A 57318-nucleotide genomic window follows, 5' to 3' on the forward strand; every position below is an offset into this window, starting at 1 on the left:
GGGGCAGGTCTGGGTGATCGAATGCAAATCCTGCCGCGCCGATTATCAGGCCGACCGCAAATGGCAGGGCTATCTGCCGTGGTGTGACCGGTTTTTCTGGGCGGTGGATGCCGATTTTCCGACCGGACTGCTGCCCGAGGAAACCGGGCTTATCCTGGCGGATGCCTACGGGGCCGAGATCATGCGCATGGGGCCCGATACCCCGCTCGCCCCCGCCCGGCGCAAGGCCGTATTGCAGGGCTTTGCCCGCCACGCCGCGCTGCGGCTTCAGGCGCTGCGCGACCCGGCCGGGGTTATTTCCGCCTGGGCTTAGGCTTGCCGCCGCCTGCGCCCTTGCTGCCGCCCATGGCGCGCACAGCCTCTGCCGCCGCGCGCAATTCTTCGGCGATTTCCTCGGCCTCTTCCGGCTCGAAATCCAGCGGCAGCTCGACGCCGCCATCGGCTTCGATATAGATGCGAACCATCCCGGCCGAGGTCGGCCCGATCTGAAGGTTTGCGGCGATTTCGCTTTCCTTGTCGATGCCCATTGCGGCCCCCTTGCTGATGCAGACCTTGCCCTAGCGCCCTTTGCCCGCTTTCGCAAGCCGCACGCCACCGGGATCAGCAGGGTCCGGCTTGGCAAGATTTGCGCCAAACCCCGCTTGCAATCCCGCAAAAGGGGCGTTACATCGCCCCCAAGTGCCGACTTAGCTCAGTTGGTTAGAGCACCAGATTGTGGATCTGGGGGTCGCCCGTTCGAGCCGGGCAGTCGGTACCATTTTCCAAAGACACCACGCCAGAGCCACCCTTACGGGTGGCTTTTGGCTTTTGGTGGCGGGTTTCGCCGCCCGTCCTGGCCCGCTCTTTCCCTCGCGCCGCGCCTTGGCTATGGTCGCCGTCCGACCAGAGGGAATGCCATTCATGACGCCAGACACCACCCGCCGCATCGCGCAGACCATCGCGACCGAGATCAACGCGCAAACCCCGCAAGTCACCGCCGCCGTGGCGCTGCTGGATGAGGGCGCGACCGTGCCCTTTATCGCGCGCTACCGCAAAGAGGTGACCGGGGGTCTGGACGATTCGCAGCTGCGCCTGCTGGCCGAGCGGTTGGTCTACCTGCGCGAGATGGAACAGCGGCGCACGGCGATTTTTGGCTCGATCACCGAGCAGGGCAAGATGACCGATCCGCTGGCGCTGTCGATTGCCAAGGCGGTGACCAAGGCCGAGCTCGAAGACATCTACCTGCCCTACAAACCCAAACGCCGCACCAAGGCGATGATCGCCCGCGAAAACGGGTTGCAGCCGCTGGTCGATGCGATTCTGGCCGACCGCTCTGCCGACCCCGCCACGCTGGCGGCGGGTTATGTCACCGAAGCCATCGCCGACGTGAAAGCCGCCCTTGAAGGGGCGCGCGACATCATCGCCGAAGGTCTGTCCGAAAACGCCTCCCTGCTGGGCCGCCTGCGCGAGCATATGAAAAAGGTCGCCCGCCTGTCGGCCAAGGGGATCGCCGGCAAAGAGACCGAGGGCGCGAAGTTCTCGGATTACTTCGCCCATAACGAGGCCTGGGCCACCGCGCCCAGCCACCGCGTGCTGGCCATGCTGCGTGGCCGGAACGAGGGCTTTCTGACCATCGACCTCGACATCGACCCCGACGCCCCGCGCGGCCAGAGCCCCGCCGAACAGGCCTGCGGTGCCGCGCTGTCGGCCGGCTCCAAAGGTGCCGCCGATGCCTGGCTGCGCGAAGCGGCCAGCTGGGCGTGGCGGATCAAACTGAAAACCTCGCTCACCCTCGATCTGATGGGCGAGATGCGCGACCGGGCCGAGGCCGAGGCGATCAACGTCTTTGCCCGCAACCTCAAGGATCTGCTGCTGGCCGCCCCTGCGGGCGGCAAGGCGACCATGGGCCTTGATCCGGGCATCCGCACCGGGGTCAAGGTGGCGGTGGTGGATGCCACCGGGAAGGTGGTGGCGACTGATACGGTCTATCCGTTCCAGCCAAAGAACGACCTGCGCGGCGCACAGGTGGCGATTGCGCAATTGATCGGCAAGCACAAGGTGCAGCTGATCGCCATCGGCAACGGCACCGCCAGCCGCGAGACGGAAAAGATGGTGGCCGATCTGTTGGCTGTGCTGCCCGGGGCCGAAAAGCCGGTCAAGGTCATCGTGTCCGAAGCCGGGGCTTCGGTCTATTCCGCCTCGGAACTGGCGGCTAAGGAGTTCCCCGATCTGGATGTCAGCTTGCGCGGCGCGGTCAGCATCGCCCGCCGGTTGCAAGACCCTCTGGCGGAGCTGGTCAAGATCGAACCCAAATCCATCGGCGTCGGCCAGTATCAGCACGACGTTGACCAGCACCGTCTGGGCCGCAGCCTTGAAGCGGTGGTTGAAGACGCGGTGAACGCCGTCGGCGTCGACCTCAACACCGCCTCCGCGCCCTTGCTGGCGCGCGTGTCGGGCGTGGGGGCCGGTCTGGCCGAGGCGATTGTGGCGCACCGTGACGCCAACGGCCCGTTCACCACCCGGCGCGAGCTGCTGAAGGTCGCGCGGCTGGGGCCAAAGGCATTCGAGCAGGCCGCAGGCTTTTTGCGCATCGCGGGCGGCAAGGAACCACTCGATGCCTCCTCGGTCCACCCCGAAGCCTATGAGGTGGCCCGCCGCATCACTGCCGCTTGCGGCCGTGACATCCGCAGTCTGATGGGCGATGCCACAGCCCTGCAAAAGCTCGACCCGCGCCAGTTCATTGACTACCGCTTCGGCCTGCCCACGGTCAAGGACATCCTGTCCGAGCTGGAAAAGCCGGGCCGCGACCCGCGCCCCAGCTTCCGCACCGCGACCTTTACCGAGGGCGTGAACGAGATCCGCGACCTGAAGCCCGGCATGATGCTGGAAGGCACCGTCACCAACGTCGCGGCCTTTGGCGCCTTTGTCGATGTTGGCGTGCATCAGGATGGTCTGGTCCATGTCAGCCAGCTTGCCGACCGCTTTGTGAAAGACCCGCATGAGGTGGTCAAGGCCGGCGATGTGGTGCAGGTCCGCGTGGTCGAGGTCGATGCCGCCCGCAAGCGCATCGCGCTGACCATGCGCAAAGACAGTGCCGACGCGCGGGAAAACGCCCGCGAGCGCGCGGCGGACCGTGCCGACAAACCCGCCCCCCGTGGCAAACCGCTGCCAATGCAGGCGGCCCCGCACGGGGCGGCTCAGGGCAACAGCGCCAATCCCTTTGCCGATGCTCTGCGGGGCAAGTTCGGGAAGTAAGATGAGTATTTGGAAAGCAGCAATTCAAAGGCGGTTTGCCGGATTGCTGCTTGCCAAAATACTCCCGCCGGAGGCTCCGGCAGGGATGCAGGGCGCGCGGGCGGGTCAGTTCGCCTTGCGCTTGGGCAGAAACGGCAGCGGGGCGACCGGCACGCCGTCTTCGATCAGCTTTTTCGCTTCTTCCGGTTTGGCCTCGCCATAGATCGCGCGTTCGGGGGCGGTGCCGTCATGCATGGCGCGGGCTTCGGTCACGAAATTCATGCCGACATATTCCGAATTGGCCTCGACCTGCGCGCGCAGCGCGGCGAGGGCCTGTTCCCGGTCATTCTGCGGCTGCGAGAGCGAGGGGGCAGGGGGCTGGACTGGCGGCGTGGCGGCAGAACGGGCAGGGCGCACGGCGGGGGCCATCAGCAGCTTTTCCACCTGGCCCGAGCCGCAGACCGGGCAGGTGACATGGCCCGCGGCGCGCAGCGTCTCATAGGCTTCGGAAGACTGAAACCAGCTGTCGAAGTCATGGGCTTGCGCACATTTCAGGTTGTAGCGGATCATCTGGGCACCAATGCAGCGGGGCGGTTTGCCTGTGTCACAGCTAACAATCCCCGGCCCGAATTCAAGCGGGCTTTTTGCGCACCGGAACCCGCACCAGCATTTGCCCCTTGAGTGACAGTTGCGACAGCAGGCCGCGCAGGTCCGGTTCGGCCACTTTGCGCGCCGCTTTTTGCGCATCAAACCATTTACGCCGCCGCTGATTGCGCTCGGGGAACTTGTCGGCCAATTGGGTCACGCGCAGGGCAAAAACGCTGACAATGCAGGGAATCGGGTCTTTTTGCCCGCGCAGCTTGTCATAGCCGTAAAATCCGAGCGGGTCCGTTGTCTCCAGGCTGCCCAGAACCCCCGCCTCTTCCCAGGCTTCGGTCATTGCGGTGTCGGCAGGGGTTTTGCCCGCCATCGGCCAGCCCTTTGGCACGATCCAGCGCCCGGTATCCCGGCTGGTGATCAGCAAGACCTGCACCCGGCCACGATGCATCCGCCAGCACAAGGCGGCGTGCTGGCTGGCGCACCCTTCCTCTGGCGGGGACAGGGCGAACTGGTCTGCTGTTGCTGGTTTCATGCCGTCTGTGTCGTTTCTGCGTATGGCCTGTCAGAGGGTGGAATAGCCGCGCCTGGTTGATCCGGGTCGGAGTTTGATTTTCCAATATGGGTGACTTTCCTGAAAGTTAACACCCCCAAGCGACAAAACCATTGGTCAGACCGACATATCTGTGGTTCCGTTTTGATCTTTCCCCGGTCCGGCCTATCTGCGCAGGATAAGAGTCAGGCGGAAGGGGTATGCGCATGCGTCGTCGGACATTTCTGCACAAGGCAGCTCAGAACGGCGTGGTCCTCGGTCTGGCTGCAACCGGGCTGCTGGCAGCGTCGGGGGCGGCGAAAGCTGCGGCGGGCGGCTTCTCCTTTGCCTCGATTGACGGCGGGTGGATTGATCTGGACGACTGGCGTGGCCATCCGGTTCTGGTGGTGAACACCGCGTCGCTGTGCGGGTTTGCCGGGCAGTTCGATGATCTGCAGGCGCTGCACGACCGCTATGGCGCGCGCGGGCTTCTGGTGCTGGCGGTGCCGTCGGATGATTTCAATCAGGAACTGGCCGATGCGCAGGCCGTCAAGGAATATTGCGCGATCCGCTTTGATCTGACTCTCGCGATGACCGATATCACCCATGTCCGGGGCGGGCAGGCGCATCCGTTTTACCGCTGGCTGGCCACCGAACATGGGTTTGCGCCTGGCTGGAACTTCAACAAGGTGCTGCTTGGCCCCGGCGGTGAGGTGCTGGGCACTTGGGGGGCATCGGTCAACCCGATCTCCACTGCCATCACCGGGCGGATCGAGCCGTTGTTGCGCTAAGCATGCCGCTGTTCATCGGGTCTGAGGTCTATCGCGGCTCGTCCTATGGTCCGGCGCATCCGTTGCGGGTGCCGCGCGTCTCGACCGTGATGGATCTGTGCCGCGCGCTCGGCTGGCTGCCCGCCGCGCAGTACCGCGCCAGTCCGCGAGCCAAGCCTGCTGCACTGGCCCGGTGGCACACGCCGGAGTATGTGGCCGCCTTGCAGCAGGCCGAGGCCGAGGGCGCGGTCACTGACGCCATCCGCGCCCGGCATCATCTGGGCACGCTGTCGAACCCGGTGTTCGCGCAGGTCTTTTCGCGCCCCGCCACCGGGGCCGGGGGCGTCATGCTGGCAGCGGAGTTGCTGGCCACGGGCACCAGCGCCGTGCATGTGCCGGGCGGCGGCACCCATCACGGTCTGCCCGACCGCGCCAATGGCTTTTGCTACCTCAACGATCCGGTGCTGGCGGTGCTGGCGCTGCGCCGGGCAGGCATGGCCCGCGTGGCCTATGTCGACATCGACGCCCATCACTGCGACGGGGTGCAGCACGGGTTTGCCGGCGATCCGCAGACCCTGCTGATCTCCACCCATGAAGAGGGGCGCTGGCCGTTCAGCGGCGCGCTGGAGGATGACGGCGGCGGCAATTGCGTCAACCTGCCGCTGCCGCGCGGGCTCAATGATACCGACATGCGCGCGGTGCTGGACGCGGTGATCCTGCCGCAGGTGCAGGCGCATCGCCCCGATGTGATCGTGCTGCAGGCCGGGGCGGATTCGCTGGGCGAAGACCCGCTGTCGCGGCTGTCGCTGTCGAACCGCGCCTATATCGGGGTGCTGCGGGCACTGCTTCCGCTGGCCCCGCGCCTGTTGTTGCTGGGCGGTGGCGGCTACAATCCGTGGAGCGTGGGGCGCTGCTGGACAGCCCTTTGGGCCACGCTGGCGGGCCATGACATTCCCGACCAGCTGCCGGATGAGGCGCAGGCCATCCTGCGCGCGCTCAGCTGGGGTGGGGGCGGGCGGCCGCCGCCTGCACCGCATCTGCTGACCACGCTGCTGGACCCCGCGCGTGAGGGGCCGGTCAGCCCCGACCTGCGGCCAAGGATCGCCCATCTGGCACAGCGGTTGCGGGCATAGGGCTTTCCTTGCGGGCGTGTGGGCGGTAGATCAGGGCAAACAGCTTGCAAGGATCCCGCCCATGAAAATCGGCACCCGTGAGATCGGCCCCAACCATCCGCCTTTGGTGATCGCCGAAATCGGCATCAACCATGGCGGCAGTCTGGAGGTGGCCAAAGAGATGGTCCGTCTGGCCGCCGGTGCGGGCTGCGAGATGATCAAGCATCAGACTCATATCCTTGAAGACGAGATGACCGATGAGGCCAAGTCGATCTTTCCGCCCAATGCCGATGTCTCGATCTGGCATGTGATGGAGCGTTGCGCGCTGTCGCTGGCGGATGAGACCGAGCTGAAGCGCTATACTGAGTCGCTGGGGATGATCTGGATCTCGACTCCGTTTTCGCGCGCGGCGGCGGATTTTCTCGAAACCCTCGACGTGCCCGCCTACAAGATCGGGAGCGGAGAGGCCGACAACCTGCCGCTGATCCGCCACATCGCCCGCAAGGGCAAGCCGGTGATCCTGTCCACCGGCATGCAGACGATTGAAACCCTGCGCGCCAGCGTCGCCATTCTGGATGCGGCGGGGGTGGACTATGCGCTGCTGGAATGCACCAACCTGTACCCGTCGCCGGCTGAAATCGTCAGCTTGCGCGGCGTGACCGACCTGAAAGCCGCGTTTCCCAACGCGGTGGTGGGCTTTTCCGACCATTCCATCGGGCCGGAAATGGCGCTGGCATCGGTGGCGCTGGGGGCCTGCATTCTGGAACGGCACTACACCGACACCCGCTATCGCAAGGGCCCCGACATCATCAACTCGATGGACCCGGCGGAACTGCGGCTGCTGGTCGACCGCTCACGCGAGATCTGGATCGCTGCCAACAACCCCAAACAACGCTCCGCCCCCGAAGAAGACGTCTACCGCTTCGCCCGCGCGAGCGTGGTCGCCGACCGCGACCTGCCTGCGGGCCATCTGATCACCGAATCCGACATCTGGGCCCGCCGCCCCGGATCGGGCGAGATTGCGGGCTATGACTTCGACAAGGTGGTCGGCAAACGCCTTACCCGCGCCGTGACCCGCAACACCCAGCTGAAATGGGGTGATCTGGCGTGATCCTGACCCGCGCCGATCTTGGCATCTGGCTGATCAACCTGCCGCGCTCGACCGACCGCCTGGCGCGGATGCAGGCGCAGTTGCAGGCGCTGGGGCTGGATTACACGCTGTTTGAGGCGGTGGATGGGCGGGCCGGATGGGACCGGCTGGCCGCCACCGTCGATCTGCCCGCCTTTCGCAGCAATGTCGGGCGTGAGGTTCTGCCGGGTGAAATCGGTTGTTATCATTCCCATCTGGGGGTCTGGCAGGCGCTGATTGACTCGCCACACAAGGTGGCTCTGGTGCTGGAAGATGACGTGGTGTTTCACGACGATTTCCTGACAGCACTGGATGTGGCGCTGGCCCATGCCGGCCGCTGGGATATGCTCAAGCTCAACAAGATCCGGGCGAAGTTTCCGGTCGGGCAGGGGCAGGCGGGGGACTATCAGCTCAACGCGTTTGTCGGCAGCTTTACCGGCATGGGGGCCTATCTGGTCACCCGCGATTGTGCCAAACGGCTCATGCCGGACATGCTGCCGATCCGCCGCCCGATTGACCACCAGCTGGACCGGATCGACCTGACCGGCTTTCGCCACTTCGCGCTGCAGCCGTTTCCCAGCCATGTCGATGATGGCAACACCAGCACCATCACCGGCCACGGCTTTGCCGAGGTCAGAAAACTCCCATGGTATCGCAGGCTTGGCGTCTACCGGAACCGGCTTGGCGCGCTGATCGGCAAAGGCGGCCATCTGCTGCTGGGCCGCATCACAAAACGGCTGCCATCAGGCGGCAGGCAATCAGACAGGTAAAGACGTGCACAGCTTTCAAATTGTTCCGAGGGCCGCATGATCCCCGCATGGAAAGTCCGCCGCGAGATGCTGCGCTTCTGGCGTCAGATCACCGGCTTGCCCGGCCAGATCGCCGCTGTCCCCTCAAAGCTGATGCAGCGGCGGCAGCGGGCAACCTATGACCGTGACTTTGACCAGTTGGTGCAGATCACCACGGGCGATCTGGCGATGGGCAGCAAAGTTGCCATCTTTCTGCTGTATCAGCCAAAATCCGTGCCCAGATCGGTGTTCCTCACCCTCGATTACCTGATCAGCCACGGTTACGCCCCGCTGATCGTGGTGAATGGTGGTGCTGCGGCGCAGGATGTGCCCGCTTTGCGCCGCTCTGCCTGGCTGCTCGTGCAACGCCCCAATTTCGGCTACGATTTTGGCGGCTATCGCGACGGGCTAAAGGTTCTGCGCGCGCGTGGCACTGATCCCGACCGTCTGATCGTCATGAATGACAGCGTCTGGCTGCCCATCAACGGCGATCCGATCCGCCAGCTGGAACAGCATCTGGACACTAACGATCTCGATGCTGCCGGGCTCAATCAGGATGAAAAGGTCCGCTATCAACCGGATGGAAGCGTCCGGTTTGAACTGCGCCAGATTGAATCCTATTTCTACCTGTTTTCTGCAGGGTTCTGGAAATCAGATGTTTTCAAACAATTCTGGGACCAGTACCGCATGTCCAGTGACAAGAAATACACCATCAAACATGGCGAAATCGGCTTTTCGAAATACATGATGGATCGTGGCCGCCGCTTTTCCGGCCTCATGCGCCGCTCGGTCTTTCTTGACCGGATCGAAAGCTGCGCGCCCGATTTTCTGCACAAGACCCTGACCTACGCCGCCTATGCCGATGCCAAATATGCACGCGAACGCGATGAGCTGCTTGCCAGCTATGACGGCAGCGATGCGTGGCGTGATGCCGCCCTGAGCCACATTCGCGCCAATGCCCTGCGCCGCCCGTTCAACACCAGCTTTTGTTTCGCGGCCGATCAGCTGTTTGGCACCACCTATCTGAAAAAGAACTCGCAGACCTATTTTCACGACATGCGGGCGCAATACCTGCGCGCGGTCGAAGATGGGGGCGTTACACCGCCTGCCCCTGATATTCTTCTGGAAATCAAGGCGCTGGTGGCCAATCATGACCCGAAAACGGCAGAGCGCACCCTATGACCCGCCATATCCTCTTTCTCACCGGCACCCGCGCCGATTTCGGCAAGCTGGAACCGCTCGCCGCTGCCGCGCGCGATGCCGGGCACCGGGTGACGTTTTTCGTCACCGGCATGCATATGATGGAACGCTATGGCCTGACCAAGCTGGAGGTGCAGCGGATGCCCGGCGTGCGGGTGCATGAGTTCCTCAACCAGCGCCCCGGCGACGGGCAGGATATCGTGCTGGCCAAGACCGTCATCGGCTTTTCCGACTATATCACCGAACACCAGCCCGATCTGATCGTCATACACGGCGACCGGATCGAGGCGCTGGCGGGCGCTCTGGTCGCCGCCACCAATTACATCGCCTCGGCCCATATCGAGGGCGGCGAGGTTTCGGGCACGATTGACGAGGTGTTCCGCCACTGCAACACCAAGCTGGCCACGCATCACTTTGTCTCCTCCGACACCGCCAAGCGCCGGGTGATGGCGCTGGGCGAGCCGGAGGAGGCGATCCATGTCATCGGCTCGCCCGAGCTCGATTTCCACGCCGCGCCGTCAGGCGTGACGCTGGAGGAGGTGCGGGCGCGCTATGACATCCCGTTTGACGACTACGGCATCGCGGTGTTCCACCCGGTCACCAGCGAACAGGCGACCATGGCCGCGCAGGCGCAGGCGCTGTTCGGCGCGCTGGAGGCGTCGGGGCGCAATTTCGTGGTGATCGCGCCGAACAATGATCCGGGGTCGGAGTCGATTTTTGCCGTGCTGCGCGGCCTGCCAAAAGACCGCTTCCGCCTGATTCCCTCGATGCGCTTTGCGCATTTCTCGGAACTGATGAAACACGCGGCCTGCATGGTCGGCAATTCCAGCGCCGGGGTGCGCGAAGCGCCTTTCCTTGGTATCCCGTCCCTCGATGTCGGCACCCGCCAGACCAACCGGGCGATGGCGGCCTCGGTCGCCTTTGCCGCTGCGGGCGACGCTGCGGCGGTGGCGCAGTTCCTGACCGATCGCTGGGGCCAGCGCCACGCCCCCGACACCGGCTTTGGGACTGGCAGGGCGGCAGACCGCTTTGCCCAAACCCTTGCCCGCCCCGAATTCTGGGCGCAAGGGCTGCAAAAAGCCTTTCGTGATCAAGACAATGGCTGATCCCGCGCCAAAACGCCTTGCCTTGCGCGCCTATCTGGCCGCCAGCCCGCTGATCGGGGCGCTCGGCCCGCTGATCCTGCGCCGCCGCCTCGCACGCGGCAAGGAAGACCCCGAGCGGGTGGCGGAAAAGCGCGGCTATGCCTCAGCCTCAAGGCCCGAGGGGCGGCTGATCTGGCTGCATGCCGTGGGGCTGGGCGAGGTGCTGGCCTTGCGCGGTCTGATCGCCGCGCTGTCGCGGATCGACCCGGCGCTGCGCTTTCTGATCACCTCCTCCGCCCGGTCTTCGGCGCAGGTGATCGGGGCCAATCTGCCGCCGCGCACCCAGCACCAGTATCTGCCGCTGGATGCGCCCAGCTACCTGAGCCGCTTTCTCGACCACTGGCGCCCCGACCTCTCGGTCTGGGCCGAGCAGGAGCTGTGGCCCGGCGCCGTGGTCGCCGCCCATGCGCGCGGGATTCCGCTGGCGCTGGTCAATGCCCGGATGACCGACGCTGGCTTTGCCCGCCGGACCAGGGCGCGCGGCCTCTATGCCGATCTCCTGGCCCGCTTTGCCCTGATCGCGGCGCAGGACAGCCGCAGCGCCGATCATCTGCGCGCTCTTGGCGCGCCGCAGTTGCGCGTCACCGGCTCGCTGAAATCCGCCGCCCCCCCGCTGGCCGCTGACCCCGCCGCCCTCGCGCAAGCACAGGCGGCGTTGCAGGGCCGTCGGGTCTGGGTCGCCGGTTCCACTCACCCCGGCGACGAGGCGCAGGCGATGGCGGCGCAGACCGCGCTGTGGCAGGCCGATCCGCGCTGGCTGCTGATCCTTGCGCCGCGCGATGCGGGCCGGGCGGGGGCTGTGGCCGCCCAGCTGACCGATGCCCAACTGCCCTTCGCCCGCCGCAGCCTTGGCCGGGTGCCCTCGACCGGCGATGCGGTCTGGCTGGCCGATACCTATGGCGAGATGGGCCTGTGGTATCGTCTGGCCGAGGCCGCGCTGATCGGCGGCGGCTTTGATGCCACCGGCGGCCATAACCCGTGGGAGGCGGCGCATTTCAGTGCTGCCATACTGCACGGTCCCGACATTTCCAATTTTGCAAATGACTACAAGTTTCTGCACGACGAAGGTGCAGCGGTTTCGGTGCCGTTCGGCAAGCTTGCCGAGGTGCTGCAAGACCCCGATCTGCCCGACATCGCCCTGCGCGCCAGCCAGATCGTGCAGCGCGCCGCCAACGGGCTGGACCCGCTGGCCGCCGATCTTGCGGTCTTGGTGCGGCGATGATCCGGGCCTTTCTGTTGCTGTGGTCGGCGCTCTGGACCTTTGGTCTGCCGCTGATCCTGCTCTATCTGTGGCGGCGCGGCCGCAAGGATCCGGCCTATACCGCGCATCTGGCCGAGCGCTTCGGGCGCTACGGCGCGCCGGTGAATTTTCGCAGAAAATTCGCGCCCGGTCCGGTCTGGGTGCATGCGGTCTCGCTGGGTGAGCTCCGCTCCGCCGTGCCGCTGATCCGCGCGCTGCTCGACCGCGGTGACACCGTGGTCACCACCCATTTCACCCCCGCAGGCCGGGGCGAGGCAGAGCGGGTCTTTGCCGCCGACATCGCCGCAGACCGCCTGCGCGCCGTTTGGGTGCCGCTGGAAACCGGCTGGGCGTACCGCGGCTTTTTCCGTGCGTTTCAGCCCTCTTACGGACTGGTGATGGAGATCGAGATCTGGCCGCGCATGGTCGCGGCCGCGCGCGCCCATGGCGTGCCGCTGTTCATGTGCAACGCGCAATACCCCAGCCGGGCGATCACCCGCGACAGCAAGGGCCTGCGCCTGCGGCAAGCGGTGATGCGCGGCTTTGCCGGGGCGCTGGTCAAATCCGATCTGCAACGCCAGCGTTTTGCCGCTGTCGGAGTGCAGAACATCGCCGTGACCGGCGAGTTGCGCTTTGACCAGCCGGTGCCGCCCGCACTGGTCGCCGCAGGGCAGGCGGCGCGGGTCTGGATCGGGGCGCAGGACCGGCGTGTGATCACAATTGCCAGCGCGATCGAGGACGAGGATGCGACCTATATCCACGCTATCCACGCCCTGCGCGCCGACCACACCGCAAACGCCCTGCCGATGCCGCTGATCGTCTACGTCCCACGCCGCCCAGAGCGCTTTAACGAGGTCGCGCAAGCGCTTGCAGATGAAGGGTTTTCTACGCTACGCCGGTCAAGCCTGCCCGGCACCTTTGACCCAAGCCTGTGGGGCGCATCGCCCGCCATTCCTGACATCTTCTTCGGCGATTCCCTTGGCGAGATGTATGGCTATCTCGCCATGGCGGATCAGGTCATTGTTGGCGGTGGGTTCAACCCGAAAGGGGCACACAACATTTCCGAGGCGCTGGTGCTGGGTAAGCCTGTGATCACAGGCCCGCACACCCATACCATCGAATACCCCTTTGCCGAAGCCGAGGCCGCAGGCGTGGCGCGCTCGGTCCCCGATGCCGAACGCCTTGCCGCCGATCTGCTGGCCAATCGCCAGCCCGACGCGGCCCGCATCGCCGCCTTTGTCGCCGCCCATTCCGACGCCACGCGCAAGACCCTTGCTGCGATCCCGCAGCTGCTGGCCGTCGTCAGACCTTCCTGACACCTGCATTCAGCTGTTCGGTCAACAGGAACTCCACCAGCCGGAAATCATAAGGCGTATCAATGTCATGGCAGCGCTCTGACGGCAGCACGAACGGCACCACGCGCCCCTCATAGATGGTACGCGCCTGCCGCAGATAGGCCGGGGCCAGCACGTAGACCACGCCGACATGCTCATAGACCACCGGCGCATCCTGCCGCGCCCAGACCCCGCCGGGCAGCGGTTTGGAGACCTGCAACGCGCCCGTGGCATCGGGTTCGACCAGATTGAAATAGGGGTTCTTGCGCGCCTCACAGACGCTCATCACCATATCGGGGTGCTCTGCTTCGAACTTGTCCAGCGCGCCGTCGATGTCTTCGGGAATGCGCAGCGGCGAGGTGCAGTCCAGATCCAGAAACGCCGAAACCGGCCCGTACAGCGGCTCGGAGGCCGCCAGCGCATGCTGCCACACCCCCCATTTCGGCGCGGTATCGGTGGCCAACTCGGCCGGGCGCAGGCCGATATCCAGCGCGCCGCGTGCGACCGCATGGGCATAGATCGCCGGATCATCGGTCGAGACCACCACCGCACCAACGCGAGCGTTGGCAAACAGCTGATCCAGCGACCAGTCGATCAGCGGCTTGCCGCAGAGCGTGCGAAAGTTCTTGCCCGGCACGCCCTTTGATCCTTTGCGCGCGCCAATATGACCTAAAATCAAGGTGTTCTCCCGCTTTCCTGAAGTGCCGTGTAATAGGCGGTCAACCGCGCCTTGACCGGCCCCAGCGCCGCCTCGGACCAGATCAGCCGCCGCCCCTTGCGGTCCACGATCTCGGCCCCGTCGGGCAGCGCCAGCAGCGCCTCGCCCTTGACCTCCACCCCCGGCAGGGTCAGCGCGATCAGCCCGGCCCACCGGCTGCGCACCCATGGCATGCGCGCGCGCAGGTGGATCAGCCAACGCCAGGGCAGCATGAATTCGGCGGGCAGTTTCACCGCCATATCGTGCGGGATCGACCGGAGCGCGTGCTGATGCGACCAGCTGATGAATTTGTCATCTGCCACCATCGCGGGCGTTCCGTTTGCGCCCACTGTTGCGAACATCTCCCGGAAAAGCGCCGCAATATCTGTACATTCGGCCGGGTGATAAATCACAATGGAAGAGTTGCCGCGCAGGTATTTTTTGCCGCGTGAAACCTTGTGGATCAGGCGCGACACTGCTCCGAAAGGAAGCAAAGTATTGTGGAACATGACGACCGATTTCCGGCCGGACTGCAGCGCCAGAAACCGGGTCATGTCGCCAAGAACCACGGTGTCGATGTCGATGAACACCGCAGGCAGATCGTCGGGCACCACACCCGCCTCGAACATGCACAGCTTGGCCTGGCAGCCGGGTCCGCGCATGTCGGCGGTCCTGAAGAAATCGGGGATCAGCCGCTGCACCACGCCATCCCGCAACCCTTCGCGCAGGTGATCAGTGATCAGCACCACGCGCGGGGCGTGGCTGGCAAGGCGGCAGACGCTGTCAATCAGGTGATTGACCTCGGCCACCGGGTATTTCGTGCCCCAGAGCACCAGCACAAGCTGCCAGACAGGGCTGTCTGGCATTTGTGTCACGTGCGGACCCCGGCAAAGCGCGCCTGCCAGTCGGTGCGTTCTTCATCGGTGATCTTGCGGAACAGGTTTTCCGGCACGGTGAACGGCTGCCCCGGCTCCAGGCTTCGCATCGCGGCGGGCAGGTCATCGGGCCATGTCCAGTCATCCGACCCTATGGCGGCCATCATCGTCGCGCTCGCATCAGGGATGAACGGCTGCGACAGGATGGCATAGACCCGGATCAGATTGAGGCTCAGCCGGATCATCGCCTGCGCCTGCTCCGGGTCGGTCTTCACAACCGTCCACGGCGCTGCAGCCTGCAGGTATTCATTGCCGATCACCCAGATCGCCCGCAGCTCGGCGGCGGCCTTGCGCACCTCCATCGCCTGCATCAGCGACTCGTACTCGCGGATGCGCGCGCCCAGATCGGCGACCAGCGCGGTTTCAAGCGGGCCAAACTGGCCGCCCGCCGGAACCGTGGTGCCAAATTTCGCGGTGGCAAATTTCGTCACCCGGCTGACCAGATTGCCCAGCACATCGGCCAGATCCTTGTTCACCGAGCCTTGAAAATTCTCCCACGTGAACTCTGCATCCGACGATTCCGGCGCGTGGCTGAGCAGCCACCAGCGCCAGTAATCGGCGGGCAGGATAGACAGCGCCTGATCCATGAACACGCCGCGCCCGCGCGAGGTGCTGAACTGGCCGCCATCGTAATTGAGGTAGTTGAAGGATTTGAGGTAATCCACCAGCTTCCACGGCTCGCCAGAGCCAAGGATGGTGGCGGGGAAGCTGAGGGTGTGGAAGGGCACGTTATCCTTACCCATGAACTGGTAATAGGTCACGTCATCTGCGCCCTTGTCGGTGCGCCACCAGCGCTGCCAGGCGGCGTCATCCAAGCCTTGGGCATCGGCCCATTCGGCGGTGGCGGCGATATATTCGATGGGGGCGTCGAACCAGACGTAGAACACCTTGCCTTCCATCCCCGGCCAGGGCTGATCGCCACGCTTGACCGGAATGCCCCAGTGCAGATCGCGGGTGATGCCCCGGTCCTGCAAACCATCGCCATCGTTGAGCCATTTCTTGGCGATCGAGGTGGTCAGCAGGGGCCAGTCGGTCTTTGACCCGATCCACGCCTCCAGCTTGTCGCGCAAAGAGCGTTGCATCAGATACAGATGCTTGGTCTCGCGCAGCTCCAGATTGGTCGAGCCGGAGATGGTGGAGCGTGGGTTGATCAGGTCGGTCGGGTCCAGCTGTTTGGTGCAGTTGTCGCACTGGTCGCCGCGCGCGGATTCGTAGCCGCAGTTCGGGCAGGTGCCCTCGACATAGCGGTCGGGCAGGAAACGGCCATCATCAACCGAATAGATCATCTTTTCCGTGACTTCGCGGATCAGCCCGTTGTCGGCCAGCTGGCCTGCGAAATGCTGGGTCAGCACGTGGTTGCGAAGGGAGGACGAGCGGCCAAAATGGTCGAATGACAGCCGGAAGCCGCGCGCGATGTCGGCCTGCACCGTATGCATTTCGGCGCAATACTCTGCCACCGGCTGCCCGGCCTTGGCTGCGGCCAGCTCAGCGGGGGTGCCGTGTTCATCGGTGGCGCAGATGAACATCACCTCATGCCCGCGGGCGCGCATGTAGCGGGCAAACAGATCGGCGGGCAGCTGGCTGCCCACAAGATTGCCCAGATGCTTGATCCCGTTGATATAGGGAATGGCCGAGGTGATGAGAATCCGTGCCATGATGCGCCTTTGTCTGATGGTGGCGTCCGTTTAGCGCAAGCAGGAGCGCCTTGCCAGAGGATGCGCAGGGGGCTGCGGTCGCAAATTGAGTATTTGGAAAGCAGCAATCCCTGCAAGGGCCGCGCCCCCTGTCAGCGGTCGCGTCGGCCGCGCAGCAGTTTGCCGATCAGGAACGAGGTGCGCGGTTCATAGGTATAGGGGGTACGGCTGTCGGGGGCAGGGCGGGTGCGCATCCGGGCAAGGCCGAACAGGATCAGCCCGATATGCGAGACCGCGATCATCACGAACATCGCCGAGGGGCCATAGCCGTCGATCAGCAGCGCCGCGATCAGCGGGCTGGCGATGGCACCGACGGCGTAGAGGAACATCAGCGCGGCAGACAGCTCCACCCGCTCCATCTGGGTGGCGTAATCATGGGCGTGGGCGGTGGAGACGGAATAGACCGGCAGGGTGACAAAGCCAAAGAACCCGGCGGCAAGGAAAACCCCCAACGTGCCGCTGCCCGCCGCCAGAACGGTGGCCGCACAGGCTGCCGCCCCGGCAACAGACAGGCCGATCAGCACCGCGCGGCGGTCATAGCGGTCGGCCAGCCAGCCGACCGGGTATTGCGCAAAGGCCCCGCCCAGCACGTAAGCCGCCAGAAACAGCGCGATCTGATCGGCGCGCAAACCGACTTCGGTGCCGTAAAGCGGCCCCACCATGCGGAACGCCGCCCCGGTGATGCCCGACACGACCACCCCCGCCGAGGCCAGGGGCGACAGCCGCCACGCCAGACCGGGCCGCAGGCGCGGCGCATCTGGCATCTCGGGCGCTTCGGCCCGGCTGAGAGTCAGGGGGAAAATCGCCACGCAGCACAGCAGGGCGAGGATGTTGTAAGACAGATAGCTCGCCGGCTCCAGCACCCCGATCATCAGCTGCGCGCCCAGAGAGCCCGCGATGTCGACGATCCGGTACAGGCCCATGGCGCGGCCCCGCGTCTCGTTGGTGACCTTGGCCTGCAACCACGCCTCGATGATCGTATAACACCCCGCCACCGCCAGCCCCGAGGTCAGCCGCATCAGCGCCCAGGCATAGGGATCGACCACCATCATATGGCCCAGAATCCCCAGCGTTCCCGCCGCCGTAAAGGCGGCAAAGGCGCGCGAATGCCCGACTTCACCCATCAGGCGCGGCGCCCACCAGCAGCCGATGAAAAAGCCAAAGAAATGCGCCGAGCCCAGAAACCCGATCTGCGCGGTGCTGAACCCCAGCACCACACCGGAAATGGCATCCAATGGCGCCACACCGCCAAGGCCCAGCTGCAACAGCACGACCGACAGGAACAGAGCGGCAAAGGAAATCAGCAAGCGCATTGCTGCACAGAAGACGCTTTGCCGGGCGGTGTAAAGGGGGCTGATCGGGCGGGCTGTTGCGGCGCGCCTCTGCGCGGCGGGCGGCGCAAATCCCCGTGCGCGGCGACGCTTGGCCTTGCCATGCCCGGCGGGGCGGTTAGGGTGCGGGCAAAGACACGACGTATCGAAAAGGGCAGCTGATGGAACGGGTTCAACTGGGGCGCAGCGGAATTGAGGTGTCGAAACTGTGTCTGGGCACGATGACCTGGGGCAGCCAGAACACCGAGGCCGAAGGCCATGCCCAGGCCGATCTGGCGCTCGACCATGGCGTGACCTTCTGGGACACCGCCGAGATGTATCCGACCAATCCGGTGCGGGCCGAAACCGTGGGCGGGACCGAGGCGATCATCGGCACCTGGCTGGCCCAGCGTGGCGGGCGGTCGCGGGTGCAGATCGCGACGAAGATTTCGGGCGCGGGGCAGATGATGGTGCGCGACGGCGCGGCGATCACCGGGGCCTCGCTGCGCATGGCGGTCGAAGACAGCCTGCGCCGGTTGCAGACCGATTACATTGACCTCTATCAGCTGCATTGGCCGAACCGGGGCAGCTATCACTTTCGTCAGGCCTGGCGCTATGCGCCGCGCGTCACCGACCGCGCGACGGTGGAGGCGGATATGCTTGATGTGCTGCGCGCCGCCGCCGATCTGATCGCCGAGGGCAAGATCCGCGCCATCGGCCTGTCGAATGAAAGCACCTGGGGCGCGGCGCTGTGGCTGCATCTGGCGCAGACCCATGACCTGCCGCGCATGACCTCGGTCCAGAACGAATACTCGCTGTTGTGCCGCCAGTTCGACACCGACTGGTGCGAGCTGAGCATGGTCGAGGATATGCCGCTTCTGGCGTTTTCCCCGCTCGCGGCGGGGCTTTTGTCGGGAAAATACGCAGGCGATGTGGTGCCCGAAGGTACACGGCGCAGCTTTACGCCCGATCTGGGCGGGCGGATCACGCCGCAGGTGTTTCCTGCCGTTGCGGCCTATCTGGGCATCGCCGCGACCCATGGCCTTGATCCGTGCCAGATGGCCATCGCCTTTTGCCTGTCGCGCCCGTTCCCCTGTATCCCGATCATCGGGGCCACGTCGGTCGGGCAGCTGGCCACCAACATGGGTGCTGCGGATGTCACTTTGTCCGAGGCGGTGCTGGCCGATATCGCCATCGCGCACCGCCTGCACCCGATGCCCTATTGAACCTTCGCGCGAAGGGCTTGCGCGCCGGGGACGAATGGGGCCATCTGTGCGCCAAACCCTGTCCGATAGGTAGACCATGCGCTTGCGACTGATCCTGCCGCTTGTCCTGCTGCCGCTTCTGGCGGGGTGTCAGGCCTTGCCGGGGGCAAAACAGGACGCGCCCGCAGCCGCACAGGCCAGCCCGATCACCGGGGGCGAGATTGCGGTGACCTCGCTGGATGGCCCTGCAGCGCCCGCACAATCCCCAGCGGCCGCCACCGACGAGACGGCGCTTGTGCCGCTGTTGCCGGTGCCCGACACCATGCCGCAGTCAGATGCGCCCCCGGCAGAGGCAGAGCCTGTCGCCCCGCCTGCGTTCAAGACGACCGCGCATCTGGCCTGCGAAAAGCGGGGCGGGCGGTGGAGTGTGGCGGGCGGCGGCACGGCGGCATTCTGCCAGACCCCGACCAAGGACGCGGGCAAATCCTGCCGCAGATCGACCGATTGCACGGGCTATTGCCTGAACACATCCAACACCTGCGCGCCGGTGACGCCGATGCTGGGCTGTCATGACATCCTGAATGAACAGGGAAGGATGCTGACCCAATGCATCAATTGAGCCGCGCGCGTCCCTGGGCCGCTTGCGCCCTGATTCTGGCGCTGACCGCCTGCGCGCCGCCAAAAGCGCCGCCCGCCCCGGTGCCTTACCGGGCCTCGGGCGCGCCGATCTGGTCAAATGCGCAGCTGGATCAGGCCCGGCTGGTGGGCCTCTGGCAGCAGACCGCCAGTTTTGCTCCGCCCGGTGTCTCCTGTGCCCCCGGCGGCGCCGACATTGGCGGGCGGGCCGGGGCGCTGACCCTGACCGCGCGGCTGTGCCTGTCGGGGCAAGAGGTGCGGCTGGCCGGGCCGATGCCATCGACCGGGCCGGGGCGGTTCCGGGTGAGCGAGCAGGACTGGTGGGTGATCTGGGTCGATACCGATTATCGCACGCTGGCCATCGGCACCCCCTCGGGCGATTTCGGCTTCATCCTGAACCGGGGCGGCAGCCTGCCGCCCGACCGGCTGACTGCCGCGCGCGAGATTTTCGACTTCAACGGCTACGACACCCGTTTCTTGCGCCCGTTCTGAAGCCGTCTAAGTTACCCGTGCGCGCAGGTCGCGCAGATGCGCGGGCAGTTCGCGGGCGGTCACGGCGGCCTCGCGCACCAGCCAGTCGAAATGCCGGGTAAAGCTGTCCACCCGCGCGGTATCGCGGAACGCCAGATAATGCCGCCCCAGATACAGCACCGCCAGCAGTGGGCCGAACACCGTGATCGGGGCGGAAAACACCCGGCGCGCGTCAAACAGATAGACCCGCAGCGCCGGATACAGCGCCTCGGTCAGCTCGATCATGCGGTCGATCTGCTCCAGCCGGAGCGCGACCGGCAGTCCCGCATAATAGCCGCTGCCTTGGGCAAAGGCCGAAAGCTCATGCCGGGGCAGGGCGATTTCGTAATCAGACCGCGCGCCGCGCATCCAGGCCAGCCGGTCCTCGAACGCGCCAATGGCCTGCGCCGAGCTGCGCCCAAGTTGCGGCGCATACTCCCAATCCACCATCGCGCGGGTCTTGAGCATGTCAGGCAGCGTCGCGGGCACATGGCGGATCTTGTAACCCGCCGCCTCTTGGTGCCAGCCAAAGATCGCCTCGTCGATCAGCGCGCGCGGGGCCTGGGTTTCGGTCAGCTGCATCGCCAGCAGATCCGCCACCGGCTCCGGCCGTCCCGACAGGCCCAACAGCCAGTCCGCCGACACCCCCAGCGCCTGCGCACAATCGGCGGCCAGCTGCGCATTGGGCAGCCGTTTGTCGGACACCAGCAGCTGACTGATGGTCGAGCGGTCCACCCCGGTCGCCCGCGCGAGCGCGGCCTGAGAGGTGCCACGTTCGGCCATCGCCTCGGCAAGGCGGGTGCGGAACAGGGCGGCACGGATGCGTTTGTCGATCATATCCAGCTTTTGGTGATTAAACACAACGAAGGTGACATTCTGTTGTGCATCCTTGGCGTTCTCGGCGTCAAAGGCAAGTGCTACCCACAAAGGGCCAACAAAAAGGGGTTCATCTTGCCGCTCATCCAGTCCGACCGCAGCATCCCGGTCCTTGAATGGCCCACCCTGATCCTGCTGGCCGCGACCTATGTGCTCTGGGCCCTTGGCACCACCAGCCTCACCACGCTGTCGCCGGTTCTTGGCATCCTCGCCACCGCCATCGCCATCACCCAGTTCTGCTCGCTCCAGCACGAGGCGCTGCATGGCCACCCGTTCCGCACGGCGTGGCTGAATGAGGCGCTGGTGTTTCCCGCACTTTATCCCACCGTGCCCTATGGCCGGTTCCGCGCCACCCATCTGGCACATCACCACGACCCCAGCCTGACCGATCCCTATGACGACCCGGAGTCGAACTATTTCGACCCAAAGGTCTGGGCCACCCTGCCGGGCTGGGTGAAAGGGCTGTTCATCGCCAATAACACGTTGCTGGGTCGCATGGTGATCGGCCCGGTCCTTGGCACTCTGCTCTGGCTGCGCGGCGAACGTCACCTGCTGCGCCGTGACCGCGCGGTGCGGCGCGACTGGCTGCTGCATCTGGGCGGGCTGGCGCTGCTGGCGCTGTGGCTCATCCCTGCGCCGATGGGCTGGGCGGGCTATCTGGCGGCCACTTACCTTGCGACGGCCCTCCTGAAGATCCGCACCTTTCTGGAGCACCGCGCGCACGAAGCCGCCCGCGCCCGCACCGTGATTGTCGAAGATCGCGGCCCGCTGGCGCTTTTGTTTCTCAACAACAACCTGCATGTGGTGCACCACATGCACCCGCAGGTGCCGTGGTATCGCCTGCCGGGGCTGTATGCCGCCAACCGCGCCCATTACCTGCGCCGCAATGACGGCTATGCCTACCGCTCTTATGCCCAGATCTTTGCCCGCCACTTCCTGCGCGCCAAAGATCCGGTGCCGCATCCGCTGATGGCGGCACCCGCCTATACGATCCGGCGGAATGCGGGTGTGGTGCCGGAATTGTCGAAAAACGGCACGCCCTGATCCGGCGCGCCGCGCAAGGTTGCGGTGATCTCGGCCAGCACCACCTCGGTGATGAACGGCAGATCCAGCGCCCGCGCCTCGCGCAGGCCGATCCAGTGCAGATGCGACAGCTCCTGATCCGCCTTGCTGAAATCGTCGGGCGCGCCGGTCAGATGCGCCGCATCGGCCAGAAAGAACCGCGCGTCAAACCGCCGTGTCCGCCCCGGTGGCGTGATCGCGCGGAACACAAAGCGCAGGGCAGGGGCGGGCGTCGGGCCGATCACCAGCCCGGTTTCTTCGCGCAACTCACGCACGGCAGCCCCGGCCAGAGCGCCGGGTGCCGGGGCCTCCGGCCCGCAGAACGCGCGCAGCCGATGGGCGCAAATCCCGGTCATCGGCAGGGGTGATGCCGCATCTCCGGGATCAACCGCCCCGCCCGGAAACACATATTTCGACGGCATGAACACCGCCGCCGCCCCGCGCATCCCCATCAGAACCTGCGGCCCGGTGGCCGCCGCACGCCACAGGATCACCGTGGCTGCCGCGCGCACGGGAGGGTCAAGCACCGGCGCTTCAGCCGTCATCGCGGACCCTGCCAAAGCCGTGCATCCGTTTGGCCCATTGAATGGCCACAATCACCCCTTTGAGCCGGGGCAGCAGATACAGCGACAGCGCCACCGTGCCGACCGAAAACACCGCCGCCAGCACCAGAGGGTCAGGGCGATAGCGGACAAAGATATACAGGATCAGCGGTGCCACCACGTGGCCGACGATCAGAATGGTCAGATAGGCCGGGCCGTCATCGGCGCGGTGGTGATGCAGCGCCTCGCCGCAGACCGGGCAGGTGTCGCGCACCTTTAGGTAGCTGCGCAGCATCTGCCCCGCGCCGCAGTTGGGGCAGCGCATCCGCCAGCCGCGCAGCATGGCCGGGCGCAGGGGCCGGTCATCTGCCGCATCCACCACAAGGTCTGCCACAGGGTCTGAGGCTACGGAAATCAATCTGTCCGGCATGGATGCGCAACTTTTTCACAGGGGGGCAGGGCGACCCGAACAGGCGTCCTGATCTTTTGATATCCCGGATATCCCGGTTTTTGAAAGGCCGCATCCTGTCCTTGTGCGCCTATGTCGCAAGCGCGCAACAATCTGCGACGGAACCACCCGGCTGCGGCGTTTCACATTCACAAGGCCCCGAACAGAGCAGCGGGCCGGTCTGAAAAAGGAAACGACCAATGATCGACACAAACAAAATCGTGGGCACCTCGCTGGTGGTTCTGGCCTTTGCTTTGACCGCAGGGGCCGCATTGGCCGACCGGGGCGACCGGATGGGCGACCGTATGGGCGGTATGGGTGGCCCGATGGGCGGTATGGCGGGCATGGATTTTGCCGCGATGGACGCCGACGGCGATGGCAAAGTGACCCAAGCCGAAATCGACGCCTTCCGCACCGCACAAACCGCCGCGATTGACACTGATGGCGATGGCCTGTTGTCCGCCGAGGAACTGGCCGCGATGCACATCCGCGCCGCCACCACGCGCGCCACTGCGCAGGCCGCCCGGATGGTCGAAATGCTCGACACCGATGGCGATGGCAAATTGTCGGCGGCAGAAATGGTCATGCGCCCGATGCAGGCGGGCATGTCGGCCCGCATATTCGAGCGGCTCGACACCGACAAGGACGGCGCGATCTCCGAAGCCGAACTGGCCGCCGCCAAAGAGCGGATGGCCGAGCGCCGGGGCGGCACGCATGGCGAAAACCACGGCAAAAAGCACGGGGGGCCAAATGGCCCGCGCGGCAACAACTGATCCTGACCAACCCAAAAGGGCCGCGCTTTTGCGCGGCCCTTCCGGCGGGGGGCGAAAGCCGATAAGCCAGAAACAGGATGGACATGCCACGCGACGATACCGCAGCCCCGCCTTCGGACGAGGCGCTTTTGGTTCTCTATGCGAATGGAGACCCCGAGGCCGCACGCGTTCTGACCCGGCGTCTGGCCCCGCGCGCCTTTGCCCATGCGCTGCGCATGTTGGCCGACCGGGCCGAGGCCGAGGATGTGGCACAAGAGGCGCTGTTGCGGCTGTGGCGGATCGCGCCCGACTGGCGGCAGGGCGAGGCGCAGGTCACGACCTGGCTTTACCGGGTGGTGGGCAATCTGGCGACCGACCGGCTGCGCGCCCGAAAGCGGCGTCGGGCCGAACCGCTGGACGATGCGGCCGAACCGGCCAGCGACCAGCCGGCCGTGGTGCAGGTGATGATCGAGGCCGACCGCATGGCCGCGTTGCAGGCGGCCCTTGCGGAATTGCCCGACCGTCAGCGGCAGGCGGTGGTGCTGCGCCATATCGAAGGCCTTGCCAACCCCGAGATTGCCACGATCATGGCGATCGGGGTCGAGGCGGTGGAAAGCCTGACCGCGCGGGGCAAACGCGCATTGGCCGCGCTGTTGGCGGGGCGGCGAAAGGATCTGGGATATGAAGACGCAGAGTGACATGACACCCGAGGCCAGGCTGGACGCGCTGCTGACACAGGCGCAGGCCGAACCGCCGCAGCCCGACGATGCCTTTATGGCGCGGGTGCTGGCTGATGCCCGTGCTCTTCAGCCCCGCCTGCCGGTTCGGGTGGCGCGTCCAGCACGGCGCGGGTTCTGGGCCAGACTGGCTGCCACCCTTGGCGGGGCCATCGCGGTGGCGGGTCTGGGCACCGCCGCCATGGCCGGGCTGGTGATCGGCTATGTCCAACCCGAACCGATGGTCAGTTTCGCCGGCAGTATCGGCTTTGGGGTCAGCGAAAGCCTTGACCTGCTGCCCGGCTTTGATGCGCTTTTGTCCGAGGATATCCTGCAATGACCGACCTGCCGTCCTCTTCCGCCAATACGCCGTCGGCCAAACCACCGGGCCGCGGGCTCAAGATCTTGCTGGCCGTGTCACTGGCGCTCAATCTTGCGGTGGTCGGCACAGTGGCGGGCATGGCGCTGCGCTTTCACGACGCCGACCGCCCACATCCGCCCACCGTGCGCGATCTGAGCTTTGGCCCCTTTACCGAAGCGCTGACCCGTGACCAGCGCCGCGCCATGCTGCGCGGCTTTGCCGAAAAAGGTCCGGGCCTGCGCGAGATGCGCGCCCAGATGCGGGGAGATTTCGATGCGGTGCTGACCGCCCTGCGCGCCACCCCGTTTGAGCCGCAGGCGTTTCGCAGCGCCGTCAGCACCCAGAGCAGCCGCATCGCCGCGCGGGCCGAGGCGGGGCGCGACGCGCTGGTGACGCTGGTGTTGCAGATGTCAGACGCCGACCGCGCCGCCTTTGTCGAGCGGCTGGAAAAACTGCTGGACCGCCGAGGTGAAAAAGACCCGCGCAAAGAGCGCAAGGCTGGCAACTGACGCGCGGCGCACTGATCACGTGCGCACCGCCGCGCAGACGACCCAATGGCCGCCCACCCCTCAGGCGGCGTTGCGCGCCAATGTCACCTGATTGCGCCCGGCGCGTTTCGACGCCAGCAAGGCCTGATCCGCCCGCCCGATCAGCACATCGACCAGATCCGGGTCACAGCTGCGCGATCCCACCGGCACCACTTCCGACAGCGCCAGCCCGATCGACACGGTGACGGTCAGCGCTTCGCCCCCGGCCAGCAGCACCGGGCGCTGTTCCACCTGATAGCACAACCGGCGCGCAACCGTCTGCGCCTCTTCCTGCGAGCTGTAGGGCAGGGCGATCAGAAACTCCTCGCCGCCAATGCGGGCCAGCAGATCCTCGGCCCGCAGATTTGCGCCCAGACGGTGGCTGACCTCTATCAGCACATCATCGCCGACCGCATGGCCGTAACGGTCATTCACCGATTTGAACCGGTCGATATCGGCCAGCATCACCGCCAGCGACCGCCCCTCTTTGGCCACGCGTTGCGCCATGACCGACAGGCGTGCGGCGGCATAGCGGCGGTTGAACAACCCGGTCAGCGGATCAATCATCGCCAGCCGCAACCCGTCCTGCACCTGCTCGCGCCGCAGATCAGCCCGGCGCTTGGCCCGCAGCACCGCCCGCAGCCGCAGCACGATTTCGGCAACCGGCATGTCAGCAGACAGAATCGCATTCGCCCCCAGATCAAAGCCCATCATCACCTCGGCCCGCAGTCTGCCCCCGGTCAGCAGGCAGATTCCGGCATGGCGGGTGGTGGTCCGGCTGCGCAGATCCGACAACAGCCGCAGCGCCTTGTCCCGCGCAGGACCGCCCGCTTTGGGGTCATCGGCGTCGATCACATAAATATCCGCCCCGCCACTGACCGCATCAGACTCGGCCAGCGCATTGCTGTGGCTGAGCACCGAAATCGTGTCGCGCATCAGTGGCGACAGCTCACGCCGCAGCTTCAGCGCCATTTCTGGCCGGTCGGTGACCAGAACCAGATGACCGGGCTGGCGGAACTCTGTCCCGGCTTCGGCAATGCCGAACAGGGCCGCATCATGGCCTTCGGTCAGATCGGTCAGATCCTGACGGCTGCGCAGCAGATTGCGCAACCGTGCCATCAGCAGATCATCGTCATAGGGTTTGACAAACACATCATCCGCCCCCGCCTCCAGCGCCAGCAGGCGGTCATCCAGTGCGGTCGAGGAGGAGACCACGATCACCGGAATATCCCGTGTCAGCGGGTCTTCGCGCAGGTGGCGCAGCACGTCGATGCCCGAAAGATCCGGCAGCATCAGATCCAGCAGGATCAGATCGGGAAGCTCTTTTCGGGCCATGCGCAACCCTTCGGCCCCGCCAGCGGCCACCAACGGGTGATACCGCGCCGCGCCAAGCTTTACCTTGAACACGATACGGTTGGTCGCGACGTCATCTATGATGAGAATTCTGCCGTCCATACCAATTTAACCCGAAAGAACCTTACGACGTTAACGATCCTACCATTTGGTTAAGGAATCCTTGCGGAAGCAATAACGGTTTTAATTCCTTTCGGGATAAATTGTCGCTAACTTGCCCGAAGTTTTGAGGATAACACGATGTCTCGGCAAGAATCCGCTGAAACCATGGCTTTGCAAGCCCTGACCTGGCTCGCGGGTCACGAAGAGTTGTTGCCGGTCTTCATGGGCTCGACCGGGCTTTCGCCCGAAGAACTGGCAGCCCGCGCGGCAGAGCCAGAGTTCCTGGGTTCGGTCCTCGACTTCCTTTTGATGGATGACGCATGGATCATCGCCTTTTGCGATGCCAACAGCCTGCGCTATGACGCGCCGATGCTGGCCCGCGCCGCCCTGCCGGGGGGCGATTCGCTGCATTGGACATGACGGTTTGCCACAAGGGGCCCAGATGATTGACGGCGTGATCTTTGACAAGGACGGCACATTGTTCGACTTCCGCCGCAGCTGGGGCGGTTGGGCGGAAACGCTGGTCCGCCGCATCGGCCGCGACGCGGCGCATGCACACGACATGGCCACTGCCATCGGCTATGATCTGGACACCGGCATGTTCCACCCCGACAGCCCGGTGATTGCCGCCACCGCGCAGGATATTGCCGCCGCTCTGGTGCCGCATCTGGCGGGGCAGACCGTGGCGCAGGTGGCGCATCAGATCAACACCGCCGCTGCACAGGCCGTCATGGTGCCCGCCGTGCCGCTGCGCCCCTTGCTGCAGGCGCTGCGCGACCGGGGATTGCAGATCGGCCTTGCCACCAATGACACCGAGGCACCGGCCCGCGCCCATCTGGCCGCGCATGATCTGACTGATTTGTTCGACTTCATCGCCGGGTACGATTCCGGCCATGGGGCCAAACCCGGCCCCGGCATGTGTCTGGCCTTTGCGCGGGCCACCGGGCTGGACCCGGCCCGCATTGCCATGGTCGGCGACAGCCTGCACGACCTGCATGCGGGGCGCGCGGCGGGCATGCTGTGCATCGCGGTGCTGACCGGGATCGCCACCAAAGCCGATCTTGCCCCCCATGCCGATGTCGTTTTGCCCGACATTGGCGGGCTCACCGGCTGGCTTGCCGAACGCGCCGCCTGAAAACGACACATTCACGTCGCCGGTGAAGAGCGCACCGGCAGCCGCTTTCGTTCATCCTGCCCCGACAGCCCCACGCAAAGGGGCAGCAGGGGGACTCCGTGATGGCTGATGTTCAGGACCGCAAGCGTCGCGCCGGGGGCAGGGCGGGCAATCAGGCCCGCGCGGGGTCTGCCGTGATCGACCAGATGCCCTGGCGCATCCCGGTCAACCCCGACCGCCCCACCGAACCACTGGATGCCGAGGGGGTGCAGCGCGTCCACCGCGCCGCCATGACCATCCTCTCCGACATCGGCATCGAATTCCTGAACCCCGAAGCGGTGGACATCCTCCGCCACGCGGGCTGCATTGTCAGCGGCACCAACATCCGCATGGACGAAGCCTTTGTGATGGAGATGCTGGCCGACGCGCCCGAGTCCTTTACCATCACACCGCGCAACCCGGCGCGTCAGGTGATCCTCGGCGGTCCGCACATGCTGTTCGGCAATGTCTCTTCGCCGCCCAATGCCTGGGATCTGGAGCGGGGCAAGCGGTCGGGCGATATGGCGACGTTCCGCGAATTCACCAAGCTGACCCAGTATTTCAACTGCATCCACCTGAACGGCGGCTATCCGGTGGAACCCGTCGATGTGCATGCCAGCGTGCGGCATCTGGATTGCCTGCACGACCAGCTGACCCTCACCGACAAGGTGGTGCACGCCTATTCGCTGGGGGCAGAGCGGGTCGAGGATGTGATGGAAATGGTCCGCATCGCGGCTGGCCTGACCCCGTCCGAATTTGACGCGACCCCGCGCATGTTCACCAATATCAACTCGGTCTCGCCGCTCAAACACGACTACCCGATGCTTGATGGCGCGATGCGCATGGCCCGGCGCGGCCAGCCGGTGGTGGTCACGCCCTTTACCCTTGCGGGCGCGATGGCCCCGGTCACCATGGCGGGCGCGGTGGCGCTGTCGCTGGCCGAAGCCCTCGCCGCCATTGCGCTCTTGCAATACATCAACCCCGGTTGCCCGGTGGCGATCGGCACCTTTACCTCCAACGTCGATATGAAATCCGGCGCGCCCGCCTTTGGCACGCCGGAATACATGCGCGCCACGCAAATGACCGGCCAGCTGGTACGCCATTACAAACTGCCGCTGCGCTCGTCCGGGGTCTGCGCCGCCAACGTGCCCGATGGCCAGTCGATGTGGGAAACCTCCAACAGCCTCTGGGCCGCCGTGCAGTCGCGCACCAATCTGGTGTACCACGCGGCGGGCTGGCTGGAGGGCGGGCTGATCGCGTCGCCCGAAAAATTCGTGATGGATTGCGAAGTGCTGCAGATGATCCAGCGCTATTTCGAACAGGCCACCTTTGCCAGCAGCGCCGAAGACCTCGCCCTCGACGCGATCCGCGAGGTGGGCGCGGGCGGCCATTACTTCGGTTGTCAGCACACCCAAGATCGCTATCAGACCGCGTTCTACGCCCCCTTTGTCAGCGACTGGCGCAATTATGAGGCCTGGGTCGCCGATGGCGCGGTCTGGACCCCGGAACGCGCCCACCGGATCTACAAACAGATCCTGGCCGAATTCGAGCCGCCCGCGATGGACGACACCGCCCGCGAAGAGCTGTCCCGCTTTGTCGCGCGGCGCAAGCAAGAGGGTGGTGCGCCGACCGATTTCTGATCTGCCACCTGCGGCGTCGGAACCGGGCAGTGCTGTCACCCTTGCGTGGTGCCGCTGGTGCGGATCAGATCGGCCATTTGCACCAGCTGGCTCGCCAGCGGGTTGGTCTTGCGCCAGACCAGACCGATGGTGCGCGACGGGCGCGGTTCGGGCAGCCGCGCGACCGAGACGGCGGCCGAGCGGGTCTCGACTGCGACCGCCATCTGCGGGATCAGGGTCACGCCAATACCCGCGCCGACCATCTGCACCAGCGTCGTGAGCGAGCTGCCCTCCATCAGATCGCGGGGCAGGGCGGAGCCGAGCTTGCAGAACGAAATCGCCTGTTCGCGAAAGCAGTGCCCCTCTTCCAGCAGCAACAGCCGCATCTCGCGCAGGGTTTCCGGGTTGGGCACCGGTTTGTCGGCATCGCTTTGCGGGCGGACAAGGATGAACTCCTCGTCAAACAGCGGGTATTCGGTCAGCCCCGGTTCTGACACCGGCAGCGCCACCAGCGCGGTGTCCAGCCGCCCCTCGGTCAGATCCTCGACCAGCCGCTGGGTGATCGCCTCACGCGGGCGCAGGTCAAGGTCGGGGTAGCGCACGGTCAGATCGCGCATGATGCGCGGCAAAAGATAGGGCGCGACAGTGGGGATCACCCCCAGCCGCAGCCGCCCGGTCAGCGGCCCGAACGAGGCCCGCGCCAGATCACCCAGTTCCTCCACCGCGTGCAATATCCCCCGCACCCGCAGCGCAAATTCCGCGCCCAAAGGCGTCAGACTGATCTGCCGCGCGCCGCGTTCAATCAGCGGCGCACCCAGGATTTCCTCCAGCTCTTTCATCTGGATCGACAATGCGGGCTGCGAGATCGCGCAGGCCTCGGCGGCGCGGCCAAAATGGGCGTGTTGCGCCAGAGCTTCGAAATACCGCAGGTGTTTCATCGACAATGCTTTCATAAGAAAAACATATAATGTTGATTAGAAAATGCAAATTCTAATTATCGACGCGTCATGTTAGAGAGATTCTAAGCAGCGATGGTTCTGCGGGCAGACGATTCGTCTGACCGAGCGGTGGACCGGCTGCGCCAGAGAGACAAAAGCGGAGAAGCGACATGGATGGAAACGATATCAAATCGGGTGGCAAATGCCCGGTGATGCACGGGTCTTTGACCACCACGGCGGCAACGGTGATGGATTGGTGGCCAAAGTCGCTCAACCTCGACATCCTGCACCAGCACGACACCAAGTCGAACCCGCTCAAGGGCTTTGACTACCGCGAAGCGGTCAAAACCCTCGACGTGCCCGCGCTGAAAGCCGATCTGCATGCGCTGATGACCGACTCTCAGGATTGGTGGCCGGCGGACTGGGGCCATTACGGTGGCCTGATGATCCGTCTGGCGTGGCATTCCGCTGGCACCTATCGTCTGGCCGATGGCCGGGGCGGCGGCGGCACCGGCACCATCCGCTTTGCACCGCTGAACTCGTGGCCCGACAACGCCAACCTCGACAAGGCGCGCCGTCTGCTGTGGCCGATCAAGAAGAAGTACGGCAACCAGATCAGCTGGGCCGATCTGATCATCCTGTCCGGCACCATCGCCTATGAGTCGATGGGCCTGAAAACCTATGGCTTCAGCTTTGGCCGCGAAGACGTGTGGCACCCGGAAAAAGACATCTACTGGGGCGCGGAAAAGGAATGGCTGGCACCGTCCGACACCCGCTATGACGATGTGCAAAACCCCGCCACCATGGAAAACCCACTCGCCGCCGTGCAGATGGGGCTGATCTATGTGAACCCCGAAGGCGTCAACGGCCAGCCAGACCCGGCACTGACCGCGCTGCATGTGCGCGAAACCTTTGCCCGCATGGCGATGGATGATGAGGAAACCGCAGCACTTACCGCAGGCGGCCACACCGTCGGCAAGACCCATGGCAACGGCGATGCCGGTGCCCTGCAAGCCGCCCCCGAAGGCGCCGACATCACCGAAGGCGGCCTTGGCTGGATGAACAACACCAGCCGCGGCGTCGGGCGCAACACCGTCACCAGCGGAATCGAGGGCGCGTGGACCACGCATCCGACCAAATGGGACAACGGCTATTTCGACCTGCTGTTCGGCTATGAATGGGAGCTGAAAAAGTCCCCCGCTGGTGCCAACCAGTGGATGCCGGTCAACATCCGCGAAGAAGACATGCCGGTTGATGTCGAAGATCCAAGCATCCGCGTGATGCCGATCATGACCGATGCCGATATGGCGATGAAGGTCGATCCGATCTACCGCGCGATCTGCGAACGCTTTGCCGGGGATCACGCCTATTTCTCCGACGTCTTCGCCCGCGCCTGGTTCAAGCTGACCCACCGCGATCTGGGGCCGCGCACCCGCTACATCGGGCCAGAGGCTCCGCAGGAAGATCTGATCTGGCAAGATCCGGTCCCGGCAGGCACCACCGGCTATGACGTGGCCGCCGTCAAGGCTGCCATCGCGGCCTCCGGCCTCTCGGTGTCCGACATGGTGACCACCGCCTGGGATTCGGCCCGCACCTATCGCGGCTCGGACATGCGCGGCGGCGCCAATGGTGCCCGCATCCGGCTTGCACCGCAAAAGGATTGGGAAGGCAACGAGCCTGCGCGCCTTGCCCATGTGCTCTCGGTGCTGGAGCCGATTGCCGCGGCTCATGGTGCAAGTCTGGCTGATGTGATCGTGCTGGCAGGCTCTTGTGGCGTGGAACAGGCGGCACACGCCGCAGGCTTTGACGTGACCGTGCCCTTTGCCCCCGGTCGTGGCGATGCGACGGCAGAGCAGACCGATGCCGCGTCCTTTGACGTGCTGGAACCGGTGGCCGATGGCTTCCGCAACTGGCAGAAAAAGGACTATGTGGTCAGCCCCGAAGAACTGATGCTCGACCGCGCCCAGCTGATGGGTCTGACGGCTGCGGAAATGACCTGCCTTGTCGGCGGCATGCGGGTGATCGGCACCAACCACGGCGGCACGGCACATGGCGTGTTCACCGACCGGGTGGGCGCGCTGACCACCGATTTCTTTGTCCACCTGACCGATATGGCGTGGAAATGGATCCCGGCGGGCAGCAACCTCTACCACATCACCGACCGGGCCACCGGCGCGGTGAAGTTCACCGCCACCCGCGCTGATCTGGTGTTTGGCTCCAACTCCATGCTGCGCGCCTATGCCGAGGTTTATGCGCAAGATGATAACGCCGAAAAATTCGTGCGCGATTTCGTCGCTGCATGGGTCAAGGTGATGAACGCCGACCGCTTCGATCTTGCCTGATCTGAAAACAGGCATCTGAGCCCTGGCCCCCCGCAGGCATTTGCTTGCGGGGGGCATTTTTCTTGCCGATGGCTGCAAGGACTGTCACGCAAATCCCCTATAGTCTTGGTAAGGAGTCCCCCATGCGTCTGGTCAACCGAACCTTTGACGACCTGCACCCCGGCGACACGGCACAATTGCGCCGTCTGATCACGCCGGATGATCTGTATGTGTTTGCCGCGTCATCGGGCAATTACAATCCGATGAACCTGCCCGACAGCGATTTTGACGGCGATGGCCGCCCGGAACAGATGGCGGCGGGCATGTTCATCGCCTCGCTGGTCTCGGCCGTGCTGGGCACCCATCTGCCGGGGGCGGGCACCCGGTTGCTGCAGCAGAGCCTGACCTTTCACGCCAGCGCCCATGCCGGGGATGACCTGCTGTGTCAGGTCACCGTGCTGGAAAAGCACCCCGATGGCACGGTCCGGCTCAGGACCGACGTCACCCGCCCCGCCGATGCCGCCCTGATCCTGAGCGGCGAGGCGATCGTGCAGGCGCCGCAGATCAGATTTGACCGCGACAACCTGCATATTCCCGGTCTGATCGTACAACGTCACCGCCATTTCGACGCGCTGATCGACCGCGCCCGCCCGCTGCCCGCGCTTCCCACCGCCGTTGTCTGCCCTGACGACCCCAATTCCCTTGGCGGCGCGTTGCTGGCGGCCGCGCAAAGCATCATCACCCCGATCCTGATCGGCCACGCCGATGCCATCCACGCCGCCGCCAAAGCCCTCGGCGCGGATCTGTCGGGGTTTGAAGTCATCGACGTGCCCGGCACCGATGTCGCCGCCGCCGCCATGGCCTGCCAGCTGGTGCATGAGGGCCGCGCGCTGGCGGTGATGAAGGGCCATCTGCATACCGATGATCTCTTGCGCCCGATGATCGACCGCGACCGGGGCCTGCGGGTGGGGCGCAAGTTCACCCATGTCTTCCTGATGGATGTGCCCGGCCTGCCGGAACCCGTGATGGTCACCGACGCCGCCATCAACATCGCGCCCGATCTGATGACCAAGGTGGATATCATCCAGAACGCCATCGACCTTGCCCTCGCGCTGGGGATCGAGCCGCGCGTCGGCGTGCTGTCGGCGGTGGAAACCATCAACCCCGCCATCCAGTCCTCGATCGACGCGGCGCTGCTTTCAAAAATGGCCGAACGCGGCCAGATCAAGGGCGGCATGGTCGAGGGGCCGCTGGCGATGGACAACGCGGTCGATATGGCCGCTGCCCGTACAAAGGGTTTGACCGGCGGTGTTGCGGGCCGTGCCAATATCCTCGTGGTGCCGGGGATCGACGCTGGCAACATGCTGGCCAAACAACTGGCCTATATCAGCCATGCCGAAGGCGCTGGGCTGGTGCTGGGGGCAAAGGTGCCGGTGATCCTCAACTCCCGCTCTGACAGTCCGATGGCGCGGCTGGCCTCCTGCGCGGTGGCGGCGCTGCACCATTTCGCGGCCAAGGCGTAGGGCAGGGGCGCCCCGCCCCCCCACCCTCTCCCTCCCCCACAAGGGGGGAGGGAAGTGCTGGCTGTGCCACCCTCCTGTGCTTTGCCAACCCGCGCCGCGCCTTCCCGACGCCAGCCGCCAGCGCCTCCCCTCCCCCTGGTGGGGAGGGGCCCGGGGGTGGGGGGCACCGGCCGGGTCTCCTCCCTTCCGTTGTCTTTCCCGACAACGGGGGAGGGAACCCCTGCCCGTTTCGCAAGACAGGGGCAGGTCGGGGGGCTCCCTGCTGGTCCCACCGCGTCAGGCAGGGGCGGGCGTAAAATCAAACGCCATCAGATGCCGATAGCGCTGCCCCGGCTCCAGCCTGGCCGGGGGAAACTGCGGCTGGTTCGGGCTGTCGGGAAAGCGTTGGGTTTCCAGCGTGAAGCCGGTAAAGGCGGCAATCGGTGCGCCGTCCTTGCCCGGCAAGCCGCCCGCAAGATGGGCCCCGGTGTAGAACTGCACCCCCGGTTCGGTGGTCCACAGCTCCATCCGCCGACCCGAAGCCGCATCCACCGCTTCGGCACAAAACCGCAGCGCCTCGCCCCATTTTGCCTCGAGCGGGCCGGTCAGGCACAGGTTGTGGTCAAACCCGTCCGGTGCGGGCAGATCCGCCCCGATCTCGCGCAAGGCGTTGAAGTCAAACGCCGTCCCTGCCACCGCCCGCACCTCGCCGGTCGGGATCAGCGCATCGTCCACCGGCGTATAATGCCGCGCCCCGATCCGAAGCTGCTGGCCCATCACCGACCCGGACCCCGCCATGGTGAAATAGCTGTGGTTCACCATGTTAACCACGGTCGGCGCATCGGTTTGCGCCTCCATCGCGATCCACAGCCGGTCTGCCTCATCCAGCCAGTAGCGCACCTGCAACGCCAGCCGCCCCGGATAGCCCATCTCGCCATCCTCGGACACCGCCACCAGCGTCACCGACCGCGCCGAAACCTCTGCAATCTCCCATATCTTGCGGTCAAACCCGGCCCGCCCGCCGTGCAGCGATTTTGCGCCCTCATTGCGGTCCACCTCTACCACATGCCCGTCGAGCACAAAGCGACCGCCCGCGATCCGGTTGGAAAACCGCCCGCAGGTGGCCCCCAGATAGGCCTTGGTCGCCGCATAGCCCGCCGCATCCCTATGCCCCAGCACGATATCGGCCAGCACGCCGTTGCGGTCCGGCACCCACAGCTCGGTCAGCCGCGCGCCATAGGTCGTCACCCGTGCCCGTGGGCCAGAGCCACCGCTCAGCGTCACCGCCTGAACCTCCACGCCGTCAACCCGTCCGAACGCTTCCACCGCCATCGCAACCTCCTCCGTCATCCGGCCCGCACCATGCGGCGCGGCCGGTCAAAGCGCAATCCTGTGCGGCTTGCCCTTCAGGTGTGGTCGGGTCGTCACCCCTCGGGCAGATTTTCCATCAGCGCCGACAGATGATGCGCCAGCACCGCCACATTCGGTGGCTGCAGGATCGACAGGTGATCGCCCGGCACGTCGATCACCTCAAACCCCGAGGCGGCAACGGCGGCCCAGCCCAGCCCGTCCTGCGCGCTTTCGGGGCTGTCGAACACGTTCTCTTCGGCGCGAAAGATCGTCAGCGGCCGGTGGATCGGGCGCACCTCATAGGCCTGCACCGCCAGCTCTGCCGCGACCATAAAGCTGTCAACCGTCATCGGGGCCGCTTCGCCCCGCCGCTTTTGCAGCCGCAAACGCAGCTTTTTGCTGCGGTACAGCACATCTGCCCAGCGGTTTGTCACGATCCCCGCCAGATGCGACGGCCCGCGCCGGACCAGCTGCCGCAGATGCACCCCGATCCGCGCCCGGCCCGACAGCCGCGACCGCCCGCCGGGGCCTGCACTGTCGAACATCGCGATCACCCGAACCTCGCGTCCGGCGCGGATCAGCTGCTGCGCCAGCTCATAGGCGACATAGCTGGCCAGTGACACCGCCGCCAGACTGATCGGTCCCTGCGGAAAATGCCGCTGAATTTCAGTCGCATAGGCGCGCGCCGTGTCCTGCACGCCAATCGGCGTATCCTGCGCCAGCAAGCCCACCGTCAGGCCAAACACCGGCTGATCCGGTCCCAAAGCCTCGGCCAGCGGGCGAAAGTGCTCCTCGTTGCGGCCCAGCACATGCACGCCGAACAAGGGCGGGCGGCTGCCCTTGGGCTGGATCGGCAGGATATAGCGCGGCCCCGATTGCGCCGCCGACAGCGCCCGCGCCAGAGCGCGCGGCGTCGGGCGGCGGTGCAGGTCTGCGACCCCCAGCCGGTGACCCAGTTCGGCCTCGATCCGGCCGATCAACTGCACCGCCAGCAGCGAATGGCCGCCAAGGTCGTGAAAATCATCCTCCGGCCCCACCCCATCCAGCCCCAGCGTCTGCGCCATCAGCGCCGCGATCTTTTGCGTGACCGGATCATCGGTTGTGGACATATCGGCAGAGGTCGCCACCTCGGGCACCGGCAGGGCGGCGATGTCGATCTTGCCGCCCGGCGTGCGCGGAAAACTGGCCACTGGCAGAATGGCAGGCAGCATATGCGCCGGCAGATGGTCCGCGACCGCCGCGCGCAAGCTCTGCGCTTCGGGCAGGGGCTGGCCATTTGCCGCCGCCACCCAGACCACCAGCCGCGCGCCCGGCGTGCCTGCCCCCAGAACATGCGCCAGCGCCCGGCCCACGCTCGGCTCACGCTCCAGCACCCGCTCGACATGGCGCAGGTCGATGCGAAAGCCGCGCAGCTTCACCTGCCGGTCGCGCCGCCCGAGAAAAGCCAGCGCCCCGTCCGGCCGCCAGCGCGCCATGTCGCCGGTGCGGTAAATCCGGCCCTCGCCATGAAAGCGGTCGGGGCGGAACGCCTCGGCGGTCTGGTCGGCGTGGCCGATATAGCCGTCGCTCACCGCAGGCCCGCCGATCCACAGCTCGCCCACTGCCCCGGTCGGGGCGAGCGAGCCATCAGGGGCCAGCACATAGGCGCGCGCATGCGCGGTCGGGCGGCCAATCGGAATATCCTCACCCGCCGTCAGCGGCCCCGGCTCGTGCAGGGTGCAGGTGATCGTGGTTTCGGTCGGGCCATAGCCGTTCAGCCAGCGCGGACGCGGCGCGATCCGCTGCCAGGTCGCCAGCGCGCGCGGGCTGATCTGCTCGCCCCCCACCACCACCAGCCGCACGGCTTGCGGCAGGTGCAACCCGTCGCGGGCCATCTCATCGACCAGCACATGCCAGAACGCGGTCGGCAGGTTCAGCACGGTGATGCCCTGCCGGGCGACCTCTTCCAGAAACAGCCCGACCGATCCTGCCATCGCCGCATCACGCAAGATCACCTTGGCCCCGGCCAGCAGGGTGGGGATGATTTCCTCGATCGACACGTCAAACGACAGGCTGGCAAATTGCAGCACCCGGTCGTCGGGGGTCAGCCCGAACCCTGCGATGATCGCACTGGCATGGGCCGACAGCGCCCGCATCGGCACCCGGACCCCCTTTGGCACCCCGGTCGAGCCCGAGGTGTAGATCACATAGGCCAGCCGGTCCGGGTCAGGTGGCAGCAGATCGGGCCGCCGTGCCGTTGTGGCCCCAGGCTCTGGTTCCGGCGTCATCAGGCGCACACCCGGCGGTACATCCTGACCGCATTGGGCCAGCATCAGCCCAGCCCCGCTGTCGCTCAGCATGTGGCGCAGCACCGGCTCGGGATAGCCGGGGTCCAGTGGCAGGAACGCCGCCCCCACCCGCAGCACCGCCAGCATGGCCACCACAAAATCCGGCCCGCGCGGCAGACAGATCGCCACGATCTGCCCCGGCCCGGCCCCCGCCTGCACCAGCCGCCCGCCAAGGGCGCCGATCCGCGCCTCCAGCATCGAGTAGTTCATCCGCTCGGGCCGGCCCACCATCTTCAGCGCGTCAGCCTCGGGCTGGTCGAACACCCGGTCGGAAAACCGCAGACTCACGCACGGGTCAACCTGAGGCAGCCGCTGCTTTGGCCGGGCCAGCGCCAGCAGCGCCGCCTCTTCCGGGCGCGGCAACATCGTCAGATGCGTCAGCGGCGTGGTGGTGCCCGCCTTTGCCAACGAGGCCAGCACCTCGGCCAGATGGCCCAGCATCGCCCGCGCCTTGGCCTCACTCACCGCTGCCGGATCATGTTCCAGCATCAGCAGCAGTTCCGCATCGCCGTAAGCCGCCAGCGTCAGCGGCAGCGCGCCTTCTTCGTGCAGCTCAACCCGGCGCGTTGCCCAGTCCGGCCCCAGCGCCCGCATGGTTTCATTCAGCGAGGCGTGCTCGAACATCACCATCGAATCGAACAGGGACTCGGTGCCGGGCAAACCGCACCAACGCCGGATATCGGTCAGCGCTGCATGTTCATGCGCCCGCAGGGCCAGCGAGTCCCGGCGCAATCCGCTCAGAAAGTCATCCGCCCCGCGTGGCGGGCTGATCTGCACCTTCATCGGCAGCGTGTTGATCAGACAGCCCACGGTGCGCTGGGTGCCCGGCACAATATGCCGCCCGGCGCGGGTGGTGCCAAACACTGCCGTTGCCCGCCCGGTCCAGCGCGCCACCACCATGCCCCAGCCCGCCTGAACCACAGTGGCCAGCGTCGTGCCCGCCGCCTCGGCCCGCAGGCCAAGTGCGGCGGTCAGCCGCGCATCCAACTGCCGCTCCATCTGGCGCTTGCGGGTCATGCCGCTGTCATTGGAATCATCGGCCAGCGGGTTGGGCTGGTCAAACCCGTTCAGATAGTCGCGGAAATACTCCTGCGCCGCTGCGCTGTCCTGTGCGGCCAGACCGCGCGCGTACTCCAGAAATCCGGCCTCGGGGGCAGGGGGCAGCGCCCCGCCCTTTAACGCCGCAAACACCTCTTCCAGCACAATCGCCATGCTGCGGCCATCGACCATGGCGTGATGCACGGTCCAGACCATGACCGATCGTTGCGGCCCCAGATGCGCCAGCATCACCCGCCAGGCCGGTGCCGACTCCAGATCGACGCCCTGTTCGCGGTCAGCCTCCAGAAACTGCGCCAGCATGCCCTCCCGCCTGCGCGGTGTCAGGGTCGACCAGTCCTCAACGGTCAGCGCCACCTCGATCCGGTCGCGCAGCACCTGCACCGGCGTCACCCGCTTGCGCCACAGGATCGACAGCCGCAACGCGGCATGCCGCGCCGCCACCAGCGCCCAGGCTGCGCGCAGATCGTCGGCATCGACGTGTTCTGCATCCAGATGCACCACGATCTGTTCCAGATTGACCCAAGGCCGCCCGGCAAGGGCGCTTTCATAGACCATCCCCAGTTGCAGCGGGGTCAGCGCGTGCTCGGCCGTGGCGGTGTCCTGTTGGGGGGCGGTCTGATTGTGCAGGGTCATGGCGTGCCCGCCCCGAACAAGGTCAGCAATTCGAAAATTGCGCTGCGGTCCAGCCCGACGGCAAGACTGGCAATCCCCAGCCCGAGGACGGCAAAGGTCAGATCGTGCACCCAGTCCCACGCCTTGTGTCGCCGCGCCAGCCAGATCAGGAACGGATAGACCGCAACTGCCGCCATGGCCTGCCCGACCAGCGCGCCCACCAGCCCCAGCCGTTCCGCCCCGACGATCAGCCCCGCCACCAGAAAGATCGCCCGCAGCGCGGTCAGCAGAAAGTAATTCCGGCTGTCCCCCGCCGCCAGCGCCGACTGGTCATAGGTCATGCCGATCACCGAAGGGATCTGGATCACCGCAATCAGCACCAGAATGGCCCCCGCCGCCGAATAGCGTGGATCATACAGCAGATCGACAATCCACTCGCCGCCAAAGGCCATCACCGCCAGCAGCGCGAAAATCGCCCCCGACAGCGCAAAGCGCATCTGCCGCAGCTTGGCAAAGTTCTCGACCGAGGCCCCCGGCGGCCGCTCCCGGTACAGCGGAATCAGGATGCGCCCGCCAATGGTCTGGCCCAGCAGCATCGGAAACGACGCCAGAAAAAACCCGATGTTATACAGCCCCAGCTGCTCCAGCGTCAGATATTTGCCCAAAATCGCCTTGTCGCCCTGCGCCACCAGAAAGCCGCAGGCGGTGGACAGGAACAGCCAGAACCCAAAGTGCATCAGATCGCGCGCCGCCGCAGGCTCCCATCCCAGCCGGCTTTTCGGGCCGGGCAGGGCCCAGGTCACCAGCGCCAGCCGGGTGCCCGACGACACGATCCACCCCGCCACCAGCGCCCAGACCGATTGTGTGGCCCACGCCAGCCCCACCATCGACACCACACCCACAACCTGCGACGCCAGATCCAGCGCCGTCAGCCGCCCCAGCCGCAGATGCCGCGCTGCCGTATCCACCCGTGTCGGCTCCAGCCCGTGCAGCAGCAGCGAAAACCCCGCCACCGGCAACAGCCAGGCCAGCTCCGGCTGGCCGTAAAACAGCGCCGCCGGATACGCAATCGCCGCCGAGGCCAGCCACAGCACCGCCCCGCGCGTGACCTGAATGCTGAAGGCGGTGTTCAGAAACGCGACGTCATCGCCGCGCTTGTGCTGCAAGATCGCCGGATGGGTGCCCATGTCGGAAAACATCGTCAGCCCGACGATGAACACCGACACCAGCGCCATCAGACCAAACGCCTCGGGGAACAGCAGCCGCGTCAAAATCAGGTTCGACGCCAGCCGCAACGCCTGACTGGCGCCATAGCCCAGCGCGGTCCAGGCCGAACTGCGCATCACGCGGGCCACAAGCCCGTCGCCGCGCAACCGTGTGATGACCGGGCTCATCGCTTGGCAAACCTTTGATCAAAATCTCTGGCGGCGGCCCGCCCCCCGGCAACCACACTCAATGGCGTTAACCTGCCCCAAAGCCGCCCTCCGGTTCAAGCCCCTGATTTGGCAACGGTCTGGTTCGCCCCATGCAATCCCGCCCCGAAGCCGCCCGTTCGCCTCTCTTGCGCGGGCACGCAGGGCAGGGCAGGCTGCCGCCATGACCCAGACCCCAACCACAGGCGGCCCCTCGTTCTGGTGGCAGCAGACCGGCCTGCCGCCCCGGCGCGCAGCGCTTGCCGGTGACACCACGGCACAGATCTGCATCATCGGCGCGGGCTACACCGGCCTGTGGACCGCGCTCTCGCTCAAATCCGCCAGACCCGAGCTCGACATCCTGATGGTGGAGGCCGAATGGGCCGGGTTCGGCGCCTCGGGACGCAACGGCGGCTGGCTCACCGGCGGTTTTGCCTGGTCGCACGCCCGCTACGCCGCCACCAGCAGCGAAGCCGCCGTGCGCGCCATGGTCGCTGCGATGAACGGCACCGTGGCCGAGATCATCAGCCAATGCGCAAGCCTTGGCATCGACGCCGAAATCACCCCGACCGACGAGCTCCTGATCGCCACCAACCCCGCGCAATGGCAGCGCCTGCAGGCCGAGTACCAGCACCGCAGCGCATGGGGCGAGGGGGACCGCCTGCGCCTGCTGAGCGCCGCAGACACCGCACAGCGCATCACGATGCCCGGAACGCAAGGTGCTTTGGAAATCAGCGGCGTGGCCCGCATCCAGCCCGCCAAACTCGCCGCCGGTCTTGCCCGCGCCGCCGAGCGCATGGGCATCCGCATGGCCGAGGGCACCCGCGTCACCGCCATCGCCCCCGGTCTGGTCACCACCGACAGGGGCCGGGTCCGCGCTGAAACCATCCTGCGCTGTACCGAAGGCTTCACCGCCGCACTCCCCGGCCACCGGCGCGAGCTGTTGCCGCTCAACTCCGCCCAGATCATCACCGAACCGCTTTCGCCCGGAACATGGGCAAAGATCGGCTGGCAAGGTCATGAGATCATAGGCGATTTCGCCCACAGCTATTGCTATTGCCAGCGCACCCCCGATGGCCGCATCGCCTTTGGCGGGCGCGGCACGCCCTATCGCTACGGCTCCGGCCTCGACACCAACGGCCACCCCGACCCCGCCACCATCGCCCAACTCACCACCCGCCTGCACAGCCTGTTCCCCGCCACAAGCACCGCCCGGATCGAGCACGCGTGGTGCGGCACCCTTGGCGTGCCGCGCGACTGGTGCGCCGGGGTGGCGTTCGATCCCGCCACCCGCATCGGCCACGCGGGCGGCTATGTCGGCGTCGGCGTCGCCACCGCCAACCTCGCCGGGCGCACCCTCGCCGCCCTGACCCTCGGCACCGACGACCCGCTCACCCGCCTGCCATGGGTCAACCGCATCCCGCGCACATGGGAACCCGAACCCCTCCGCTGGCTCGGCCTGCACGGCACCTATGCGGCCTACGCATTGGCGGATCGGGCAGAGGCGCGCGGAGGGCCACCCTCGCGGCTGGCGGAGTGGGTGAACCGGGCGGTGGGGCGGTGAGGGGGCAGGACGCGAAGAGCCTAATCTAATCGGTGCTGCTTGGCACGACGGTCCGCTATCTAGAGCGAGCTGAAAAACCTTCAGCAACCACTTAAGTTTTTGAATGGGGCTGATTGTGTCTGTGCCCAAAAGAGAACTTTTGGGTGGCTTTGTTTGGTCGTCGCTCGGGTTTACTCGTGTTCGAGAAATTAATTTCAAAGAACGCAGACGTATCTTCGCAGAATCTTGGTGTCGAAGCTTAAATTCGGTCCAATTGTTCGACATCATTTCGCCAAGTTTTTAGATAAGGCAGGACTGATTGCAGCCTTATTTCGTCTGCTCTGTCGACAAGTTTGGCCAAAACGATGGAGCAGATGTAGTCATGCCCAAACCTACCAAAATTTTTCAGATGCTTAACGCTACTTTTTGATTTCCGGTCTTCAGGCCATGAAATATTGACACGGTTCATCCCATCAGAGTCTGCAGTGTCAATCGCGACGGCCCCTTTCCACCATTCAGCGTCATGTTTCCAACAGTTTGCAGCAGACCAAACGAGCGATGCAAAGGAAATATCCCCGGATAATTTGGGCCCTAATTCAAGTGCCTTCATTTGCTCAACATTAAGAAAACATAACGTCTCTGTCATGTACTTTTGCACAGCAACAAAGCCAGCACCCATGAAGTACTCACTAGAGTCATAATAGCCGTCCCCCTCGGGATCATTCGATTCAGAAATTTTTTCGGATATAGCCGCGATCTCTGCATCAAGAATTTCCAAATGCCGCTGTAAATGAGAAATAAAAATATCATTGTTTTCTGTCACGATAAATTCCTAAGCTGGTGGTGTGGAGCCGCAGGCGGGGGCGGAGCCCCCACTTCTTAAAAATCTGTTAAGTCCACAGGGTCAACCCTTTGAATTAAAACAACTCCCCCTGTTGTAACACAGGGGGAAGCCATCTACCCGCGCCCCTTCCAAGGCACCAGTCGCTTCTCAGCCATCCGCATCAGAATGTCGATGCCATAGCCGATGATCCCGATCAGGATGATCCCCATCACGACAATATCGGTCAGCTGGAATTTCGAGGCCGCGATGATCATCATCCCCGCTCCCTTCTGTGCCGCCACCAGCTCGGCCGCGACCACCGTGCCCCAGCACACCCCCATCGCCACGCGAGCGCCCGTAAAGATATCGGGCAGCGAGTTGGGGATGATCACATGCCGCAAAATCTGCGCCTTGCTGGCCCCCAAAGAATAGGCCGCGTGGATCTTTGACAGCTTTACGCCAGAGACGCCCGACCGCGCCGCGATGGTCATGATCCAGAGCGCGGCGAGGAACAGCAGCACCACCTTGCCGGTTTCCCAGATCCCGAACCAGATGATCACCAGCGGGATCAGCGCCAGTGGCGGCACGGGCCGCATGAACTCAACAATCGGGTCGAACCAGCCACGGAACCAGCCCGACAACCCCATCGCATAGCCCAGCGGGATGCCGACGATGGACCCCAGCACAAACCCCGCCATCACCCGCGCCAGCGACGCGCCCAGATGGCCCCAGAGCGAGGTGTTCTGATAGCCGTTGGTCGCGATTTCCACAAAGCGCGCCACCACCGCCTCGGGTGCGGGCAGCCAGATCGGCTCCATCTGCCAGCCCTTTGCGGCCTGAAAATTCAGCGCGCCGCGCGGGGTCAGCGTGACCGTGCCACCGGTCACCTCGACGCGGTCATCGACCGCAATCGGCTGTCCGTTGATCGCGACCACCACCGCGCCCTCCCCGTCATTCTCGACGGGCCGCAGCAGCACCGAGCGCCAGGCCTGCACCACCGCCGCATCGCCCTTGGCAAAACCGCTGCCCTCCGGCACCTCCGGTGTGACAGGGGCCACCCCAGCCTCATGTACCATGACCCGCACCTCGGCCTCGGCCTCAGCGCCCTCGGGCGCGCGGGCCGTATAGGTAAAGCCAGCCTCGCCCACGAACGGCCCCGGCACATGGAGCGGCACGATGCTGGACCCGGTGAAGGCCCCCCAGATCAGGAACACCGACAGGATCGAGATCACGCTGGCCACCCGGTCAGGCTGGATCGCGGACTCGTCGCCAAAGGTCACGGTTTTCAGCGAGGTGAAATCATGCCGGCCGCGATGCGCCTTGATCCGGCCCCAGACCAGCATCGAGACCACAAAGATCGCGACGTAGAACACCAGAACCATCATGCGGCACCCTCTTTCTTGCCCATGATTTCCTCTTCCATGCCCCAGATCATCGACAGGATTTCTTCGCGCGTTTCCGCGAAACCCTCAGATTTCTTGACTTCGCGCAGGTCCATGTTCACCCCGCGCTCGGCAAAGGGAAGGTTATATTCGCGAAAGATCCGGCCCGGTCGCGGGGCCATCACCAGCAGACGCTCGCCCAGCAAGAGCGCCTCTTCCACCGAATGGGTGATCAGGACCACGGTTTTGCCGGTTTCCTTCCACAGTTTCAGGACCAGACCTTGCATCTTTTCACGCGTCAGCGCGTCCAGCGCGCCCAAGGGTTCATCCATCAGGATCACGTCGGGGTCATTCGCCAGACAGCGGGCGAGGGCCACGCGCTGCTGCATGCCGCCCGACAGCTCGTAGACCGCCTTTTCCCCGAAATCATGCAGACCCACGGTTTCCAGCAGATGGTCGGTGATGCGGTCGCGCTCTGCCTTTGCCATGCCCTTCATCCTTGGGCCAAAGTCGATGTTGTGGCGCACGTTCATCCATTCGAACAGGGCGCCTTGCTGAAACACCATGCCGCGTTCGGGGCTGGGGCCCACCACCCGTTTGCCGCCCAGCACGATCTGCCCCTCGGTCGGGGCCAGAAAGCCGGCAAGGATGTTCAAAAGCGTGGTCTTGCCGCAGCCCGAGGGCCCCAGCACCGAGAGAAGCTCGCCCTGTTTCAGCTCCAGTGAGACGTTTTGCAAAGCCTGCACCGCCGCGCCGTTCGGCAGGTCAAAGCGCATCGAGATGTTGTCGATGATCAGTCCGGACATAGCCCCTCCGGTCATGTGACGGGCGGCCCGGTCGGGCCGCCCCTGAGCGTTTTACCGTGGCGCTTACATGCCCTGTGTGGCGGTCAGCGGTGCGGTGTTGACGGTGGTGTCATAGCTGGGCAGGGCTGCGGGGATCGAGCCTGCGGTGACGAACACCTCGGCGACGCCCTGCATGAATTCCTGCGCGCCGCCGCCCAGCCATTTGGCCGAAAGCTGGTCTTCGACGGAGGGGAAGACAAAGGTGCTCATGTCCTTTTCAGCCGTGGCTTCGTCGATGCCTGCGTCTTTGGCGATGACCGGCAGCATTTCCGCCTTTTTCGAGCCTTCGTTCCACATGGCGTTGCTGTCCGCGACCACCTTCAGGAACTTGGCAACCACATCCGGGTTTTCGGCCACAAAGGACGCCGGGGAGGAGGTCACATCGAACACCAGAATGCCAAGCGCCTCTTTTTCTGCGCCGGTCAGCAGGACGTTGCCATGTTCCTTCATCCGGTTCAGACCGCCGCCATAGCCACAGGCCATGTCGATGGAGCCTTGGGCAATGGCCGCGGCCCCTTCGGGCGGGGCCATGTCGATGATCTCAAGGCTGGCCAGATCGACGCCGAAATGGTCCATCTGCTTGAGAAAGCCATAATGGGCCGCAGTGCCGAGCGGAACGGAGACCTTTTTGCCAGCCAGATCGGCGGCGTTGTCCTTGGTGATGTCGAGATCACTGCGCACCACGCAGTTGTCATTGTCGGAATAGCTGACGGCGACATCAATGATCTGCAGATCCTGCCCGGCGCTTGTGGCCACCACAAACGGCGGCAGGCCCTGCGACACGGCGAAATTCACATCGCCTGCGGCCATCGCCGCAGACATGGCAGTGCCGGTGTCAAACGCGACCCAGTTCACCTTCATCCCCAGGGCTTCGTCAAAGGTGCCATTGGCTTTGGCGTATTGGAACGGCATCGGCCATTCCATGAAATAGGCGACCGTCACCTCGTCCAGCGCCATGGCGCTGGTGGTGCCTGCCAACAGGGCGACTGTGGCGGCAGCGCTTGTCGCAGTGATTTTCAACGTCTTGCGGAATGTCATCCTTGGTTTCTCCATGTTGGTTTTGTCTTGCCCTCATTGGTCGGGGCGGGTTTGGGTCTGTCCAGCGGCTTGACCGGGTTTCAGGAAATCGGAAGGACTGCTTCCACGCAAGGTAAGCCGTTGCCCTGTGATCTTTGCCCCGCTTTGCCGCATCGCAAAACGATTCTGTAACTGGCGCTATCGGGGCAGGGCGTCTGGCCCTACGAATGCCTTCAGCAAAGGCGGATGCTGGCGCAAAGGCCGGTCAGGTTCCGACGCGGCCCGGCGCAGATCACAGAAAGGCACGGTCTATGGACGGCTACAGCAGCAACGATATTTCGGCGGTGGTCGAGGCGGACCGCGCCCATGTCTGGCATCATCTGAGCCAGCACAAACCCTATGAACAGGTTGATCCGCGCGTGATCATCGAGGGCAAGGGCATGCGGGTCTGGGATGCGCGCGGCAAAGAGCATCTGGATGCGGTCTCGGGCGGGGTCTGGACCGTGAACGTGGGCTACGGCCGCGAAAGCATCGCCAATGCGGTGCGCGATCAGCTGATCAAGATGAACTATTTCGCAGGCGCGGCCGGGTCGGTGCCGGGCGCACGCTTTGCCCAGAGACTGATCGAAAAGATGCCGGGGCTGAGCCGGGTCTATTATTCGAACTCCGGCTCCGAGGCGAATGAAAAGGTCTACAAGATGGTGCGCCAGATCGCGCACAAGCATCACGCTGGCCGCAAGTGGAAGATCCTGTACCGCGAGCGGGATTATCACGGCACCACCATCGGCACGCTGGCCACATCAGGTCAGGCGCAGCGGGCGGCGCAATACGGGCCTTATCCCGATGGCTTTGTGATGGTTCCGCATTGTCTGGAATACCGCAAGCAATGGGACGTGGAAAACTACGGGCTGCGCGCCGCCGAGGCGATCGAAGAGGTGATCCTGCGCGAAGGGCCCGACACGGTGGGCTGTCTGGTGCTGGAGCCGGTGACGGCGGGCGGCGGGGTGATTGTTCCGCCAACCGGGTACTGGGAGAAGGTGCAGGAGATTTGTGCGAAGTACGATATTTTGCTGCACATCGACGAGGTGGTGTGCGGCGTGGGCCGGACGGGAATGTGGTTTGGCTATCAGCATTACGGCATCAAGCCCGATTTCGTGACGATGGCCAAAGGCGTCGCCTCGGGCTACGCGGCGATTTCCTGCACGGTGACGACCGAGGCGGTGTTCGAGCTGTTCAAGGATGATCCGACGGATTCGATGAGCTATTTCCGCGATATCTCGACCTTTGGCGGCTGCACCGCAGGGCCGGCGGCGGCACTGGAGAACATGCGCATCATCGAAGATGAGGGGCTTTTGGACAATACCACCGCCATGGGCGCGCGGCTGATGGCCAATCTGCATGCACTGATGGACAAGCATGCGGTGATTGGCGACGTGCGCGGCAAGGGGTTGTTCTGCGGCGCCGAACTGGTGGTGGACCGGGGCACCAAAGAGGCGCTGGATGAAAAACGCGTGCAGGCGGTGGTGGCCGATTGCATGGCGCAAGGCGTGATCATCGGGGCCACCAACCGCTCGGTGCCGGGGCTGAATAACACGCTGTGCCTGTCGCCCGCGCTGATCGCGACGCCGGATGATATTGACCAGATTACGGATGCCATTGATCAGGCCCTGACGCGGGTGTGCGGCTGACGCGGTTTCAAGGAAATTGAATCCTCTGCCCCGAAGAGGGGCAGAGGATATTGTTTTTGTGTCGGTGTCGGTGTCGGTGTCGCCTTCGCTCCGCCTCCGATATGCGCTCCGCGCGGGAGTATTTGCAAAGCAGCAATCGCAGGGGCGGGCTTGACCTTTGGGCGGGGGCGGCGTTGTCTGGTCTTATCCCTGATAAGGCCAGATCATGCCCATTCCCGCCGAAGCCTTTTTCCTGCCGCCCGGAACTGCCGGAACGCTGCAAAGCCGGATCCGGTCGATGGTGGTGCAAGGCGTGCTGGCCGGGCGGTTGCGGCCCGGTGACAAGATGCCGTCGTCACGCGGGCTGGCGGTGCATCTGGGGGTCAGCCGGATCACGGTGACGCTTGCCTATGCCGATCTGGTGTCGTCGGATTATCTGTCGGCGCGCGGGCGGTCGGGCTATTTCGTGTCGGACACCGCCCCGCGCGCGCCGGAGTTTCCCTCGGCCCCCGCGCGGGATGAGGGCGTGGATTTCGCGGCGCTGACCGGCGCGCGGTTCTCGAAACAGGCGCGGCTGGCCAAGCCCGAGGATTGGGAGCGCTATCCGTTTCCGTTCATTTACGGGCAGGCCGACCCGGCGCTGTTTGATCACCAGAACTGGCGGGCCTGCGCGCTGCGCGCCTTGGGGCGGCGGGATTTTGCGGCGCTGACCTCGGATTATTACGAGCGCGATGACCCGATGCTGATCGAGCAGGTGTTGCGCAGCATCCTCCCACGGCGGGGGATTGCGGCGCGCGCCGATGAGGTGTTGCTGACGATGGGGGCGCAGAACGCGCTGTGGATCGCAGCACAGGTGCTCTTGGGCCCAGGCAAGCGTGCGGTGATGGAGAACCCCGGATATCCGGGCCTGCGCGCCATTCTGGAGCCCTCGGGGACCGAGGTTCTGGCGGTCGATGTCGATGAGAACGGCTTGCCGCCCGAGCGGGTGCCAGCGGGCGTGGATGTGGTGTTCACCACCGCCTCGCATCAATGCCCGACCAATGCGACCATGCCGGTGGCGCGGCGGGTGGCGTTGCTGGAGGCGGCGTCAAGGCAGGGGTTTGTGATTGTCGAGGACGATTACGAATTCGAGATGTCCTACCTCAAACCCGTCGCCCCGGCGCTGAAGTCCTTGGACCGCGAGGGTCGGGTTGTGTATGCTGGGTCGTTTTCCAAATCGGTGTTTCCGGGGCTGCGGCTGGGTTATCTGGTGGCCTCGCCCAGTTTCATCGCCGAGGCGCGGGCACTGCGCGCGATGGTGCTGCGCCATCCGCCGGGGCATATCCAGCGCACGGTGGCGTATTTTCTGGCAGATGGGCATTATGACGCGCTGATCAACCGGATGCGGGTGGCGTTCCGCAGGCGTCGGCAGGTGATGGAGGAAGCGCTTGCCGAGCAGGGGCTGAACATGGCGGGGCAGGGCGGCTTTGGCGGGTCGAGCATCTGGATGCGGGCGTCTGACGGGGTGGATACCGAAACGCTGGCCGCGCAACTGCGGGCCGAGGGCGTGCTGATCGAGCCGGGGCGGGCGTTTTTTCACCCCGGCCGTGCCAGCCGCCAGCATTACCGGCTGGCCTATTCTTCGATTGCGGCATCGCGGATCCCCGAGGGGATTGCCCGGATTGCACAGGCTTTGGGACGGATGCACTAGGTGCGCATTCTGGACTTAAAGTCGCGAGACCTCTGGCCCTAAGTCAGGTCTGCCGCCGCCGGTAGAGTGGCGCAAAGATGCCCTTGCAGGAGCCGGACCGATGCGTATGACCACCGAAGAAGCCTTTGTGAAAACCCTGCAGCGGCATGGCATTGAACATGCCTTTGGCATCATCGGGTCGGCCTTCATGCCGATCTCTGACCTGTTTCCGCGTGCGGGCATCACGTTTTGGGATTGCGCGCATGAGGGCAGCGGCGGGATGATGGCCGATGGCTATACCCGTGCCTCGGGCAAGATGAGCATGATGATCGCGCAGAACGGGCCGGGGATCACCAATTTCGTCACAGCGGTCAAGACTGCGTACTGGAACCACACGCCACTGTTGCTGGTCACGCCGCAGGCCGCGAACAAGACCATCGGCATGGGCGGCTTTCAGGAAGTCGAGCAGATGGCGCTGTTCAAGGATATGGTCTGCTATCAGGAAGAGGTGCGCGACCCGTCCCGCGTGGCCGAGGTGCTGAACCGCTGCATCCTGCAGGCCAAGCGGCGGTCGGCCCCGGCGCAGATCAACATGCCGCGCGATTTCTGGACTCAGGTGATTGATATCGACCTGCCAGACGTGGTGGCGTTCGAGCGGCCCGCAGGCGGCGAGACGGCGATTGCCGAAGCCGCGGCGCTGCTGTCGGAGGCCAAGTTCCCGGTCATCCTGAACGGGGCCGGCGTGGTGCTGGGCGGGGCCATTCCGGCGAGCATGGCGCTGGCCGAGCGGCTGGATGCGCCGGTTTGCGTCGGCTACCAGCACAATGATGCGTTCCCCGGTTCGCATCCGCTGTTTGCCGGTCCTTTGGGCTATAATGGATCAAAAGCGGCAATGGAGTTGATTTCCGAGGCCGATGTGGTATTCTGTCTGGGTACCCGGTTAAACCCGTTTTCAACGCTTCCGGGATACGCGCTGGACTATTGGCCAAAAGCGGCCAGGATCATCCAAGTCGACATCAACCCCGATCGGATCGGGTTGACGAAACAGGTATCGGTGGGAATTGTCGGCGACTCGAAAAAGGTCGCCGAAGCGGTTTTGGCGCAATTGGCCATCACCGCCGGTGACCATGCGCGCAGTGAACGCAAATCCAAAATCGCACAGGTGAAATCGGCATGGGCGCAGGCGCTGTCGTCGATGGATCACGAAGACGACGATCCGGGCACGTCGTGGAATCAGCGCGCGCGGGAGGCCAAGCCGGAGTGGATGAGCCCGCGCATGGCCTGGCGCGCGATTCAGTCGGCGCTGCCGCGTGAGGCAATCATCTCCAGTGACATCGGTAACAATTGCGCGATCGGCAATGCGTATCCGACGTTTGAGGCCGGGCGAAAGTATCTGGCGCCGGGGCTGTTCGGCCCCTGCGGCTATGGTTTGCCGAGCATTGTGGGGGCCAAGATTGCCTGCCCCGATGTGCCGGTGGTCGGCTTTGCCGGGGATGGCGCATTCGGGATTGCGGTGACGGAGCTGACCGCGATTGGCCGCCCGGAATGGCCGGCGATCACCATGGTGGTGTTTCGCAATTACCAATGGGGCGCGGAGAAGCGCAACTCTACCCTGTGGTATGACGACAACTTTGTCGGCACCGAGCTGGATGACGGCGTGTCCTATGCCGGAATCGCGCGGGCCTGCGGCTTGCAGGGCGTGCAGGCGGGCACGATGGAAGAGTTGCGCGCGGCCCTGACGCAGGCTTTGGCGGATCAGAAGGCGGGCAAGACCACACTGATCGAGGCGCTGATCAATCAGGAGCTGGGCGAGCCGTTCCGCCGCGATGCAATGAAAAAGCCGGTGGAGGTGGCGGGGATCTCAAAGGCTGACATGCGGCCGCAGGTCGTATGATCCCCTTTGGCCTGACCGGGCCGGAGGCTGTGCTGGTGGCGGCGGGTATGGTCGTGGCGGGCTATGTGCGCGGCTATTCCGGCTTTGGCTTTGCCGCGCTGGTGATGCTGTTCGCGGCTTTGGTGACCGACCCTTTTCCCTTTGTGCCGGTGGTCATTCTGGCCGATATCTTCATGACGGCGGGGCAGGCGCGCAGGATCTGGGCGCATATCGACTGGCGGCGCGTGGCCGGGCTGTTTGCGGGCTGTCTGGTCGGCGTGCCCTTGGGAGTAGCTGCCATTCAGTGGGCCGGGGCCGATCTGGGCCGCGCGGTTCTGTCAGTGTTTGTGCTGGTCATGTGCGGGCTGCTGCTGGCGGGTTGGCGCATCGGGCGGCAGGGGCATGTGGCACATGTCGGCGTTGGCACTGTGTCGGGTTTTGCAAATGGCATGGCAGTGGGGGGCTTGCCGGTGGCGGTGTTCTTTACCGCCGAAGGACTGGCCCCGGTGGTGTTCCGCGCCACCGTGATCGCCTATTTCACCGTGCTCGACCTGTGGTCGCTGCCGGTGTTGTGGCAGGCCGGGCAGATTACCCGTGACAGTTTCATCGCGACGGCATTCGGATTGCCCTTTATGCTGATCGGGTTAGGCTTCGGGGGGCGGCGCTTTGCCAGTGCCAGCCCGCAGGACTTCCGGCGATTTGCCATCCTGCTGTTGACCGGACTGTCGGTGGCGGGGCTTTTGAAATCGGTGATGTGATGCTTCTGGTCGTCAATTCAGGGTCTTCCTCGGTCAAGCTGGCGGTGTTTGACGGGATGGAGCTGCGCGCGCAGGCGCAGGTCGAAGAAATCGGCAGCACCGGCCCGACGGATCATGCGGCGGCCCTGACGCTGGGGCTGGAGCGGCTGGCGGTGCCGGCGGCGCAGTTGCAGGCGGCGGCGCACCGGGTGGTGCATGGCGGTGCCGGGCTGACACAGACCTGCCGGATCACGCCGGAGGTGCAGGCCAGGATCGAGGCATGCGCCGGGCTTGCGCCGTTGCACAACCCGCCAGCCTTGGCCGGGATACGTGCGGTGGCGCAGCTCTGGCCCGCCTTGCCGCAGTATGCGGCGTTCGACACCGCGTTTCATGCGACCAATCCGCAGGTGGCGACGGCATACGCGCTGCCGCTGGCCGAGCGGGAGCGGGGGCTGCGCCGCTATGGGTTTCATGGGTTGTCCGATGCCGCTGTTGTTCGAATAGTGCAGGAAACGGGCAGTAACGGCCTGCCAAGGCGGATGCTTTCGTTTCATCTGGGCAATGGCGCTTCGGCCTGCGCGATCCTTGACGGGCGGTCGGTTGCGTCAAGCATGGGGTTTTCGCCGCTGGACGGGCTGACCATGGGCACGCGGCCGGGAAACCTTGATCCGGCGGTGGTGCTGGATCTGGTGGCGCGGCATGGGGCAGAGGCGGCGGGGCAGATGCTGAACCGCGCCTCGGGGCTGAAAGCGCTGGGGGGCAGCAACGACATGCGCGCGCTGCACGCAGCAGGCACGCCAGAGGCGGCCTTTGCCATTGACCATTTCTGCTATTGGGCGGCAAGGCACGGCGCTTCGCTCTGTGCCGCTCTGGGGGGCCTGGATGCGATCACCTTTACCGGCGGGATCGGTGAGAATGACGCACTCATCCGTTCCAAAATCGTGAACCAGCTTGCGTTTCTGGGGGCGGTCCTTGACGGTGAAGCCAATGCGCGGGGTGGTGATCAGGCCTTGCATGCGGTGGTGTCCAGAGTGGCGATCTGGGTCATCCCCGCCGATGAAGAACGCCAGATTGCCATCGAGGCGCGCGCCGTAATCGACCAGGAAGAGGGGCTGCGATGAACCAACCGCGTCTGAACACATCGCCGCATGTCTCTGATGAGGTTCGCAAAACCACCTGTTACATGTGCGCCTGTCGCTGTGGCATCAATGTGCATCTGACCAGCGGTAAGGTCAGCTATATCGAGGGCAACCGCGACCACCCGATCAACAAGGGCGTGCTGTGCGCCAAGGGCGCAAGCGGCATCATGCAGGTCACCGCCCCCAGCCGGTTGACGAGCCCCTTGCGCCGGGTCGGACCGCGCGGCTCGGGCGCGTTCGAGCCGATCAGCTGGGAAGAAGCGCTGCAAACGGCGGTGGGCTGGATGCGCCCTCTGCGCGAGACCGCGCCGGAAAAGCTCGCGTTTTTCACCGGGCGCGATCAGTCGCAATCGTTCACCGGTTGGTGGGCGCAGGCGTTCGGTACGCCGAATTATGCGGCGCATGGCGGGTTTTGTTCGGTCAACATGGCGGCGGCGGGGATCTACACCCTCGGCGGCGCGTTCTGGGAGTTTGGTGCCCCCGATTGGGAACGCAGCAAGCTGTTCATGCTGTTCGGCGTCGCCGAAGATCATGACAGCAACCCGATCAAGATCGGCATCGGCAAGATGAAGGATCGCGGCGCGCGGGTGATCGGGGTCAACCCGATCCGCACCGGGTACAATGCCGTGGCGGATGACTGGATCGGGATCACGCCGGGCACCGACGGGCTGCTGATCCTGTCGCTGATCCATTGCCTGCTGGAGGCGGGCAAGGTCGATCTGGAGTATCTGGCGCGGTTCACCAACGCGGCCTATCTGATCAACGACACCGATGGCCCGGAAAAGGGCCTGTTCGTGCGCAATGCCGAGGCGCAACCCTTTGTAATTGACCGCCGCACCGGCATGCCCGCGCCATGGGAGGCCAAGGGCGTGCAGCCTGATCTGGGGGCAAGCTGGCAGGGGCATCGCACCGTGTTTCAGCACATGGCGGAGCGCTATCTGTCGCCCGACTATGCGCCAGAGGCGGTTGCGGCGCGCTGTGGGGTCACGGCGCTGCGCATCCGGCAGCTTGCGGCGGAACTGGCGGATGTGGCGTTCAATCAGGCGATTGAAATTGCGCAGCCTTGGGTGGATTTCCGGGGCGACGAACATGCCACAATGATCGGCCGGCCGGTCAGCTTCCACGCCATGCGCGGGATCTCAGCGCATTCCAACGGCTTTCAGACCGGCCGCGCGCTGCATCTGCTGCAGATCCTGCTGGGCGCGGTGGAAACCCCCGGCAGCTGGCGGATGAAGCCGCCCTATCCCAAACCGATGGAGGCGCATCCGACGCCACATTTCGTGACCGTGCCCGGCAAGCCGCTGTCCGGCCCGCATCTGGGCTATGTGCGCGGGCCGGAGCAACTGGCACTGCTGCCCGATGGCTCTCCGGCACGGATCGACAAGGCCTTCAGCTGGGAAAACCCGTTTTCGGCCCATGGCATGATGCACATGGTCATCCCCAATGCGCATGCGGGCGACCCGTACCGGATTGATACGCTGTTCCTCTATATGGCGAATATGGCGTGGAATTCGTCGATGAACACCGCGCAGGTCATGGGCATGCTGACCGCGCAAGAGGCGGATGGCAGCTATACCATTCCGCGCATCATCTATTCCGATGCCTATGCGTCGGAGATGGTGGCCTATGCCGATCTGATCCTGCCCGACACCACCTATCTGGAGCGGCATGACTGTATCAGCATGCTCGACCGCCCCGTGAGCGAGCCCGATGCGGCGGGCGATGCGATCCGCTGGCCGGTGGTGGAGCCTGACCGCGATGTGCGCGGGTTTCAGTCGGTGTTGCTGGATCTGGGGGCAAGGCTGGGCCTGCCGGGGATGGTGAACGAGGATGGCTCGGCAAAGTTCGCCGATTATGCCGATTACATCGTCAGCCATCAGCGCCGCCCCGGTGTAGGGCCGTTGATGGGCTTTCGCGGCAATGGCGATGGCGAGGGGCGGGGTGCGCCCAACCCCGACCAGATGGCGCGCTACATCGAAAACGGCGGGTTCTATCAGGCGCATGTGCCGGAGGAGGCTGCGTTTTTCAAGCCGTGGAACATGGCCTATCAGGACTGGGCGGTGCAGGTCGGGCTGTTTGATACACCGCAGCCCTATCTGTTCAACATCTGGTCTGAACCGATGCGCCGGTTTCAGCTGGCGGCAGAGGGGCACGGCGCGGTGCAACCGCCAGACCATCTGCGCGCAAGGTTGAAGCTGGCGATGGACCCGTTGCCGGTCTGGTATGAACCGTTTGGCGATGCGGCAGAGCCGTTTGGCTTTACCGTTCACGCTCTGACCCAACGGCCGATGGACATGTATCACAGCTGGGGCAGCCAGAACGCCTGGCTGCGGCAGATCCGGGGGCATAACCCGTTGTTCGTGCCAACGAAAATCTGGCTTGAGCATGGCTTTGCCGAGGGCGACTGGGCGCGGGTCACCTCGCCCACCGGGCAGATCACGGTGCCGGTCGCGCATATGGCGGCGCTGAATGAAAACACGGTCTGGACCTGGAATGCGATCGGCAAACGCAAGGGGGCCTGGGCGTTGAATGAGGGTGCTTCGGAGGCAAAGCAGGGGTTCCTGCTCAACCATCTGATTTCGGAACTGCTGCCGGCAAAGGGCGACGGGATGCGTTATTCCAATTCTGACCCGGTGACCGGGCAGGCGGCGTGGTTCGATCTGCGGGTGCGGATCGAGCGGGCGGAGCCGCCGCCCGAGGGCGAAAGCCTGCCCGCCTTTGGCGCGCTGACGCCTGTGGTGCCGGAAGGGGGCAAGCGATGACCTGTCTGCCGGGAAAAACCGACAAGGCCTTGGGGCTGGTGATTGATCTGGACACCTGCGTCGGCTGTCAGGCCTGTGTGACCGCCTGCAAGGGCTGGAACGATCAGGGCTACGGCGTGCCACTGTCGGATCAGAACCCTTATGGATCAAACCCTTCGGGCACATTCCTCAACCGGGTTCACAGCTATCAGGTGCAACCTGCCGAGGCGGCGCCGATGATCGTGAACTTCCCGCGATCCTGCCTGCATTGTACGGATGCGCCTTGCGTCACCGTCTGCCCGACCGGGGCCAGCTACAAGCGGGTGGAGGATGGGATCGTGCTGGTGAACGAGGATGCCTGCATCGGCTGCGGGTTGTGTGCCTGGGCTTGCCCGTATGGTGCGCGCGAGATGGATGCCGATGCGGGGGTGATGAAGAAATGCACGCTCTGCGTCGACAGGATCTACAACGAGAACCTGCCCGAGGAAGACCGCGAACCCGCCTGCGTGCGCACCTGCCCGACAGGGGCGCGGCATTTCGGCGATCTGTCCGACCCGGACAGCAAGGTCAGCCAGTTGGTCGCGGCGCGGGGAGGATATGATCTGATGCCGGAACAGGGCACAAAGCCTGTCAACAAATACCTGCCGCCGCGCAAAAAGGACCGGCCTGATCAGGCCAGTCTGCTGGCGCCCTTGCTGGACATTCAGGCGACGGGCTTTGCCGGTTGGCTGGACCGGGTTTTGAGGAAGATCTGAATGAATCCGGCACCTTCTGTCATCATCTTCACCGTGTTTTCGGGCATG

The 57318-nt window shown here is 65.1% G+C and carries 51 protein-coding genes and 1 tRNA gene (2 of these 52 only partly in view); 33 read left to right on the top strand and 19 right to left on the bottom strand.

Annotation, left to right across the window (positions count from 1 at the left end):
• On the top strand, positions 1–313 hold the 3' portion of the coding sequence (locus D1012_RS11070) for an MmcB family DNA repair protein (protein WP_118152121.1). The gene continues 152 nt to the left of window position 1, outside the view; only the last 313 of its 465 coding nucleotides appear in the window; its start codon lies beyond the left edge, outside the window; its stop codon occupies positions 311–313.
• On the opposite strand, the gene D1012_RS11075 is transcribed toward D1012_RS11070, so the two are convergent.
• On the bottom strand, positions 294–527 hold the full coding sequence (locus D1012_RS11075) for a DUF6324 family protein (RefSeq protein ID WP_118152123.1): 234 nt from the start codon (positions 525–527) through the stop codon (positions 294–296). The two genes, D1012_RS11070 and D1012_RS11075, sit on opposite strands and share 20 nt — an antisense overlap.
• A gap of 153 nt (positions 528–680) precedes the next feature.
• Between D1012_RS11075 and D1012_RS11080 the strand changes: the two genes are divergently transcribed.
• Positions 681–757 (top strand) — tRNA-His (locus tag D1012_RS11080).
• A 143-nt stretch (positions 758–900) separates the two neighbouring features.
• Positions 901–3234 carry a Tex family protein gene (locus D1012_RS11085; RefSeq protein WP_118152344.1) on the top strand — a complete coding sequence of 778 codons (2334 nt, stop codon included), beginning with the start codon at positions 901–903 and terminating at the stop codon, positions 3232–3234.
• A 105-nt stretch (positions 3235–3339) separates the two neighbouring features.
• Here D1012_RS11085 and D1012_RS11090 read toward each other — a convergent pair whose 3' ends face one another.
• Both D1012_RS11090 and D1012_RS11095 read right to left on the bottom strand, forming a co-directional pair.
• On the bottom strand, positions 3340–3783 hold the full coding sequence (locus D1012_RS11090) for a DUF1178 family protein (RefSeq protein ID WP_118152125.1): 444 nt from the start codon (positions 3781–3783) through the stop codon (positions 3340–3342).
• Positions 3784–3844: 61 nt separating this feature from the next.
• The gene (locus tag D1012_RS11095; RefSeq protein WP_118152126.1) at positions 3845–4345 is read right to left on the bottom strand and encodes an NUDIX hydrolase; all 501 of its coding nucleotides are present in this window, start codon (positions 4343–4345) and stop codon (positions 3845–3847) included.
• Between the two features lie 224 nt (positions 4346–4569).
• On the opposite strand from D1012_RS11095, the gene D1012_RS11100 reads away from it, so the two are divergent.
• From D1012_RS11100 to D1012_RS11135, 8 genes are all read left to right on the top strand, one after another.
• Positions 4570–5133 carry a glutathione peroxidase gene (locus D1012_RS11100; RefSeq protein WP_118152346.1) on the top strand — a complete coding sequence of 188 codons (564 nt, stop codon included), beginning with the start codon at positions 4570–4572 and terminating at the stop codon, positions 5131–5133.
• A gap of 2 nt (positions 5134–5135) precedes the next feature.
• Complete coding sequence (locus tag D1012_RS11105; protein WP_118152128.1) at positions 5136–6245, top strand: arginase family protein; 1110 nt, start codon at positions 5136–5138, stop codon at positions 6243–6245.
• Positions 6246–6306: 61 nt separating this feature from the next.
• Positions 6307–7335, top strand: coding sequence for an N-acetylneuraminate synthase family protein (locus D1012_RS11110; protein ID WP_118152130.1), 1029 nt, complete (start codon positions 6307–6309; stop codon positions 7333–7335).
• On the top strand, positions 7332–8123 hold the full coding sequence (locus D1012_RS11115; RefSeq protein WP_118152132.1) for a glycosyltransferase family 25 protein: 792 nt from the start codon (positions 7332–7334) through the stop codon (positions 8121–8123). Before D1012_RS11110 ends, D1012_RS11115 begins: the two co-directional genes overlap by 4 nt.
• A 36-nt stretch (positions 8124–8159) precedes the next feature.
• Complete coding sequence (locus D1012_RS11120; RefSeq protein WP_118152134.1) at positions 8160–9323, top strand: rhamnan synthesis F family protein; 1164 nt, start codon at positions 8160–8162, stop codon at positions 9321–9323.
• Positions 9320–10447 carry a UDP-N-acetylglucosamine 2-epimerase gene (neuC, locus tag D1012_RS11125; protein WP_118152136.1) on the top strand — a complete coding sequence of 376 codons (1128 nt, stop codon included), beginning with the start codon at positions 9320–9322 and terminating at the stop codon, positions 10445–10447. Before D1012_RS11120 ends, neuC begins: the two co-directional genes overlap by 4 nt.
• Positions 10428–11708 carry a 3-deoxy-D-manno-octulosonic acid transferase gene (locus tag D1012_RS11130; protein WP_147335677.1) on the top strand — a complete coding sequence of 427 codons (1281 nt, stop codon included), beginning with the start codon at positions 10428–10430 and terminating at the stop codon, positions 11706–11708. Before neuC ends, D1012_RS11130 begins: the two co-directional genes overlap by 20 nt.
• Entirely contained in the window at positions 11705–13042 is a 1338-nt protein-coding gene (locus D1012_RS11135) for a 3-deoxy-D-manno-octulosonic acid transferase (protein ID WP_118152139.1), read from the top strand. Before D1012_RS11130 ends, D1012_RS11135 begins: the two co-directional genes overlap by 4 nt.
• Here D1012_RS11135 and D1012_RS11140 read toward each other — a convergent pair.
• From D1012_RS11140 to D1012_RS11155, 4 genes are all read right to left on the bottom strand, one after another.
• A complete protein-coding gene (locus tag D1012_RS11140) occupies positions 13029–13739 on the bottom strand; it encodes an acylneuraminate cytidylyltransferase family protein (protein WP_118152141.1) in 711 nt (236 codons plus the stop codon). The two genes, D1012_RS11135 and D1012_RS11140, sit on opposite strands and share 14 nt — an antisense overlap.
• A complete protein-coding gene (locus D1012_RS11145) occupies positions 13736–14632 on the bottom strand; it encodes a hypothetical protein (protein WP_147335678.1) in 897 nt (298 codons plus the stop codon). The genes D1012_RS11140 and D1012_RS11145 overlap by 4 nt, the downstream gene beginning before the upstream one ends.
• Positions 14629–16347 carry a methionine--tRNA ligase gene (metG, locus tag D1012_RS11150; protein WP_118152145.1) on the bottom strand — a complete coding sequence of 573 codons (1719 nt, stop codon included), beginning with the start codon at positions 16345–16347 and terminating at the stop codon, positions 14629–14631. The genes D1012_RS11145 and metG overlap by 4 nt, the downstream gene beginning before the upstream one ends.
• Positions 16348–16478: 131 nt before the next feature.
• A complete protein-coding gene (locus tag D1012_RS11155) occupies positions 16479–17699 on the bottom strand; it encodes an MFS transporter (protein ID WP_118152147.1) in 1221 nt (406 codons plus the stop codon).
• Between the two features lie 179 nt (positions 17700–17878).
• Between D1012_RS11155 and D1012_RS11160 the strand changes: the two genes are divergently transcribed.
• From D1012_RS11160 to D1012_RS11170, 3 genes are all read left to right on the top strand, one after another.
• The gene (locus D1012_RS11160) at positions 17879–18922 is read left to right on the top strand and encodes an aldo/keto reductase (protein WP_118152149.1); all 1044 of its coding nucleotides are present in this window, start codon (positions 17879–17881) and stop codon (positions 18920–18922) included.
• A gap of 76 nt (positions 18923–18998) precedes the next feature.
• Positions 18999–19520, top strand: a complete 522-nt coding sequence (locus tag D1012_RS11165; protein ID WP_118152151.1) for a hypothetical protein — start codon at positions 18999–19001, stop codon at positions 19518–19520.
• Positions 19508–20029 carry a lipocalin family protein gene (locus tag D1012_RS11170; protein ID WP_118152153.1) on the top strand — a complete coding sequence of 174 codons (522 nt, stop codon included), beginning with the start codon at positions 19508–19510 and terminating at the stop codon, positions 20027–20029. The genes D1012_RS11165 and D1012_RS11170 overlap by 13 nt, the downstream gene beginning before the upstream one ends.
• 6 nt (positions 20030–20035) lie before the next feature.
• Here D1012_RS11170 and D1012_RS11175 read toward each other — a convergent pair whose 3' ends face one another.
• On the bottom strand, positions 20036–20884 hold the full coding sequence (locus D1012_RS11175; protein WP_118152155.1) for a helix-turn-helix domain-containing protein: 849 nt from the start codon (positions 20882–20884) through the stop codon (positions 20036–20038).
• A 123-nt stretch (positions 20885–21007) separates the two neighbouring features.
• On the opposite strand from D1012_RS11175, the gene D1012_RS11180 reads away from it, so the two are divergent.
• Complete coding sequence (locus D1012_RS11180) at positions 21008–21967, top strand: fatty acid desaturase (RefSeq protein ID WP_435530914.1); 960 nt, start codon at positions 21008–21010, stop codon at positions 21965–21967.
• Here D1012_RS11180 and D1012_RS11185 read toward each other — a convergent pair.
• Together D1012_RS11185 and D1012_RS11190 are read right to left on the bottom strand one after the other, a co-directional pair.
• Positions 21907–22530 (bottom strand): NUDIX hydrolase, encoded by a 624-nt coding sequence (locus D1012_RS11185; RefSeq protein WP_118152157.1) that lies wholly within the window; start codon positions 22528–22530, stop codon positions 21907–21909. The two genes, D1012_RS11180 and D1012_RS11185, sit on opposite strands and share 61 nt — an antisense overlap.
• A complete protein-coding gene (locus D1012_RS11190) occupies positions 22520–22870 on the bottom strand; it encodes a DUF983 domain-containing protein (RefSeq protein ID WP_233517105.1) in 351 nt (116 codons plus the stop codon). Before D1012_RS11190 ends, D1012_RS11185 begins: the two co-directional genes overlap by 11 nt.
• Positions 22871–23175: 305 nt before the next feature.
• Here D1012_RS11190 and D1012_RS11195 point away from each other — a divergent pair, with 305 nt between their 5' ends.
• The 4 genes from D1012_RS11195 (at position 23176) to D1012_RS11210 (ending at position 25313) form a co-directional block, all read left to right on the top strand.
• The gene (locus D1012_RS11195; protein WP_118152161.1) at positions 23176–23748 is read left to right on the top strand and encodes an EF-hand domain-containing protein; all 573 of its coding nucleotides are present in this window, start codon (positions 23176–23178) and stop codon (positions 23746–23748) included.
• Between the two features lie 77 nt (positions 23749–23825).
• Positions 23826–24425 (top strand): RNA polymerase sigma factor, encoded by a 600-nt coding sequence (locus D1012_RS11200; RefSeq protein ID WP_118152163.1) that lies wholly within the window; start codon positions 23826–23828, stop codon positions 24423–24425.
• Complete coding sequence (locus D1012_RS11205) at positions 24409–24783, top strand: dihydroorotate dehydrogenase (protein WP_147335679.1); 375 nt, start codon at positions 24409–24411, stop codon at positions 24781–24783. Before D1012_RS11200 ends, D1012_RS11205 begins: the two co-directional genes overlap by 17 nt.
• Positions 24780–25313 (top strand): periplasmic heavy metal sensor, encoded by a 534-nt coding sequence (locus D1012_RS11210; RefSeq protein WP_118152167.1) that lies wholly within the window; start codon positions 24780–24782, stop codon positions 25311–25313. The genes D1012_RS11205 and D1012_RS11210 overlap by 4 nt, the downstream gene beginning before the upstream one ends.
• 60 nt (positions 25314–25373) lie before the next feature.
• On the opposite strand, the gene D1012_RS11215 is transcribed toward D1012_RS11210, so the two are convergent.
• Positions 25374–26786 (bottom strand): diguanylate cyclase, encoded by a 1413-nt coding sequence (locus D1012_RS11215; protein ID WP_118152169.1) that lies wholly within the window; start codon positions 26784–26786, stop codon positions 25374–25376.
• Positions 26787–26924: 138 nt separating this feature from the next.
• Here D1012_RS11215 and D1012_RS11220 point away from each other — a divergent pair, with 138 nt between their 5' ends.
• The 3 genes from D1012_RS11220 to D1012_RS11230 all read left to right on the top strand — a co-directional run bounded on the left by D1012_RS11220 (position 26925) and on the right by D1012_RS11230 (position 29579).
• The gene (locus tag D1012_RS11220; protein WP_118152171.1) at positions 26925–27206 is read left to right on the top strand and encodes a DUF3572 domain-containing protein; all 282 of its coding nucleotides are present in this window, start codon (positions 26925–26927) and stop codon (positions 27204–27206) included.
• Between the two features lie 22 nt (positions 27207–27228).
• Positions 27229–27921, top strand: a complete 693-nt coding sequence (locus tag D1012_RS11225) for an HAD family hydrolase (protein WP_118152174.1) — start codon at positions 27229–27231, stop codon at positions 27919–27921.
• A 101-nt stretch (positions 27922–28022) separates the two neighbouring features.
• Positions 28023–29579 carry a trimethylamine methyltransferase family protein gene (locus D1012_RS11230; RefSeq protein ID WP_118152176.1) on the top strand — a complete coding sequence of 519 codons (1557 nt, stop codon included), beginning with the start codon at positions 28023–28025 and terminating at the stop codon, positions 29577–29579.
• Positions 29580–29614: 35 nt separating this feature from the next.
• On the opposite strand, the gene D1012_RS11235 is transcribed toward D1012_RS11230, so the two are convergent.
• Positions 29615–30511: a hydrogen peroxide-inducible genes activator gene (locus tag D1012_RS11235; RefSeq protein WP_118152178.1), complete on the bottom strand. Its 897-nt coding sequence runs from the start codon at positions 30509–30511 to the stop codon at positions 29615–29617.
• Between the two features lie 155 nt (positions 30512–30666).
• Between D1012_RS11235 and katG the strand changes: the two genes are divergently transcribed.
• Positions 30667–32838: a catalase/peroxidase HPI gene (gene katG, locus D1012_RS11240; protein ID WP_118152180.1), complete on the top strand. Its 2172-nt coding sequence runs from the start codon at positions 30667–30669 to the stop codon at positions 32836–32838.
• 122 nt (positions 32839–32960) lie between these two features.
• The gene (locus D1012_RS11245) at positions 32961–34340 is read left to right on the top strand and encodes a bifunctional enoyl-CoA hydratase/phosphate acetyltransferase (protein ID WP_118152182.1); all 1380 of its coding nucleotides are present in this window, start codon (positions 32961–32963) and stop codon (positions 34338–34340) included.
• A 276-nt stretch (positions 34341–34616) separates the two neighbouring features.
• Here D1012_RS11245 and D1012_RS11250 read toward each other — a convergent pair whose 3' ends face one another.
• From D1012_RS11250 to D1012_RS11260, 3 genes are all read right to left on the bottom strand, one after another.
• Entirely contained in the window at positions 34617–35669 is a 1053-nt protein-coding gene (locus D1012_RS11250) for an aldose epimerase family protein (protein WP_233517098.1), read from the bottom strand.
• 74 nt (positions 35670–35743) lie between these two features.
• On the bottom strand, positions 35744–39688 hold the full coding sequence (locus tag D1012_RS11255) for a non-ribosomal peptide synthetase (RefSeq protein WP_118152184.1): 3945 nt from the start codon (positions 39686–39688) through the stop codon (positions 35744–35746).
• Positions 39685–41061, bottom strand: a complete 1377-nt coding sequence (locus D1012_RS11260) for an oligosaccharide flippase family protein (RefSeq protein ID WP_118152186.1) — start codon at positions 41059–41061, stop codon at positions 39685–39687. The genes D1012_RS11255 and D1012_RS11260 overlap by 4 nt, the downstream gene beginning before the upstream one ends.
• A gap of 202 nt (positions 41062–41263) precedes the next feature.
• Between D1012_RS11260 and D1012_RS11265 the strand changes: the two genes are divergently transcribed.
• On the top strand, positions 41264–42643 hold the full coding sequence (locus D1012_RS11265) for an NAD(P)/FAD-dependent oxidoreductase (protein WP_118152188.1): 1380 nt from the start codon (positions 41264–41266) through the stop codon (positions 42641–42643).
• 238 nt (positions 42644–42881) lie between these two features.
• Here D1012_RS11265 and D1012_RS22440 read toward each other — a convergent pair whose 3' ends face one another.
• The 4 genes from D1012_RS22440 to D1012_RS11280 all read right to left on the bottom strand — a co-directional run bounded on the left by D1012_RS22440 (position 42882) and on the right by D1012_RS11280 (position 46710).
• Positions 42882–43445 carry a hypothetical protein gene (locus D1012_RS22440; protein WP_147335680.1) on the bottom strand — a complete coding sequence of 188 codons (564 nt, stop codon included), beginning with the start codon at positions 43443–43445 and terminating at the stop codon, positions 42882–42884.
• 134 nt (positions 43446–43579) lie between these two features.
• Positions 43580–44830: an ABC transporter permease gene (locus D1012_RS11270; protein WP_118152190.1), complete on the bottom strand. Its 1251-nt coding sequence runs from the start codon at positions 44828–44830 to the stop codon at positions 43580–43582.
• Positions 44827–45633, bottom strand: a complete 807-nt coding sequence (locus D1012_RS11275) for a taurine ABC transporter ATP-binding protein (protein WP_118152192.1) — start codon at positions 45631–45633, stop codon at positions 44827–44829. The genes D1012_RS11270 and D1012_RS11275 overlap by 4 nt, the downstream gene beginning before the upstream one ends.
• 63 nt (positions 45634–45696) lie before the next feature.
• Complete coding sequence (locus D1012_RS11280; protein WP_118152194.1) at positions 45697–46710, bottom strand: taurine ABC transporter substrate-binding protein; 1014 nt, start codon at positions 46708–46710, stop codon at positions 45697–45699.
• Between the two features lie 290 nt (positions 46711–47000).
• On the opposite strand from D1012_RS11280, the gene tpa reads away from it, so the two are divergent.
• From tpa to D1012_RS11320, 8 genes are all read left to right on the top strand, one after another.
• On the top strand, positions 47001–48377 hold the full coding sequence (tpa, locus tag D1012_RS11285) for a hypotaurine--pyruvate aminotransferase Tpa (RefSeq protein ID WP_118152352.1): 1377 nt from the start codon (positions 47001–47003) through the stop codon (positions 48375–48377).
• Between the two features lie 205 nt (positions 48378–48582).
• Positions 48583–50046 (top strand): MocR-like pyridoxine biosynthesis transcription factor PdxR, encoded by a 1464-nt coding sequence (gene pdxR, locus D1012_RS11290; protein WP_118152196.1) that lies wholly within the window; start codon positions 48583–48585, stop codon positions 50044–50046.
• A 100-nt stretch (positions 50047–50146) separates the two neighbouring features.
• Positions 50147–51919 carry a sulfoacetaldehyde acetyltransferase gene (gene xsc, locus D1012_RS11295; RefSeq protein ID WP_118152198.1) on the top strand — a complete coding sequence of 591 codons (1773 nt, stop codon included), beginning with the start codon at positions 50147–50149 and terminating at the stop codon, positions 51917–51919.
• Positions 51916–52656 carry a sulfite exporter TauE/SafE family protein gene (locus D1012_RS11300; protein WP_118152200.1) on the top strand — a complete coding sequence of 247 codons (741 nt, stop codon included), beginning with the start codon at positions 51916–51918 and terminating at the stop codon, positions 52654–52656. The genes xsc and D1012_RS11300 overlap by 4 nt, the downstream gene beginning before the upstream one ends.
• Complete coding sequence (locus D1012_RS11305; protein ID WP_118152202.1) at positions 52656–53756, top strand: acetate/propionate family kinase; 1101 nt, start codon at positions 52656–52658, stop codon at positions 53754–53756. The genes D1012_RS11300 and D1012_RS11305 overlap by 1 nt, the downstream gene beginning before the upstream one ends.
• Positions 53753–56536: a molybdopterin oxidoreductase family protein gene (locus D1012_RS11310; RefSeq protein ID WP_118152204.1), complete on the top strand. Its 2784-nt coding sequence runs from the start codon at positions 53753–53755 to the stop codon at positions 56534–56536. The genes D1012_RS11305 and D1012_RS11310 overlap by 4 nt, the downstream gene beginning before the upstream one ends.
• A complete protein-coding gene (locus tag D1012_RS11315; RefSeq protein ID WP_118152206.1) occupies positions 56533–57270 on the top strand; it encodes a 4Fe-4S dicluster domain-containing protein in 738 nt (245 codons plus the stop codon). The genes D1012_RS11310 and D1012_RS11315 overlap by 4 nt, the downstream gene beginning before the upstream one ends.
• On the top strand, positions 57271–57318 hold the 5' portion of the coding sequence (locus D1012_RS11320) for a dimethyl sulfoxide reductase anchor subunit family protein (protein ID WP_118152208.1). Its footprint extends 822 nt past the window's final position; 48 of the gene's 870 nt are visible here — the first part of the coding sequence; the start codon lies at positions 57271–57273; the stop codon falls past the right edge of the window.

This window comes from Pseudotabrizicola alkalilacus (assembly GCF_003443995.1).
Classification (GTDB): domain Bacteria; phylum Pseudomonadota; class Alphaproteobacteria; order Rhodobacterales; family Rhodobacteraceae; genus Pseudotabrizicola; species Pseudotabrizicola alkalilacus.

What these genes read in the sequence shown, in the direction of transcription:
- D1012_RS11075 (WP_118152123.1), bottom strand. Translation starts at nt 527, where the DNA reads ATGGGCATCGACAAGGAAAGCGAAATCGCCGCAAACCTTCAGATCGGG.
- D1012_RS11085 (WP_118152344.1), top strand. Translation starts at nt 901, where the DNA reads ATGACGCCAGACACCACCCGCCGCATCGCGCAGACCATCGCGACCGAG.
- D1012_RS11090 (WP_118152125.1), bottom strand. Translation starts at nt 3,783, where the DNA reads ATGATCCGCTACAACCTGAAATGTGCGCAAGCCCATGACTTCGACAGC.
- D1012_RS11095 (WP_118152126.1), bottom strand. Translation starts at nt 4,345, where the DNA reads ATGAAACCAGCAACAGCAGACCAGTTCGCCCTGTCCCCGCCAGAGGAA.
- D1012_RS11100 (WP_118152346.1), top strand. Translation starts at nt 4,570, where the DNA reads ATGCGTCGTCGGACATTTCTGCACAAGGCAGCTCAGAACGGCGTGGTC.
- D1012_RS11105 (WP_118152128.1), top strand. Translation starts at nt 5,136, where the DNA reads ATGCCGCTGTTCATCGGGTCTGAGGTCTATCGCGGCTCGTCCTATGGT.
- D1012_RS11110 (WP_118152130.1), top strand. Translation starts at nt 6,307, where the DNA reads ATGAAAATCGGCACCCGTGAGATCGGCCCCAACCATCCGCCTTTGGTG.
- D1012_RS11120 (WP_118152134.1), top strand. Translation starts at nt 8,160, where the DNA reads ATGATCCCCGCATGGAAAGTCCGCCGCGAGATGCTGCGCTTCTGGCGT.
- neuC (WP_118152136.1), top strand. Translation starts at nt 9,320, where the DNA reads ATGACCCGCCATATCCTCTTTCTCACCGGCACCCGCGCCGATTTCGGC.
- D1012_RS11135 (WP_118152139.1), top strand. Translation starts at nt 11,705, where the DNA reads ATGATCCGGGCCTTTCTGTTGCTGTGGTCGGCGCTCTGGACCTTTGGT.
- metG (WP_118152145.1), bottom strand. Translation starts at nt 16,347, where the DNA reads ATGGCACGGATTCTCATCACCTCGGCCATTCCCTATATCAACGGGATC.
- D1012_RS11155 (WP_118152147.1), bottom strand. Translation starts at nt 17,699, where the DNA reads ATGCGCTTGCTGATTTCCTTTGCCGCTCTGTTCCTGTCGGTCGTGCTG.
- D1012_RS11160 (WP_118152149.1), top strand. Translation starts at nt 17,879, where the DNA reads ATGGAACGGGTTCAACTGGGGCGCAGCGGAATTGAGGTGTCGAAACTG.
- D1012_RS11165 (WP_118152151.1), top strand. Translation starts at nt 18,999, where the DNA reads ATGCGCTTGCGACTGATCCTGCCGCTTGTCCTGCTGCCGCTTCTGGCG.
- D1012_RS11170 (WP_118152153.1), top strand. Translation starts at nt 19,508, where the DNA reads ATGCATCAATTGAGCCGCGCGCGTCCCTGGGCCGCTTGCGCCCTGATT.
- D1012_RS11175 (WP_118152155.1), bottom strand. Translation starts at nt 20,884, where the DNA reads ATGATCGACAAACGCATCCGTGCCGCCCTGTTCCGCACCCGCCTTGCC.
- D1012_RS11185 (WP_118152157.1), bottom strand. Translation starts at nt 22,530, where the DNA reads ATGACGGCTGAAGCGCCGGTGCTTGACCCTCCCGTGCGCGCGGCAGCC.
- D1012_RS11190 (WP_233517105.1), bottom strand. Translation starts at nt 22,870, where the DNA reads ATGCTGCGCGGCTGGCGGATGCGCTGCCCCAACTGCGGCGCGGGGCAG.
- D1012_RS11195 (WP_118152161.1), top strand. Translation starts at nt 23,176, where the DNA reads ATGATCGACACAAACAAAATCGTGGGCACCTCGCTGGTGGTTCTGGCC.
- D1012_RS11200 (WP_118152163.1), top strand. Translation starts at nt 23,826, where the DNA reads ATGGACATGCCACGCGACGATACCGCAGCCCCGCCTTCGGACGAGGCG.
- D1012_RS11205 (WP_147335679.1), top strand. Translation starts at nt 24,409, where the DNA reads ATGAAGACGCAGAGTGACATGACACCCGAGGCCAGGCTGGACGCGCTG.
- D1012_RS11210 (WP_118152167.1), top strand. Translation starts at nt 24,780, where the DNA reads ATGACCGACCTGCCGTCCTCTTCCGCCAATACGCCGTCGGCCAAACCA.
- D1012_RS11215 (WP_118152169.1), bottom strand. Translation starts at nt 26,786, where the DNA reads ATGGACGGCAGAATTCTCATCATAGATGACGTCGCGACCAACCGTATC.
- D1012_RS11220 (WP_118152171.1), top strand. Translation starts at nt 26,925, where the DNA reads ATGTCTCGGCAAGAATCCGCTGAAACCATGGCTTTGCAAGCCCTGACC.
- D1012_RS11225 (WP_118152174.1), top strand. Translation starts at nt 27,229, where the DNA reads ATGATTGACGGCGTGATCTTTGACAAGGACGGCACATTGTTCGACTTC.
- D1012_RS11230 (WP_118152176.1), top strand. Translation starts at nt 28,023, where the DNA reads ATGGCTGATGTTCAGGACCGCAAGCGTCGCGCCGGGGGCAGGGCGGGC.
- D1012_RS11235 (WP_118152178.1), bottom strand. Translation starts at nt 30,511, where the DNA reads ATGAAAGCATTGTCGATGAAACACCTGCGGTATTTCGAAGCTCTGGCG.
- katG (WP_118152180.1), top strand. Translation starts at nt 30,667, where the DNA reads ATGGATGGAAACGATATCAAATCGGGTGGCAAATGCCCGGTGATGCAC.
- D1012_RS11245 (WP_118152182.1), top strand. Translation starts at nt 32,961, where the DNA reads ATGCGTCTGGTCAACCGAACCTTTGACGACCTGCACCCCGGCGACACG.
- D1012_RS11250 (WP_233517098.1), bottom strand. Translation starts at nt 35,669, where the DNA reads ATGACGGAGGAGGTTGCGATGGCGGTGGAAGCGTTCGGACGGGTTGAC.
- D1012_RS11255 (WP_118152184.1), bottom strand. Translation starts at nt 39,688, where the DNA reads ATGACCCTGCACAATCAGACCGCCCCCCAACAGGACACCGCCACGGCC.
- D1012_RS11260 (WP_118152186.1), bottom strand. Translation starts at nt 41,061, where the DNA reads ATGAGCCCGGTCATCACACGGTTGCGCGGCGACGGGCTTGTGGCCCGC.
- D1012_RS11265 (WP_118152188.1), top strand. Translation starts at nt 41,264, where the DNA reads ATGACCCAGACCCCAACCACAGGCGGCCCCTCGTTCTGGTGGCAGCAG.
- D1012_RS11270 (WP_118152190.1), bottom strand. Translation starts at nt 44,830, where the DNA reads ATGATGGTTCTGGTGTTCTACGTCGCGATCTTTGTGGTCTCGATGCTG.
- D1012_RS11275 (WP_118152192.1), bottom strand. Translation starts at nt 45,633, where the DNA reads ATGTCCGGACTGATCATCGACAACATCTCGATGCGCTTTGACCTGCCG.
- D1012_RS11280 (WP_118152194.1), bottom strand. Translation starts at nt 46,710, where the DNA reads ATGACATTCCGCAAGACGTTGAAAATCACTGCGACAAGCGCTGCCGCC.
- tpa (WP_118152352.1), top strand. Translation starts at nt 47,001, where the DNA reads ATGGACGGCTACAGCAGCAACGATATTTCGGCGGTGGTCGAGGCGGAC.
- pdxR (WP_118152196.1), top strand. Translation starts at nt 48,583, where the DNA reads ATGCCCATTCCCGCCGAAGCCTTTTTCCTGCCGCCCGGAACTGCCGGA.
- xsc (WP_118152198.1), top strand. Translation starts at nt 50,147, where the DNA reads ATGCGTATGACCACCGAAGAAGCCTTTGTGAAAACCCTGCAGCGGCAT.
- D1012_RS11300 (WP_118152200.1), top strand. Translation starts at nt 51,916, where the DNA reads ATGATCCCCTTTGGCCTGACCGGGCCGGAGGCTGTGCTGGTGGCGGCG.
- D1012_RS11305 (WP_118152202.1), top strand. Translation starts at nt 52,656, where the DNA reads ATGCTTCTGGTCGTCAATTCAGGGTCTTCCTCGGTCAAGCTGGCGGTG.
- D1012_RS11310 (WP_118152204.1), top strand. Translation starts at nt 53,753, where the DNA reads ATGAACCAACCGCGTCTGAACACATCGCCGCATGTCTCTGATGAGGTT.
- D1012_RS11315 (WP_118152206.1), top strand. Translation starts at nt 56,533, where the DNA reads ATGACCTGTCTGCCGGGAAAAACCGACAAGGCCTTGGGGCTGGTGATT.